Below are 52,861 nucleotides of genomic sequence, written 5' to 3'. Positions count from 1 at the left end.
TGACAGCGGACCTGGCCGCAACTATCCCCATGACCAGGCACCCAGCATCCCGTCCTGCTGACACCCACCCAATGCCACCAACGCGCCCACTCACAGTCAGTCCCCGAGGTTTTCCGGTGGCACTTTCGCTGTCACCGCCGCGGGAAGGCTGCCGGTGAGGATGAGCTCACGCGGCAGAGACAGGTGGAAGTGGTTCTCCAGCGCCGTCAGCGTCGGAGGCGTCTCGTCGTAGTCCTCCGGGAAGTCAGGCAGGAACGGATCATCAACAGCTCCGGCCTCTTCAAGCGCCGGTACCAAAAACTCCAATCCGCCCTCGGGGCGCTCACCGAAGTCGAAGCGGCCAACGGTGGCACCATCGCGGTAGTACCAGCACTCCCTCGGCGGGTCATCCGGCTTGGCCGTCAGATGCAACACCTCCACGCCGCCGGCGGAGACCTCGGGCCGGGCCCACCAGGCTTTGGACGGCCAGCCCTGCTCCACCGCGAACGACCAGCCTGCACACTCACCCAAGCGCGCCACACGTGCCGAGACCCGGTCGTTGTACGTCATGGCGCGCGTCTCGGCCGCGGTCATCGGCTCAAGGATCGCCCTCGCGTCGGCACCCAGGCGCACCGCGAGATCGGGCGGGGTGATGCCACGGGCGAAGGTGACGAACAGTACAGGGCTGTCTGGGCGCAGCCACTCCTCGGCCAGCCACACAATGCCGTCACTCACGTGTCGTGCTCCTCTCGGATCGAGGCGCATGACCGGGACAGGAATACTTTCCTGTCCCGGTCACGCTGTGGCCGTGCCCCTTATGGTGCGGTCACGGCTTGGGCACCGTACAGGTCAGCTTGTCCGCGGTGGAGCAGTGCGCGAACTCGGGAAACGCCACCCAATATTCGTCCTTATCGAGCAGGCGGTACTTCGACGGCGAGGAGAACGTGCCGGAGAAGGGCTGCATCGACTGGGTGTTCTGGTAGTTCGACATCGAGGAGCGTCCGCAGACCTCCTTGTACGTCGGCGCGGGGAAGCGGGTGTCGTCATACAGCTTCCACACACCGGTGCTGTAGCGGGTGGCGTAGGTCTGCAGGCAGTCGTTGCCGGTGTCGACCTCGTTCAGTCCGCCCAGTGAGGCTGGCATGCCGCCGGAGTTGTAGGAGGCGGCGTAGGCGAACTCGTCGCAGCTTGGGGTGTCGCTGGTGTCGATCGGGGTCGTGTCCGGGTTGCCGTAGGTTTTCGCCCACTGGTCGGGGCAGATCCGCTTCCGGTTGAGGTTGGAGTCTCGCACCGATGCGGGCAGGTACTGGGTCGGCTTGTCCGCGGACTTGGAGCCGGGATGGTTGGGCAGCTTGGTCTGGATCAGCCAGGCGTGGGCCACGGCAGCCGGCGCCTTCTTGAAGTTCATCACCCAGGTCGGCTTGTACGCGTCGAAGACGCAGCCCGGCGTGGTGGAGGCCTGCACGTCGCAGCGGACATCGAAGTCGGGCGTGGAGTTGCCCAGCGATTGCGGCACGGTGACCCCGGGGGCACCGTTGACATCGCCGCTGTAGGACCAGTCAAGCTGCAGGCCGGCAACCGGGGTGGCGGCCTCGCCCGTCCACTCGTGGGTGAATGTCGCGTAGGCGGCGTGCAGGTCCTGGCCGGCAGTTGCCCAGGACGGTGATCCGTCCCATGCCGGAGCCGAGGTGCTGCACTGCGGGGAGCACTTGAACGTCGGCTTCATGGTGAACGACTTGCCGCCGAAGCCGGCCCCGCTGATTGTGGTGATGAAGGGATCGGCCGGGACGAGGGCCATCTGCTGCTTGAATGTCTTGGACGTGGGGTCCAGCTTGATCTGGATGGACGAGGCGAAGGTGGCTCGCGCCTCGTCGATGGTCCCGTTCGCGTTCTTGAACTTGTATCCGAACTGGATGGGTGTGGCCCACTTCATGCAAGCTTCGGTGCGCTTGAGCCAGTCTTTGCCGACCGAGACGCCGAGGTCGTCGCACCAGTCGACGAGGTCCGTGCCCGCCCTCAGCCTTTTCTCGATCCTGTCCTTCTGGGCGGCAGTCAGGTCCTTGGGGTCGCCGACCTTGAAGCACACGGTGGTGTCGCCTTGCTCGGTGCAGGTCTCGTTCGGTGTGCCATCGGCGCTTCTGGCGCTGCTGGCCGCCGTCGGGGTGTTGCGCCGCCCGGCCTCGGGGTTCTGGTACTTCTCCAGGTCCACCGCGGGAGCATTCTTGTCCGGTTCCGGCAGCGTGATGCTCAGCTGACGGCCGCGGGTGTGGAACTTTGCCCATGCCGACCACTCGGTCTCGTACAGGCTGCCATCCTAGGCGGAGGTGCGGAAGGTGTAGGTGGTGTTGGTCTTCAGGTCCCCGTAGACGAGGCTCACCTTCGCGGTGCCGCCGGAGGTGACGTAGTCGGACACGACCACGGCACACGACCGCAAGCACCAGACGGCCTGCGGACAGCACGATGACGCCGAAGGCCAAGCACTGCAGCTCGACCGCCCCCAAGACCTCGACCCACCACCGCACCACCAGGACATCAGCCTGCCCTCCCCGCAGGCAAGACCCGGACCGGCAGCGGCCATACGACCGTCGGCCAAGCGCCTCACCGCCGGCCGAGCCCCTCATCCGCGGCCGTGTGCCCGTCGTAGGTCGGTCGCCGGTGGGGCCGTGCTTTGGCGTGTTACCAGGCGGGTGGCCAGTTCCATGCGCAGGTCGTCCTTGGCCGGGTCCCGGGGGCGCAGCAGCATCTGGGCTGCCTCTTCGGCCATTTGCCGCAGCGGCTGGTGGACCGTTGTCAGGGCGGGGCTGACCCACTGGGCGAGTGGGACGTCGTCGTAGCCCACCACCGACAGGTCTGCCGGCACGCTCAGGCCTTTGAGGCGTGCTGCCTCCAGTACGCCGAGCGCCTGCAGGTCGCTGCCGGCGAAGACGGCGGTGGGCCGGTCGGGCCCGTCGAGCAGTTCGGTGGCGTGGGCGAAGCCGCCCTGGACGTGGAAGTCGCCGTGCCGGACGTGGCGCGGATCGACTTCCAGGCCCGCCATGGCCATGGCGGAGCGGAAGCCGTCGAGCCGGGCCAGGGAACACATCATGTCCTCGGGCCCGGTGATGATGGCGATGCGTCGGTGCCCGCACTCGATGAGGTGGCGCGTCGCGGCCATCCCCCCGGCCCAGTTGGCCGAGCCGACGGAGGGGACGTCCGGCTCGGGGTCGCCGGCCGGGTCGATGATGACGAACGGGATGGCGCGCGACCTGAGCTGCTTCTTCACCCGGTCCGGCAGCGTGGAGAAGACCAGGACCACGCCGAGCGGGCGGCGGCGCAGCACGCCGTCCACCCAGTCGGGGGCGGGGGCGTGGCGGGTGCCGCTCTCGGTGAGGACGACGCTGGCACCGTTCTCCTTCGCGACGTTCTCGACGCCGCGGATGAGCTCCATCGCCCAGATGCTCTCCAGTTCGGGAAAGACCAGCTCGATCAACGGTGCCTGAGGCGCGGCCTGGGCGCGGCGGCGGTAGCCGTGGGTCTCCAGCAGGCTCTCGACCTTGCTCCGGGTGGGCCGGGAGACATCGGAGCGGCCGTTGAGAACTTTCGAAACTGTCGAAAGGGAGACGCCGGCCTGCGTTGCCACCTCGGCCAGGGTCACCCGGCCTTCCACCTCGTCGTCATCACGCATGTGCGCAGGATAGAACACGCGGTAGCGCGCGGCTGCGTGGTAACGGTTCGGTCGCGCGACTGCACGGCCGTTGACCGCTCACCGAAGCCTCCCTTACGGTCCGGAACTGCAGCGAATTTCGGCACTTCAGCCGAAACTTTCGAAAGGCAGACGATGAAGATACGTGCGCGGATGCCCCGCATACTCGCCGGAGGCACGGTGCTGGCCCTGGCGCTGACCCTGTCGGCCTGCGGGAGCGGCGACGGTGCGGCGGCCTCCGACGGGAAGATCCACGTCCTCGTCTACGGAGACGCCACCAACAAGGTCGAGAAGCAGATCGTCGCCACCTTCAACAGGACATCGAAGGTGAAGGCCGTCCTGGACACCGTCCCGGGCGCCGACTACCAGCAGAAGCTCCAGACGATCATCAACACCCCGAAGGCCCCGGACGTCTTCTTCAACTGGGGCGGCGGCAGCGTGCAGCCCTTCGTCGGGGCGGACCTGCTCATGCCGCTGGACGACTTCATCAAGGACGATCCGGGGCTCAAGTCGAAGTTCCTGCCGTCCGTCTTCGACACCGCCGTCATCGACGGCAAGTCCTACGGCATCCCGATGCGCGGCACACAGCCGGTCCTGCTCTTCCACAACAAGAAGGTGCTGGCCGACGCCGGCGTGCGGCCGCCGAAGACCTGGGACGACCTGCTCGGCGCGGTCAAGGCACTCAAGAAGAAGGGCATCACACCGATCGCCCTCGGCGGCGGCGACCAGTGGCCGACCCTGATGTGGTTCGAGTACCTCTACGACCGCGTCGCCGGGCCCGGGCTCTTCCAGAAGGCGCTGGACGGCGACAAGAGCGCCTGGGCGAGCGCGGACAGCAAGAAGGCCCTCGGCATGCTGAAAGAACTGGTCGACGCCGGTGCGTTCGGTACGAACTACGACTCGGTGAAGTTCACCGACGGCGGCTCGCCCGCCCTCCTGGCCAGAGACAAGGCCGCCTTCGAGCTGATGGGCTCGTGGGAGTACGCCACGCAGCAGGACGCGGACAAGGAGTTCGCCGAAAAGGACCTCGGCTACGGCATCTTCCCCAAGGTCGAGGGCGGCAAGGGCGACCAGGCCAACCTCGTCGGCAACACCAACAACTTCTACTCGGTGCTGAAGAAGACGCAGCACCCCGAGGCCGTGGCCGAGTTCCTCAAGCTCATGTACTCCGACGAGTTCGTGAAGAAGCAGCTGTCCATCGGCAACCTGCCGACCACAACGAACACCGAGAAGTTCCTGGACACCTCGGCCGACCCGGAGTACTCGAAGTACCAGTTCGACCTGGTCAAGAAGGCTCCCTCGTTCCAGCTGTCGTGGGACCAGGCGTATCCGCCCGCCGCCAACACGCCCATCCGCCAGGCCGTCCAGCAGTTCGTCAACGGGCAGACCGATGCCGACGGCTTCATCAAGGCCATGCAGGCCCTCCCCACCGCCTGAGTCCGACATGACCACTCAGATGACGAGCGCCACCGCATCCGCCGCGGCCGGCCGGAGCCGGCAGCAGGGCGGGCAGCTCGCCGACGTCGGCCGTCCCGGGTTCGCCTGGGCGCTGCCCGCCACGGTGTTCTTCGCCGTCTTCGCGATCGCCCCGCTGATCATGGTTGCCGTCCTGTCCTTCATGAGCTGGAGCGGCATCGGAGCGCCCGAGTTCGTCGGCATGGACAACTGGAGCAGGGTCTTCGCGGACCCGGTCATGATCAAGAGCATCTGGCTGAGCCTCCTGGTCACCGTGCTCGGCGTAGCGATCCAGACCCCGCTGAGCATCGTGCTCGGCGTGTGGGCCGCCGGCCGGCAGCGCAACCGCGCGGTGCTGTCCGCGATCTACTTCGTCCCGCTGCTGCTCTCCTCCACCGCGGTCTCCGTACTGTGGCGGGCGCTGCTCGACCCGAACTTCGGCGTTCCGTCCCAGGCCGCGTGGCTGTTCGGCGACGGCAACCTCTTCGGCGGGCAGGCCACCGCCATCGGGGTGCTGGCCTTCGTCAGCACCTGGCAGTTCACGCCCTTCCACACCCTGCTCTACCAAGGCGCCGCGCGGGCGATTCCGCGCGTGCTCTACCAGGCCGCGGAGATCGACGGCGCCGGACGGTACCGGCAGTTCTTCCACATCACCCTGCCGCAGCTGCGCAACTCGGTCATCACCTCGATGATCCTCATGGTCGTCGGCGGGCTCACCACGTTCGAGACGGTCCTGATCCTCACCCAGGGCGGCCCGGGCACGGACACCACCATCAGCGCGTACTACATGTACCAAAAGGCCTTCAAGTACTTCGACTTCGGCGCCGGTGCGGCCGTCGCCCTCGTCCTGGTCGTGGCGGCGACGGTCATCTCGCTCGTCGTGGTGCGCGTGTCCGGCTACGACAAGATGCGCAGCGCCATGGAAGGTCTGTGATGAAGCGACGTCCCCACTACCTCGCGGGCGCCGGCTCGCTCGGGTGGCTCTGCCTCGTCGGCCTGCCGCTGTACGTGATGCTCACGGCGACGCTGCGATCCCGGTCCGACTATGCGGCGGGCGGCCCGCTGGCCTTCCCCGACGACATCACCTTCGACAACTACACGCGCGCGCTCGCCGGCGGCTTCGGGCGGTACTTCCTCAACACGGTGATCGTCACCGTCAGCGTGGTCGCCCTGGTGCTGCTGCTCGTGCCACCTCTGGCGTACGCCATCGTGCGCAGCCACTCCAGGATCACCTCGGGCGTCTTCCGGCTCTTCCTGCTGGGCTTGGCCATTCCGGCCCAGGCGGTGATCGTCCCGATGTTCTACCTCATCAGCCAGGCCGGCCTCTACGACAACCTCATCGGCGTCGTCCTGCCCACCGCCGCCTTCTGTCTGCCGATCTCCGCACTGATCCTGAGCGGCGCCATGCGCGACATCTCCCGCGAGCTGTTCGAGGCCATGGCGATGGACGGCGCCTCGCCGCGGCGGATGTTCTTCCAGCTCGTCCTCCCCCTGTCCAAGGGCGGACTCTCCACCGTCGTGGTGTTCTCCGCGCTCCAGGCGTGGAACGGCTTTCTGTTCCCCCTGGTACTGACCCAGTCCGACGCCTCCAAGGTCATCACCCTGGGGCTGTACAACTTCCGCACCGAGCACGGCATCGACATCCCGGGGCTGCTGGCCGCCGTGGTCCTGTCGATGGTGCCCGTCCTGATCGTCTACCTGTTCGCCCGTCGTGCCCTGGTCCAGGGCCTGATGGGCGTCGGAGGAAAGTGACCGCCAACGTGGCCGCAGAGACAACCCCCGTCCTTCCCGTCTGGAACGACCCCGCCCACGACATCGACACCCGCGTCTCCGCCCTGATGGCCGCCATGACCGTCGAGGAGAAGGTCGCCCAGCTCTTCGGCGTGTGGGTCGGCGCCTCCGACGAGGGCGGCGAAGTCGCGCCCCACCAGCACGAAATGGAGGAGCCGGTCGACCTCGACACCCTCCTGCCGGCCGGCCTGGGCCAGCTGACCCGCCCGTTCGGCACGGTCCCCGTGGACCCCGCGCTCGGTGCGCTCTCCCTGATGCGCACCCAGCAGCGGATCGTCTCGGCGAACCGCTTCGGCATCCCGGCGCTGGCCCACGAGGAATGCCTCGCCGGCTTCGCCGCCTGGGGCGCCACCGCCTACCCCGTACCGCTGTCCTGGGGAGCGACCTTCGACCCCGCCCTGATCCGCCGGATGGCCGCGGCGATCGGCCGGGACATGCGGTCCGTCGGCGTGCACCAGGGCCTCGCCCCCGTACTGGACGTGGTACGGGACGCCCGCTGGGGGCGGGTGGAGGAGACCATCGGCGAGGACCCCTACCTGGTCGGCACGGTCGGCACCGCGTACGTCCAAGGGCTGGAGTCCGCCGGGATCGTCGCCACCCTGAAGCACTTCGCCGGTTACTCCGCCTCCCGCGCGGGACGCAACCTCGCCCCCGTCTCCGCGGGCGTGCGGGAGCGCGCCGACGTGCTGCTCCCGCCGTTCGAGATGGCCGTGCGGGAGGGCGGGGCCCGGTCGGTGATGCATGCCTACACCGACACCGACGGCGTGCCCGCAGCGGCCGACGAAGAACTGCTGACCGGATTGCTGCGGGACACCTGGGGCTTCGAGGGGACGGTCGTCGCCGACTACTTCGGCATCGCGTTCCTGCGCACCCTGCACGCGGTGGCGGGCAGTTGGGGGGAGGCGGCGGCAGCGGCCCTCGGCGCGGGAGTCGACGTGGAACTGCCCACGGTCAAGACGTTCGGCGAGCCCCTGCGGGAAGAGATCGCCGCCGGGCGCGTCCCCGAAGCCCTCGTCGACCGCGCACTGCGCCGCGTACTGACCCAGAAGGCCCAGCTCGGACTGCTGGACGCGGACTGGAACCCGGTGCCGTCGGCCCTGGCGGCGGCCGACCGGGAAGACACCGAAGCGCTGCGCGGCACGGTCGGCCTGGACACCGCGGCCAACCGCGAGCTGGCCCGCGAGGTCGCCGAGCGGGCGGTCGTGCTGCTGAGCAACGACGGCACCCTGCCCCTGGCACGGCCCCGCAGGATCGCGCTCGTCGGCCCCAACGCCGAGGAGCCGACCGCCGTCCTGGGCTGCTACTCCTTCCCCGTCCACGTCGGAGTACGGCACCCCGAAGTCCCGGCCGGGATCGGCCTGCCGACGCTGCGGGAGGCCCTGGAGCGGGAATTCCCCGATACGGAGTTCACCGTGGCGCGGGGCGCCGGGATCGACAGCGCGGACATCTCCGGGTTCGCCGAGGCCGTACGGGCGGCGGGGGACGCCGATGTCGTCGTCGCGGCGCTGGGCGACCGCGCCGGGCTCTTCGGCCGGGGCACCAGCGGCGAGGGGTGTGACGCCGACTCGCTGGCCCTGCCCGGTGTCCAGCAGCAGCTGCTCGACGCGCTGCTCGACACCGGCACGCCGGTGGTGGCGGTGCTGCTGGCCGGTCGGCCGTACGCCCTGGGCCGCGCCGCCGACGAGGCCGCGGCGCTCGTGCAGTCATTCTTCCCCGGTACGGCGGGCACCACGGCCCTGGCCGGAGTGCTCAGCGGCCGGACGAACCCCTCGGGGCGGCTGCCCGTCAGCGTGCCGCGGAACCCGGGCGCCCAGCCCTCGACATACCTGGCGGCCCCGTTGGCCAGGGCCAGCGACGTGTCGAACATCGACCCCACCCCGGCCTTCGGCTTCGGCCACGGCCTGTCGTACACCGACTTCACCTGGCACGACCTCGACGTGGACACCGATGAGACCGGCACGGACGGCGAATTCACCCTCGCCTTCTCCGTGCGCAACACCGGCCACCGCGACGGCATCGAAACAGTGCAGCTCTATCTCCACGACCCCGTCGCCTCGGTCGTGCAGCCGGTCCAGCGCCTCATCGGCTACACCCGCGTCCCACTCGCGGCCGGCGAGTCGCGCCGCCTCCAGGTGACGGTCCCGGCCGACGTCACCTCGTTCACCGGCCGCGACGGCCGCCGCCGCGTCGAGCCGGGCGCGCTGGAACTCCGTCTGGCCGCGTCCAGCACCGACCCCCGTCTCACCGCCACGGTGGTACTGACCGGGCCGCCCCGGCACGTGGACCACACCCGGCGGCTGCACGCACGGTTCCGGCCGGTGACCGATCACGAGCGGTGAGCGCCGCCCGCTCCCGCTCTTCTCAGGATCCGGTGACTGCCGCGGTGTCCCCCGTGCGCGTCTCCTCGGACGCCGGCGTGCCGGCGTGTGTCCACAGGGGCTTTTGACGGTACGTCAGCAAGTACAGCACCGTGGCCGCGGCGGCCGCGACGAACATGCTCAGGTCGCCCGCGTGCGGGTAGGCCGCCGCGAACGGGCCCGTGTAGAGGCTGGAGCGCCAGAACGGCACCGAGGCCAGCACGCCGCCCGCCCAGGCGATGACGCCCCAGTTGAGCACCCGGCCCTTGTCGTACAGTTCGGCGATCCGGCGGGGGTCGCTCCGGCCGCCCAGGTAGTAGTCGAGCAGCAGCACAGTGGCGAAGGGCGCGATGAAGTACGCGGTCAGGTTGAGGAAGACCGCGAACTTCTCCTCGGTCCCCGCCTCGCCCCACAGGCTGATCACATAGGCCAGCGCACAGATGATGACAACTGCCTGGGTCCGGCTGACGGGGATCTTGAGGGTCTGGACGGAGATCGCACCGCCGTAGACATTGAGGAAGTTCTGCGCGAGCGCGGAGAGTGTGATCGCGATCAGCGCGGGAACGGCGAACGGCCCCGCCAGCTGGTGCACCGCGGTGATGGCGTCCGAGCTGGTCGCGCTGCCGCCGACCAGGGCGCCCAGGATGCCGAGCCAGCAGATGGTGACGAAGTTGCCGAGACCGGTGTACAGGGTCGTACGCCGCACGACGTGCGGGGTGTCCGGCAGGTAGCGCGAGTAGTCCGAGGCGAAGGGCGCCCAGGCGACCAGGAAGGAGAGGAATCCGGCACCGAAGGTGATCCAGCCGCCGGTGGCGCCGGTGTAGCCGGAGGCGTGCGCGTTGGCATCGAAGGTGCCGGCGCCGCGCACCAGGGCCACGACCGTGATCAGCAGGAACAGCGGGGCGAGGACATAGGTCAGCATCCGCTGCAGGAAGTTGATCATGTTGTAGCCGTAGATGGCCACCACCACCTCGACCGCGGTCAGCAGCAGCGCGCAGACCCAGAACGGCAGGTGGGTCAGTTCCGCGAACGCCTTGCCGCCGAGGATGACGGTGACCGCCGCCCAGCCGACCCCGGCGAAGACGTTGATGTACGCAACGGGCAGGAAGTTCCCGAAGAAGCCGAGCGGACCGCGCGCCTGGATCTGCTGCGGCACGCCCAGCCGCACTCCCATCCGGGACATCACGGCCATCAGTACGGAACCGACCGCGGCGCCGGCCACGATCGCGAGGACCGACGCACCGAAGCTCAGTCCGAAGCCGGCGGCGCTGAAGCCGAGCAGGATGATGGGGAAGTTGAGCCCCGCGGCGAACCACACGAAGAACTGTGAACTGGCCTTGCCGTGCCGCTCGTTCTCGGGAATGTGGTCCACCCCGAAGGGTTCGACTTTCGCGACCGCGCTGCCGTACACCGGCGCCGAGGCGTCGTGGGTCATGACGTGCTCCTGAAAACGGAGAAGAGGGGTTCTTCAGAGGGGGGAGGGATGCGGGTCCGAAAGTTTCACCAGGGCAAAGGTGCCGTCTGCGAGATGTCGAAGAACCCGCCGCCACTGTAGACCAGCGGGGCGACGTCGTGGTAAACGGCGGAGACGACCCGTCCGGTGAAGACGGTGTGGCTGCCGGCCTCGATCCGCTCGCCGATCTCCACCTCCAGCTGGGCGCAGGATCCCTCGATCAGGGGTGCGCCGAAGTCGCCCGCGGCCCAGGACAGGGCGGCGAACTTGTCGTCCCCCTTCGCGGCGAAGACCTTGGCGACCTCGAGCTGGTCGGCGGCGAGGATGTTGATGCCCAGGTGGCTCGCGCGGTGCAGGGCGGGGTGGGTGGCGGAGCTGCGCTGCACGCAAACCAGCACCATCGGCGGATCCAACGAGATGCTGGCGAAGGCGTTGACGGCCAGGCCCTTGGGGGTGCCGTCGTCGTCGGTGGTCACGACGGTCACACCGGTGATGAATTTGCGGTGCACGCCCTTGACGAGGTCGGGGTCCACGGCGGCTTCGTGGGTGGTGGTGATGATCCCGAGCGCCTCCAGCAGCTGACGGGAGTCGAAGGTCACCCACTCCTCGTCCACCGCACTCCCGTCGAAACTGGCGAAGGTCGCGCCGGACACCTCGACCCGCTTGCCGGTGGGCGGTACGCCGAGGAAGGCGCCGGTGTGGCTGCCGGTGCTGCGCCAGCGGATCGCCAGCCGGTCACCGTCCTCGACGATCTCCTCGATCTCCGTTCGCAGGTCGGGGAAGGCCACGCGGACCGCGCGGATGGAGTCCTTGAACCCCTCGCGGTCCTGCACGGTGCCGGCCGGCCCGCGGCGGCGGACGTACGAAGGGCTGAGCAGGTCGTCCAGCGCTCCGACCCGGCCCTGATCCCAGGCGGCCTGCCAGGCGGAGCGGACTCGGGACACACGGTCGGCCGTCCGTGTCGTCGCCCGAGTCTGTGCCTGTGCCTGCGTCCCCATGTGCGTCATGGCGGTCTCCTCGTTCGACTGCTGCATGGCTGTTGTATGGCAGAGGACGCTAAGGAGACCCTCAGGCGATGTCAACACTTGCGTACGAAAGGGCTGGAGAGTGGCGCCAGTCCGGCGACCTGCGCAGGTCAGACCAAGTTTTCCGGCGATCACCTCTTGACGGTGCGGGAATCGCACTCCTAGCCTCCCTGCCATGGCACAGCATGAGCAGAAAGGTTCTCGGATGAGGTTCTCGATATTCCACAACCTCGGAGCACCCGGCCGACTCGGCGAGTACGCCCAGGTCATGGACGAAGCCAGGGAGTTCGCGATCGCCGCGGAACAGGCGGGCTTCTGGTCGACCTGGTACACCGAGCACCACTTCGGGCACGAAGGGTTCGAGATCACCCCGAACCCGGTGCTCATGGGCGCCGACATCGCAGCGCGCACCGACCGCATCCGCATCGGCCAGGCCGCGAGCATCGCCACCTTCTGGCATCCGCTACGGCTCGCCGAGGACATCGCCATGCTCGACCAGCTCTCCGGCGGCCGCGTCGAGGTCGGCCTCGGCCGCGGTCTGTACGGTCGCGAGGCACTGAACCTCAACACGCTGGCCGACCCGCGTGACCAGGAGCAGAACCGGGCGCTGTACGACGAGACCGTGGAAATCCTGCGTAAGGCATGGAGCGGCGAGTTCTTCGCCCACAAGGGACGGTTCCACGAGTTCCCGGCGCCGGGCGTGCGGTGGAACCACCCGCTCTCCCCCGCCACCCCGGACTACACCGAGGCCGGGGTCATCACGAAGATGCAGGTCACGCCCTCTCCCCTGCAGCGCCCCCACCCGCCGCTCTGGCAGGTGATCGACAGTCCCCGCTCGATCAAGGCCGCCGCGGCCGAGGGCGTGCAGGGGATGTTCTGGCTGCCGCCGGTCTCCGCGCTCAAGGAGCGCTTCACGCTGTACCGGGACACGGCGAGCGAGGCCACGGGCCGCGAGTACGCGCTGGGCGAGGGCATCGGGCTGGTCCGGGACGTCTATGTCGCCGACACCATGGAGCAGGCCCGGGCCGACTTCGAAGAGGCCCTGATGAACACCTACCGGTGGATCACGCACTGGCGCGGCCTCGGCAACATGATGGAAGCCGGCGAGGAGCTGACCGACGCGCACGAGCTGTCGTTCGACTTCCTCCAGCAGCGCAACCTGCTCGTCGGCACCCCCGAGCACGTCGCCGAGAAGATCGCCGAGCTGCGGGACGAGGTCGGCCTGGAGCATCTGCTGCTGTGGACCACCCACCCCGGCCTGCCGCACCACAAGGCCATGCGCAGCCTGGAACTGTTCGCCGACAAGGTCATGCCGCAGTTCACCGCCGGCGCCGACGTCACCGGTGCGTGACATGGACGTACGCAAGGACGACATGGACGTAGGCAAGGACGTGGACGTACCCAAGGACATGGGCGTACGCAAGGTGGTCACCGTCGTCGACGAGGTACTGCTGGAACTCGGCCGGCCGGTCGCCGTGCCGGTGCGCCGGGCCGCGGCCGCCGCGGTGATCCGCAACCCCTGGGCCGGGCGCGGCTTCGTCGCCGATCTCCAGCCGGAGGTCGAGGAGATCGCCCCGGGGCTGGCGCGACTGCTGACCGACCGGGTGGCCGAGGCGCTGGGTGGCACCGACCGCCTGGAGTCCTTCGGCAAGGCCGCGATCGTCGGTCTGGACGGAGAGATCGAGCACGGCGGTGCGCTGATCCACACCCCGTTCTTCGGCAATGTCTTCCGGGAGCTGGCCGAGGGCACCTCGATCATCGTCTTCAGCGACGACCGGCTCGCGGCCGGTGAGCCCCTCACCGTGCCGGTGTGGCACAAGACGGCGGCCGCCACCCGGTCCCACTACCAGACGTGCCACATCCGCATTCCCGACGCGCCCCGCCCGGACGAGATCGTCGTCGTCGCGGCCGGCGCGTCCGGCCCCCGTCCCAACGCACGGATCGGGGACCGCGTCACCGACCCCGCCGTCCGCCTCGCCGACCTGAACGTGAATCCGAACCTGAACCCGAACCTGGAGACAGCACAGTGAACATCCGAAAGATCGTCACCTTCACCGAGAACATCCACACCGAGGGCGGCCGCGCGGTCGACCCGCCCGCCCGCACCGCCGTGGTACTCGCGGTCATCGAGAACCCGTGGGCCGGACAGGGCTTCGTCCAGGACCTCCTGCCGGGGATCGACGAAGTCGCCCCGAAGCTGGGCGAGTTGCTGGCCCCGCGGGTGGTCGAGGCGCTCGGCGCACCGGTCGAGGCGTACGGGAAGGCCGCCATCGTGGGCCTGGACGGGGAGGTCGAACACGGCTCGGCGCTGATCCACACGCTCAAGTTCGGCGACCACTTCCGCAAGGCGGCGAGTGCGACAACACTGCTGCCGGCCGTGGAGAAGCGGGCGGCGGCGGGCACGGTCTTCGACATCCCGCTCAAGCACGTCACGGACGCCACCATCCGCTCGCACCACCAGACCATCGAGGTACGGGTCCCGGACGGACCGCGCGCCGACGAGATCGTCATCGGCCTCGCGGCCGCCTCCCAGGGCCGCCCGCAGGCCCGGCTGGCGCCGCTGACGACGGAGCAGTGAGCACGGTGGGCACCACGGGTCCGGTGACACTGAGCCATGAGGTGCACGGCAGCGGACCCGACCTCGTACTGCTGCACGGTGTCGGGCTCGACCGTGGCATGTGGCAGCGTTGCGTACCGGCACTGGCCGCGCGCCACCGCGTCCTGGCGGCCGACCTGCGCGGGCACGGCGCCTCCCCGGCAGCGGCGGCCGGGGTCACACTCGACGAGCTGGCCGGGGACGTGGCCGCGTTGCTGAACGGACCCGCGCATCTGGTCGGCTTCTCCCTGGGCGCGCTGGTGGCACAGCAACTCGACGTCTCCCGCCCCGAGTTGGTGTCCTCGCTCACCCTGGTCAGCTCCGTCGCCGCGCGGTCCGAGGCCGAGCGCGCGGCGGTGGCCCGGCGCAGGCGGCGGGCCGCCGAGGACTTCGGCGCGTCGGCCCGGGCAGCGGTCGACCGGTGGTTCTCCCCCGCCTGGCGAGCGCGCGAGCCGGAACTCGCCGAACAAGTACACAACACACTGCTGCACACCGACCGCACCTCCTACCTCGCCTGCTACGACGTCTTCGCGACCGCCGACACCGGGCTGTGGCCCCTGCTCCCCCGGATCACCGCACCGACCCTCGCCCTCACAGGTTCCGAGGACCCGGGTTCCACCCCCGAGATGACCCGGCGGCTGGCCGCACGCATCCCGGGCGCCCGCGGCACGGTCGTACCCGACGCCCGCCACCTGCTGCCGCTGGAGCGTCCCGACGACCTCTCCTCGGCGATCCTCACGCACACCGGACAGGAGTGTTTCCGCTGATGACCGCACCCGCGCGACTGCCGCGCCACGACCACTACATCGCAGGCGAGTGGAGTGCGCCCGCCTCCGGCGAGTACTTCCGCAGCCTGAACCCGGCCACCGCCGAGCCCTGGTACGAGGCCGCGAACGGCACCGCCGCCGATGTCGACCGCGCCGTCGCCGCCGCGCGTACCGCCTTCGAGGACCCGCGCTGGCGGGACCTGAGCCAGACCCGGCGCGGTCGGCTGCTGCGCAACCTGGGCGATCTGATCGGCGAGCACGCCGAGGAGCTGGCCAGGACCGAGACGTTGGACAACGGCAAGCTGCTGCGCGAGATGCGCGCCCAACTCGCCGGAATTCCCGAGTACTTCCACTATTACGCGGGCCTCGCCGACAAGATCCATGGGGAGGTGATCCCGGGTGCGAGCCGCGAGCTGCTCAACTACACACTGCGCGAGCCCGTCGGCGTGGTCGGCGCGATCACCCCCTGGAACTCCCCCCTGCTACTGACCGCCACCAAGCTCGCGCCGGCGCTCGCCGCCGGGAACACCGTGGTCGTCAAGCCCTCCGAGCACACCTCCGCTTCACTGCTCGCCCTCGCTCCCCTCTTCGAGCAGGCCGGCTTCCCGCCCGGCGTCGTCAACGTCGTCACCGGCTTCGGCGCCACGGCGGGCGCACCGCTGACCGAGCACCCCGACGTGGCCAAGGTGAGCTTCACCGGCTCCACGGAGACCGGCCGCCGCATCGCCCGGACCTGCGCCGACCGTCTCGTACGCTGCACTTTGGAGCTCGGCGGGAAGTCGCCGAACATCGTCTTCCCGGACGCCGATCTCGACTCGGCCGCCATGGGCGTCATCGCGGGGATCTTCGCGGCCGCGGGGCAGACGTGTGTGGCGGGCAGCCGGGTGCTCGTGCACCGCGAGGTGTACGACGAGATCCTGGAGCGGGTGACCGCGCGGGCCGCGACGATCCGGATCGGCGACCCGTTGGAGGACACCACCGAGCTGGGGCCGCTCGCCCTCGCCGATCAGCTGGCGAAGGTGGAGAGTTACGTGGAACTGGGACAGGCCGAGGGCGGCAAGGTGGTCTGCGGCGGGACGCGGCCGCAGACGGGGCTGGGCGGTTACTTCTACTCCCCCACCGTCTTCACCGGCACCGACAACACGATGCGGATCTGCCAGGAGGAGATCTTCGGTCCGGTCGCCACCGTCATGCCCTTCGGCTCCGAGGACGAGGCGGTGGCCCTCGCCAACGATTCGGCGTACGGCCTGGCGGCGGGTGTCTGGACGCGTGACCTGAACCGTACCCATCGCATGGCAGCGCGCCTGGAGGCAGGCACGGTCTGGGCCAACACCTACCGGTCGATGTCGCCGATGTCGCCCCGGTCCGGCTTCAAGGGCAGCGGCGCGGGCATCGAACACGGCACGGAGGTGATCCGGGAGTACACCCGGCTGAAGAGCGTGTGGATCAACACCAGCGAGGAGCCGGTGGGCGATCCGTTCGTCCTCCGGTCATGAGCCACGTCCCGCCCCGGAACCCGAGGACTCTTGCATGGCAGTAAGCACCCATGGCAGGCCGTCTAACGCCCACGGCAGCACGTCAGGCGAAATTGACGGTCTCCGTTCGGGGAACCTAGCATCTGGTGCCATGCAAGAACCCACGGGGAAGACAGGGAAACGGCTGCAGCAGACGAGCATGCAGTCCCGGGTCGCCGAAGAGCTGCGGCGGATGATCATCAGCGGTGAGCTGCCGCCGCGCTCCAGCCTCTCGGAGATGGCGCTCTCCGAGACCTTCGGCGTCAGCCGCACCCCCATCCGCGAGGCCCTCAAGCAGCTGCAGATCGAGGGACTGGTGGAGATCCGCCCGCGGGTCGGGACCTTCGTCGCGGTGCCGTCCCGGCGGGAGCTGACCGAGCTGTTCCAGATGAAGGAACTGCTGGAGGGCGCCGCCGCGCGGTTGCTGGCCTTCCGCGGCAACGTCCCCGAGGTGGAACTCCTGGAGGCCAACATGCGGGCGGCCGACGAAGCCGTCCGGTCCGGCGACACAGAGCGGTACGCCTCACTCGTACACGAATTCCACGACCTGCTCGTCAGCGGCGCCGACAACAGCAAGCTGGAGGCGCACTACCGCACCTTGATGAACCAGCTGGCCTACGCACGCCTGGTGCGCACGTCGCTGTCCCAGCCGGGCCGCCTGAACGAGTCCGACAACGAACACCACCGCGTACTCAGCCTGATCCTCGCCAAGGACGGCGACGGCGCCGAACGGGTGATGCGCGAACACGTCCGCTGCAGCCACCAGGCACTCATGGCCGGGATGGACCACACCGCGGCACAATAGGGCGCGCGGGCGCCCGGTCCTCGTGACGGGACGCAGTACGGCGTCCCGTGCGGCGGGGAGGTTTACCCCGCTGTGCTTGTCTCTGCGGCGGCTCCCTACCCTTTTGCTCAGCACGAACGAAGGAGCACTGTGGTGGGGACCATCGAAACCCAGGTGGCCATCGTCGGCGCCGGGCCCGCCGGACTGACCCTGGCGACGCTGCTGCACGAGCGGGGCGTCGCCTGCGTGGTGATCGACAAGTTCGACCGCGACCAGCTGGCGGCCAGGGCCCGTGCCGGCTTCCTGGAACGCCGCACCGTACAGCTCCTGGACCGGCTCGGACTCTCCAAGCGGCTGCGCGCCGAGGGCCTGCCGCACACCGCGTGCGAGTTCCGGTGTGAGGGCGAGATCGTGCGACTGGACTACGCGGACCTGTGCGGCGACGCCCCGAGCTTCGTCTACCCGCAGCAGGAGGTGGTGGCCGACCTGCTGGACGGATACGTCTCGGCGGGCGCAGCCGCGCTGCTGGGCCGCCCCGTCGTCGGTCTGGGCACCGAGCGGGGGCTGCCGGTGGTGCGGTGCGCGGACGGCACGGCGGTGCGCGCCGAGGTGGTGGTGGAGGCAGCCGGCCAGCACGGCCCCGTGCGCGCCGCCCTGCCCGCCGACGCCTTCACCGAGTACGACGTGCGGCACGGCGTTCGGCTCCTCGGTGTCCTGGCGAAGACTCCGCCCTTCGCGCCGCACACCGTCTACGGCCAGCACCCCAACGGATTCGCGGGGCAGATGCTGCGCTCGCCGGAGGTGACGCGCCTGTATCTGGAGGTGACGGAGGACGAGAGCCTGGAGGACTGGCCCGAGGAACGCCTCTGGCGGGAGCTGGAGGGCCGGCTGGCGCTGTCGCCGGGGACGCTGCCGCGGGGGCCGGTGTTCGACCGGTCTCTCGTGGAGATGCGGACCCGGGTCGTGGAGCCCATGCATCTGGGGCGAGTGGCGCTGGTGGGTGACGCCGCGCACATCGTGCCGCCCTCCGGCGGCAAGGGAATGAACCTGGCCATGGCCGACGCGGCCGATCTCGCGACCGCCCTGGGCGAGCACTTCTCCGAGGGTGCCGCCGGAGAGGTCGACGAGGTACTGGCCGCCTACTCGCGGCGGCGCCTGGCCGATGTGTGGCAGGTGCAGGAGTTCAGCCACTTCATGCTCCACCTCCAGCACGGCCCGCCCCCCGGCGCCCCGGACGCGGCATACGTCGAACGGCTGCGCCGGGCCCGGCTCTTCCGGTTGCGCGACGACCCGGCCTACGCGCGGGCCTTCCTGGAGCGCTACATGGGGCCGGAACTCGCGCCGGGGATCTGAGAGCCGGTGTCCGACCGCGGAGGGTGGTCCGGCCTGACGGTGCGTCGGCACACCACCCACCGCACGTCCCTCTCCCACCGCGGGTGCCGCGGCGCGCACGTTGGGCAAGATGCTGCGTGAGCTCCTCAACCGACTGCGGACGGAAGGACAACACGTGGCAGGCACCGGCACGACCACTGTGCAGACCACCTACGGCGAGGTCTCCGGGCTGATCGAGGGGGACATCGCCCGGTTTCTCGGCATTCCTTACGCCGCGGCGCCTACGGGTGCCAACCGATTCGCGCCGCCGGTTCCCCCGGAGCCCTGGGAGGGTGTACGCCCGGCCCACGAATTCGGGCCGAGGGCGCCGCGGCCCGTGGGCGGGCCGTACGATGCCCTGCTCGGCGGCCGGGAACCGGTGGACAGCGAGGAGGGCTGGCTCAACCTCAACGTGTGGGCGCCGGCCAATGTCCCCGTGTTTCTGCCGGTCATGGTGTGGATCCACGGTGGCGCCTTCCTCCGGGGCTCCTCGGCCGGTACCGCATACGACGGTGCCGGGTTCGCCAGGGATGGCGTGGTCTGCGTGAGCGTCAACTACCGGCTCGGCGTCGAGGGGTTCGGCTACATCGCGGACGCCCCCGCCCCGGCGAACCGGGGACTGCTGGACCTGATCTTCGCTCTGGAGTGGGTACGGGAGAACATCGCCCAGTTCGGCGGAGATCCCGGCAACGTCACGCTGGTCGGTGAGTCCGCCGGCGCCATGAGCATCCTCACCCTCTTGTCGACCGACCGGGGCCTGTGCCACAAGGCCATCGTGCAGAGCGGCAGCGCACACGCCACGCAGTCGACCGACGACGCCGAACTCGTGATCAAGGAAATCGCCAAGGAACTCGGCGTCACCGCGAACTACGAGGCACTTTCCCAGGTCGCCCCCAGCGACATCGTTACCGCGCAGACCACCGTCCACGAACGCATCGTCCAGAGCGCAGATCCGCACAAGTACGGCCGGAGCACCATCGACTCCTGCGGCATGTCCCTCATGCCGGTCATCGACGGCGAGCTCCTCACGCGGCGGCCGATCGACGCCATTGCCTTCGACGGCGCCGGCGGGGACATTCCGCTGCTCATCGGCACCAACACCGAGGAGCATCGCTACTTCGCACTGTCCGCGCCGTCGGACACCACGCCGCAGGCATGGAAGGAACGCCTCGCTGTGTACGGAGTGCCGGACAGCGGCGACCTGTACGACCAGTACGCATCCCGCGCCACGCGGGCCTACCCCCGGGAGAGCCCCGCGGAGGTGTTCGCCGCGGTGATGACCGATCGGCTCTTCCGGATCCCCTCCTATCGTGTCGCCGAGGCCCGGGCAGGCGCCGGCGGCGGCGCCGCGACATACGTCTACGAATTCGGCTGGCGCACGCCCAAGGCCCGCACCGGGAGCGCCGCCCTGGGTGCCTGTCACGTGGCGGAGATTCCCTTCGTGTGGCAGACCCTCGAAGCCCCCGGCGTCGACGAACTGCTCACCGACCCGCCCCAGGACCTGGCCGAGGCGATGCACTCCGCCTGGATCGAGTTCATGCGCACGGGCGAGCTCGCGCAATGGAGCCACTACAACACCGCCGAGCGTCCCGTCATGACCTTCCACCGGGACAACAAGCCGGTCAACGAGACGGTCCCGGACCCGCGGTCGGACGAACGCAAGCTGTGGGACGGGGCGCTCGACCCCGAGTGAGCAATCCGACGGAGTGGAAGGATGGGCGCATGTGGTCACGACTGCCGTACGGGGACGAGTTGCGGGCCGAGTTGGGGTCGCCCAGGCGCTCTCGCAAGCTCAGCAGCAGCCCCCGCTCGCGCGTGTGGCGCGTCGAATTGCCAGCGGCAACGGCGGTGGTGAAGCAGATCGTCGACGGTCCTGACGCCGACGAGCGATACGCCCGCGAGGTGGCCGCCCTGCGGCTCGCCGCCCGAGCGGAGATTCCCGTGGTGCCCGCGTTGCTCGCCACCGATCCCGGCGAGCGGGTCCTGGTGCTGGAGCATCTGGATCACCAACGCCCGGCCGACGACTGGATCGTCGGCTACGCGGCCGCGTTGGCGCGGCTGCATGCCACCGCGCGCCCGGAGGACGTTGGCGTACTTCCCCGGTGGCAGGGCCCGAACCAGACCGATATCGAGTCTTTCCTGCAGCTGGCCAGGTCTTTGGACGTTCCTGTCACATCTGGCGTGTCTGACGTGACAGACGTCTCCGGCGTATCCGGCGTGTCCGAAGAACTCAATGATCTCGTGAGCCGGCTCGATCAGGCACCTGGGCATGCCCTTCTCCACGGGGATCCGTGTCCTGGTAATGACCTCCACACCGCCACGGGGGTCAGATTCATCGACTTCGAGCAGGCGTCGCTGGGCAGCGGCTTGATGGAGCTGGCCTATCTGCGCATCGGCTTTCCGACCTGCTGGTGTGTCACTTCGGCGTCGGAGCCGCTGCTGGAACGGGCGGAGCGCGCATACCGCGAGGAGTGGCGCACCGTGACCGGATCCGAAGCGCACGAGGGGGACGAAGCGCGAGATGCGCTCGCCGACGCGTGCGCCGGCTGGCTGCTCCGCGGCGACGCGCTGGTTCAGCGGGCACACCGCGAAAGCACCGATCATCTGGCCCGGATTCCGCATCGGGACTGGAAGTGGGGCACCGCGACCGCCCGGCAACGGCTCGTCCATCGGCTCGGGGTCGTGAGCCGGATGACGGCCGACCACCCCTCTCTCAGCGGCCTGAGCAGCCTCAGCACCACTATGCGCCAACGCATGCTCGCCCGCTGGCCCGCACTTCAGCCAGTACCGACACAGCGACCATAGAGGCCCGGGAGCCCCTCCCGGCCTGGGGCGAGCACTGGCCACGGGCCACAGCTTGCGCGCCCGGCCGCGTCGATCCGGGAGAGCACCGCGCTGACCTGGGGAAACGCGGCGGGCGCAGTAGCCGAAACCCACTGGCGGTGCACCGGTTGACGTGGCAGCGAGAATCACCTGCCCCGCACCGGGGTACCCGTGGCCGCGGTACACCCCACCGGCGCAGTGCAGGAGGCGGGCATGGCGGCAAGCTCGCGGGCGAGGACGGACGGCACTCTCGCGCACCGGCTCATCGCGGACCACCTCGTGGACGGCGTGCTGGAGCCGGGCAGCGAGATCGGGCTGCGCATCGACCAGACCCTCACCCAGGACGCCACCGGCACCCTGGTGATGCAGGAGCTGGAGGCCATCGGCCTGGACCGGGTCCGTACCGAGGTGAGCGTGCAGTACGTGGATCACAACATCCTGCAGGCCGACGGGCGCAACGCCGAGGACCACGCCTTCCTCCGCTCGGCCGCCCGCCGCTTCGGGGTCTGGTACTCCAAGCCCGGCAACGGTGTCTCCCACCCCGTCCACATGCAGCGTTTCGGGATTCCGGGCAAGTCGCTGGCCGGGTCCGATTCGCATACCTGTGCCGCGGGCGCGCTGGGCATGCTGGCCATCGGTACCGGCGGGCTGGAGGTCGCGCTCGCCATGGCCGGCCGGCCGTTGCGTCTCACCATGCCGGAGATCTGGGGCGTACGGCTGACCGGCACCCTGCCGCAGTGGGTGAGCGCCAAGGACGTGATCCTCGAGATGCTGCGGCGCCATGGCGTCAAAGGCGCGGTGAATCAGGTGATCGAGTACCACGGGCCCGGCCTGGCCTGTCTGAGCGCGATGGACCGCCATGTGATCGCCAACATGGGAGCGGAGCTGGGCGCGACCGCGACCGTCTTCCCCTCCGACGAGGCGGTACGGGACTTCCTGCGCAGCGAGGGCCGGGAGGACGCCTACCGGCCGCTGGCCGCCGAGCCGGATGCCCGCTACGACCGGACGGACGAGATCGACCTGAGCGCGCTCGAACCGCTGATCGCCCGCCCCACCTCTCCGGGCAATGTCGTGCCCGTACGAGAAGCCGCCGGCCGGCCCGCCCATCAGGCCGTCATCGGCTCCTCGGCCAACCCCGGCCTGCGGGACTTCGCCGTTGCCGCGGCCATGGCCAAGGGGCGGCAGACCGCCCCCGGAGTCAGCTTCGATGTCAATCCCACCTCCCGCGAAACGCTGCAGGAGCTCACCCGCTCCGGCGCCGTACTGGATCTGATCGCCGCCGGCGCCCGCATCCACCAGGCCGGCTGCCTGGGATGCATCGGCATGGGCCAGGCCCCCGCAGCCGGCCGGAACTCCCTGCGCACCTTCCCCCGCAACTTCCCCGGACGCTCCGGTACCGAGGACGACAGGATCTGGCTGTGCTCACCGGAGACAGCCACCGCCTCCGCACTGACCGGAGTGATCACCGACCCCCGCGACTGGGCGGCCGACACCGCCACCGACCACCCCACCGACCTGCCGACTCTGCGCCGCGGACCGGTCAACACCGCGATGCTGGAACCGCCTCTGTCCGAGAACGAGGCCGCTGCGGTCGAGCTGGAGCGCGGGCCGGGCATTTCCGCGCTGCCCGACCTCGACCCGCTGCCCGACACCTTGCGGACACCGGTACTGCTCAAGGTCGGCAACGACGTCTCCACCGACGAGATCTCCCCCGCCGGCGCGAAGGCCCTGCCCTTCCGGTCCGACATCCCACGCCTCGCCGACTTCACCTTCACCCGCATCGACCCGGAGTATCCGCAGCGGGCGGCAGCCCACCGGGACAGCGCACAAGGAGACGAGCAGGGTGGCGGGCATGTGGTCGTGGCCGGTGACAACTACGGACAGGGCTCCTCCCGCGAACACGCCGCGCTGACGCCCCGTTACCTCGGCCTGCGCGCCGTGATCGCCAAGTCCTACGCCCGCATCCACTGGCAGAACCTCGCCAACTTCGGCGTCCTCGCCCTGGAGTTCCAGGATCCGGCGGACTACGACCGCATCCAGCAGGACGACGAATTGCGGATGGAGAATCTGCACGCCGCGCTCGCCCCCGACGCCTCCAATGCCTCCGACTCCGCCGAGTCCCCACTTGTCGTCACGAATGTGACGCGGCAGGAGGAGTACCGGGTACGGCACCGGCTCCCGGCCGGTCGCCGCAGGACCGTACTCGCCGGCGGCGTGATCCCCGCCCTCGCGGCGGAGGAATCCCGCCACGGGGAGGACGGATCCAGAGCGGGCCCCGGGCCCGGCCACGACTCTCGTACCTAGCGGCTCACACCCTCCGTACGCTCACCCCGGCCGCGGCCAAGGCATCCGTCTCCTCCTCCGCGGCGTCCTCGTCCGTGACGACGACCTGTACGGAAGCGACCGGAGCGACAAGGGCCAGCGCCGTGCGGGCCAGTTTGCCGCCCTCCGCCACCGCGATGACCCGGCGGGACGAGGCGATCGCCGCGCGCTTGACCGCCGCGTCGTCCAAGTCGTACGCGGTCAGGCCGTTCGCCGCGTTCAGCCCGCAACAGCCGATCACCGCGGTATCGAAACGCAAGGCCGCCAACGACGCCTCCGTCAGGGGCCCGGTGAGCGCCAACTCCCCCGGCCTGGGGCGGCCGCCGGGGACGAGCAGGGTCAGCTGCGGCGCCCCGGTCAGTGCGTTCACCGCGTGCAGGGACAGCGGCATCACCGTCAGCCGACGGCCCTCCAGCGCACGGGCCACCGCCAGGCAGGTGGTGCCGCTGTCCAGGACGACGGACTCCCCGTCGGCGATCAGAGCGGCGACCTCGGCGGCGATGCGCCGCTTGGCGGTGGTCCCCTCCTGCGCCCGCAGCGCGAACGGCGGTTCCTCGCCGCGCAGCAGCAGACTGCGCGCGCCTCCCCGGTAACGCTCCAGTACCCCCTGGCCGGCCAGCACCTCCAGGTCGCGGCGGACGGTCATCTCCGACGCGCCGGTCAGGGCGGCCAGCTCCGCGACGCCGATGCTCCCCGCCTCGCGCACGGCCTCGGTGATCAGCCTCAGCCGATCCGTACTCGCTGTCGTTGCCACACTCGGATAGAACAGCAATCGTGTGCGTATTTCAACCTTACGCACACCGGAACTGTTCGCTATGTTCGCGGGATGGAGAGATCTCTACGGCACGGCCGAGTGGCCACGTTTGCCTACTTCGCTCTGAACGGCTTCGTCCTGGGCATGTGGGTGGTCCACATCCCCGCCGTCGAACACCGCGCGGGAATCAGTCACGCGGTACTCGGCTGGCTCCTGCTCCTGCTCGGACTCGGTGCCTTCGCAGGCATGCAGATCGCGGGCCCGCTCACGGACCGCATCGGCGCCCGTACCGTCGTACCGCTCAGCGCGGCCCTGTGCAGCGCGGCCGTCGTCCTGCCCGGCCTCGCCGCCAACGTCTGGGCACTCGCCGCGTCCCTGTTGCTGCTCGGCTTCGGCAACGGCTGCCTCGACGTGAGCATGAACGCCCACGCGGTCCTGGTCGAGCGGGCCTACGGACGCCCCGTCATGTCCGCCTTCCACGCCACGTTCTCCATCGGCGGGGTCCTCGCGGCGCTGGTCGGAGCCCGCACGCTCAGCTGGGGCTGGAGCCCCGCGGCGACCCTCGGCGCGGTGGCCGTCCTCGGCCTCGCCGTGGCCGCACCGGCGGCGGGCGGGCTGCTGCGATCCGCGCGTACTGCACGTACTGCACGTACTGCCTCCGATACGACGGAGACTTCCGGTACCGCAGAGAGCTCCTCGGGGCTTACGGGAGCGGCGCGCCGTCATCGGACTCCCCGGCGCATCTGGCTCCTGGCCGCACTCGCGCTGATGCTCATGCTCTGCGAAGGCGTGGCCAACGACTGGAGCGTGTTGCACCTCAGGGACGTACTGGACGCACCGCCGGCCACCGCGGCGCTCGCGTACGGTGCCTTCTCCACCACCATGACCGTCGGCCGGCTGCTCGCCGACCGCGTGGCGGGCCGGTTCGGTGCGGTGGCCGTCCTCCGTTACGGGGCCGCCCTGGCCGCGCTCGGCATGACGGTGGCGGCGCTCTCCCCCTGGATTCCGCTCGCCCTGACGGGCTGGGCCGTATTCGGAGCCGGCCTCTCCGGCTGCATCCCGCAGCTGTTCAGCGCCGCGGGCCACGTCGACCAGGACGCAGCCGGCGTCAACGTCTCCCGCGTCGCCGGCCTCGGCTACCTCGGCATGCTCGCCGGCCCGGCGGTCATCGGACCGCTGACCCACCTCGCCCCGCTCAACCTCACGTTCTTCCTGCCCGTGGCCCTGTGCGCCGTCGCCGCCTGCACGGCAGCCGTACTGCGCGCTCCGCGTCCGGTCGCTCTGCGAGCGGAGGCCGAGACCGTATGACCGAAGGCGCGGAGGCCGAGACCGTATGACCGAAGCCCTCGCATGACCGTGAGCCGTCCCGCCGGTCATCGACCGGTGGGACGCAGACCTCACGCGCGGTCGGCGCGGTGGGCGGGGCTACTGCTTGGGCTCGTCGGCCCGCTCGGCGTTCTTCTCCTTGATCCGGACAGCTTCCTTCCGGACCTCGGCCTGCGTGGCGCGCTCCTTCTGCAGCCACTCGGGAAGCTCCTGCTTCAGCGCGTCGATCTGCTCCGTGGTGAGCGCCTCGGTGATCCCGCCACGCGCGAGACCCGAGATGGAGATGCCCAGCTTCGCGGCGACCACGGGCCGGGGGTGCGGGCCGTTGCGCCGCAGGTCCTGCAGCCACGCGGGGGGATCGGCCTGCAAGGCGTTCAGCTCGGCGCGCGAAACAACACCCTCCTGGAACTCGGCGGGGGTGGCGGGGAGGTACACACCCAGCTTCTTTGCCGCGGTGGCAGGCTTCATCGTCTGGGTGGTCTGGTGCGACGTCATGGTGTCAAGGGTATCGATCGTGTGCACTGCCTTTGACCACGCCCGGTAACCTGGCCAGGTGACAGGCTCGGATGCATCCCCTTCGTTCCGGCTCGCGTACGTACCAGGAGTGACACCCGCCAAATGGGTGCGGGTCTGGAACGAGCGGCTGCCGGACACTCCGCTGACTCTGCTCCAGGTGCCCCCCGCCGAGGCGTACGACCTCCTGCGGAGCGGCGACGCGGACGCGGGTTTCGTACGGCTGCCGGTCGACCGTACGTACTTCAGCGCGATCCCCCTCTACACCGAGACCACGGTGGCCGTGATCCCGAAGGATCACCTGGTGGCGGCGGTGGACGAGATTTCCGTCGAGGATCTCGCCGACGAGGTCGTACTGCATCCCCTCGATGACACCCTCGACTGGGAGAGCCTGCCGGGGCAGCCCGCGTTCGAGCGCCCCGCGACGACGGCGGACGCCATCGAGCTGGTGGCGGCGGGCATCGGTGTCCTCATCGTGCCGCAGTCACTCGCCCGCCTGCACCACCGCCGGGACCTCACCTACCGGCCGGTCACGGACGCCCCCGTTTCGCAGGTCGCGCTGTCGTGGCCGGAGGAGCGGACCACCGACCAGGTGGAGGACTTCATCGGGATCGTTCGCGGGCGAACGGTCAATAGCACGAGGGGGCGCTCCTCCTCTCCGGCCGAGGCCCCCGCCGACGCGAAGCGCAAGGGCGCCGGCGAGGCGGGGGGCGCGCGGCGGAAGCCCACGAGCGGCAAGACGACCGGCAAGACGACCGGCAAGACGACCGGCAAGGCGACCGGGAGGGCGACCGGCAAGAGTCCTCGAAGTGGTGCCGGCCGCCCCCAGGGCGCCGGCGGCTCGAAGCGGGCCGGCGGCGCCAAGGGGGGCGGTGGCACCAAGGGGGGCGGTGGCACCAAGGGGGCCAACCGCGGAAAGCCTCGACGTCGGTCGTGACGTCGGGCGGCGGCGCGGGGCTGGTACGCCTCAGCGCGTGACCGTATGCCGCTCATCGGGGACGCAGTGCGTCATGGTGAGACCGGCGACGTCCCGCGGCGGGTTGTTCCCGAGGTTCGACAGCCGCTTGCGGTCCTCGTCCGTAAGGTCCTGGCTGGCCAGTGGTTGCAGGCCGGCCACGTCCTGGGGACTGATGCCGAGGCCCTTGCCCACCCTCAGTCCGAGGTCGTTCTCGACCAGGAGGAAGTGCCAGACCATCCGCTCCTGCACCGCGCGGTCGCACTGGGAGATCAGGTCGATGAAGTTCTTGACGAGCTCGTCGCGCTCCCAGTCCTCCATCAGGAGGTACCGCTGGCCCGCCTGCATGTAGTCGTTGGTCCGCGGGATGCGCTTACGGGTCAGCCGGCCGCGGACCTCGGGCCCCTGCTCGTCGTGGGTCGGGTACTGGGCCTCGTGCAGCCCGCCGGTGATCGACGGCTCGTAGTTGACCTCGGGATTGCTCCCGTGCTGGTCCTGCTCGTACGCCATGAGGCCGTCGCGCTGGTTGGTGTGCACGGTGGCGTTCTTGGGCCGGTTGACCGGGAGCTGGAGGTAGTTCGGGCCGACGCGGTAGCGCTGGGTGTCGCTGTACGAGAACGTCCGCCCGACGAGCATCTTGTCGTCGGAGAAGTCCAGGCCGTCGACCAGTACGCCGGTGCCGAAGGAGATCTGCTCGTTCTCGGCGAAGTAGTTGTCCGGCATTCGGTCGAGGACCATTCGGCCGACCGGCTTGGGCGGAAATTCCTGCTCCGGCCAGGTCTTGGTGTCATCCAGCGGGTCGAAATCGAGCTCGGGGTGCTCGTGGTCGTCCATCATCTGTACGAGCAGTTCCCACTCGGGGTGGTCGCCCCGCTGGACCGATTCGTACAGGTCCTTCGTCGCGTGGCCCAGCTCCCCGGCCTGCACATTGGCCGCGTCTTCCTCGGTCATGCTGCGGACGCCCTGCTTGGGCATCCAGTGGTATTTCACGAGGACGGTCTTGCCCTCCTCGTTCACCCACTTGTACGTATTCACGCCGAAGCCCTGCATGTGGCGGTAGTCGGCAGGAATTCCCCGCGGGCTGAACAGATTCACCAGCATGTGCATCGACTCCGGGGTCTGCGACATGAAATCGAAGATCCGGGCCGGCTTCTGTTCGTGCGATACGGGGTCGGGCTTGAGGGCGTGGATGACGTCCGGGAACTTGATGGCGTCCCGGATGAAGAACACCCCCAGATTGTTGCCGACCAGGTCCCAGTTGCCGTCCTCGGTGTAGAACTTCACCGCGAAGCCACGCGGGTCACGGGCCGCCTCGGACGAGTCCCGGCCGCCGATCACCGTCGAGAAACGCACGGCCACATCGGTGCGCTTCCCGCGCTCCTGGAACAGCTTTGCCCTGGTGTACCGGCTGATCGGCTCGTCGCCCCAGGTCCCGTAGCCCTCGAAGTACCCGTACGCCGTCACGCCTCGGGCGTGGACCACTCGCTCGGGAATGCGTTCCCGGTCGAAGTGGCTGATCTTCTCGAGGAACTGGTAGTTCTCCAGCGTGGCCGGCCCGCGCGCGCCGACCGTCCGCTGATTCTGATTGTCGTAGACCGGATGACCCTGCCGGTTGGTGAGCACCGGGCGGTCGTCGTCAGCTGCGGGTCCCTGGCTTGCCACATCTGTCATCGCTCTGATTTTCCTTCGGCACTCGTAGGCAGTGGCGTTTCGCCGCCGGTCGGCATTTCCGCAGGTGCTCGGGTACCGAATACCTGCGGAAATCCGGCGAAGTCATCCTGCCAGCCCTTGCGGCCTACGGGCCGGTACACAGCTATGTCGCCGTGTTTTCCGAAGCGGAAATCATCCGGATGAAGGCGGGATCATCATCAGCTGAGCGGATGGTCGGCCGTACTTGGTGATCTCGTTCACGCGGTCGACGAACGGCCTCAACGCCCCTGTAGCGCCTTCACGTTGTCGCCGAAGGTCCAGTTCTTCGAGCCGTCCCAGTTCAGGGACCAGGTCATCAGGCCCTTCAGGCCGTTGTTGTAGGTGCGCCATGCCTGTGACACCTGCGGGGGTGCCAGGTAGCCGCCACCCGCACCCGGTTGTGCCGGCAGGCCCGGTACCTGCTTGTCGTAGGGGACCCTGATCGTGGTTCCCTGGACGACGAGCCCCTTGTTCAGGCAGTCCGTCTGGGCTGTGAAGCCCTCGACCGTGCCGGCCGAGTAGGAGTCGCCTGCACAGCCGTACATGCTGCCGTTGTAGTACTGCATGTTCAGCCACCACAGGCGGCCGTTGTCCGCGTACTTCTTGATGACGGGCAGGTACGCGCCCCAGATCGAGCCGTACGTCACACTGCCGCCGGTGACATAGGCCGTCTCGGGGGCCATGGTCAGGCCGAAGTTCGAGGGCATACGGGCGAGCACGCCATCGATGATGCGGATGAGGTTGGCCTGCGAGGCCGACAGCTGGTTGATGTTGCCGCTGCCGGTGAGGCCCGTCTCTATGTCGATGTCGATGCCGTCGAAGTTGTACTTCTTCAGGATCGGCACCACGGTCTCGATGAACCGGTCCGCTACGGCGGTGGAGTTGAGGTCGATGCCGGCCGCAGCGCCGCCGATGGACATCAGCAGCGTGGCGCCGTTCGCCTTGGCCTGGCACATCTCGGCCGGCGTGGCGACCTTCACCGTCGAGTCCATCCCGTCCTCCCACAGGACGGTGCCGTCCGAGCGGATGACGGGGAACGCCGCGTTGAGCACGTTGTAACCGTGGGCTCCGATGCGGGAGTCGGTGAGGGGGATCCAGCCCAGTCCGGGGTGCACGCCGTTCGCCGCACCGTCCCAGTTCTCCCAGTAGCCCTGGAGCACCTTGCCGGCGGGCTTGGACTTGACGGCGCAGGTGTCGGTGCCGGTATCGGCCTGCGGGGCGGTGTGCGCCGCGGGCACGCCGGGCGCCTCGGCGGCGGTGGAGGGCGGAGCGAGCGGCAGCTGCGCGACGCCGGCCAGTGTCAGGGCGGCTCCAAGTAGACGTAAGCCCTTGCCGGTCACGCCGTGTTCTCTTTTTGTCATGACCGGGATGATTGCGGACCGAGACAGATTGGTCCAGACCTGCGGTCGATGGACTGGCGGATCTGGACCAATCGGTGCCGGGTGGCAGGCGGAGCTGCGTCTTATGCCGAGCGGCGGCCCACAGGGCGGAAGACGCAGATTTGTACGCCGGTCGCAGCGGTTGTGCAGGAGACCAGTTCCAGCGGGCGGGCCTGCCCGTCCTCCGGGAAGAGCCGCTTGCCGCCGCCGAGCAGCACCGGCTCGATCATCAGCCGGTACTCGTCCACCAGGTCGTTCTCGATCAGGGCGCGGGCGAGGGTCGGGCTGCCCATGACCTGTACGTCGCCGCCTTGCTCGGCACGCAGCCTCGCGACGGTATCGAGAAGGTCACCGGGCCGCACCAGATTCGAGTGGTGCCACGACAGGTCCGACGGTGACAGGGTCCCCGAGACGACGTACTTGGTGATCTCGTTCATGCGGTCGGCGAACGGGTCCCCCGCCCGATCGGGCCAGGCGGCGGCCATGCCCTGCCAAGTACGCCGCCCGAACAGCAGCGCCTCCGTGGCCGACAGGGCCTCGCCGATCGCGGGGCCCATGCTCTCCGGGTCGAAGTACGGCATGGACCACCCGCCGTGCGCGAAACCGCCCTCGGTGTCCTCCTTCTCCCCGCCGGGGGCCTGAACGACGCCGTCCAGGCTCATGAAGTCACTCAGTACGATGCGCATTTCCCTGGCTCCTCGCAGCTCCACCTTCGATGGCGGGCCTCCGGATGGCAGACCGCCTGCGCACCATCGCCGGCCGACCGGGCCGACGCCGAAACGACCGAACATCCGCCGATTCCGGAGCGCATGGGAAACACGCTAGCGGCGACCACTGACAACGCCCGGACAGCCGAGCCGAACGCCTCCGCCCGGGACGGGAGCGGAGGCCGGTGGGCCGCACCGCCTTTCTCACTGAGGGGCGGGGTCGGCGACTCGTGTGGCGAGGCGGCGGCAGGCGCGGGTGATGAGGCGGGAGACGTGCATCTGGGACATGCCGAACTGTTCGGCTATGCGGCTCTGGGTCATGTCGCGGAAGAACCGCATGTACAGGATCTGCCGCTCGCGCTCCGGCAGGGCCTCCAGCTCCGGCTTGACCGTCTGGCGGTCGATGACCAGGTCGAAGCCGGACTCCGTCTCCCCGAGCGTGTCCTGGAGGGAGTAACCGTCCTCGGCGCCGGTCAGTTCGGCGTCCAGGGAAAGCGTGGTGAAGCTCTCCAGGGCCTGGCTGCCGAGCCGGACCTCTTCCTCGGTCATCCCGGTGTGCTCGGCGATCTCCTGGTGGGAGGGCCCGTGGTCGTCCACCCCGCGGGTGAGCTCCTGCCGGGCGGTGCGCACACGGTTACGCAGCTCCTGTACGCGGCGCGGTACGTGCACTCCCCACAGGTTGTCGCGGAAATGCCGCTTGATCTCGCCGGTGACGGTGGGGATGGCGTAGCTCTCGAAGGCGGTTCCGTGGGCGGGGTCGTAACCGTTGACGGCCTTCACCAGGCCCAGGGCCGCGATCTGCTGCAGGTCTTCGACCGTTTCGCCGCGGTTGCGGAAGCGCAGCGCGAGGCGCTCGGCCATCGGCATCCACGCGCAGACCAGACGCTGGGAGAGGGCTTCGCGCTCGGGACCGTCGGGCAGGGTGGCCAGGCGGCGGAAGTCGGCTTCAGTGTCCGGGGCGTCATGGTGCGAGTGCCGGCCACGCCGGCGTGTGGCGGGGGCGGTATCGCGCTGCCGGCGGGTCCGGCGGACGGGCTTGCCCGGCGGGCGAGTACGGGCCGTGTCACCGCGGCGACGGGCGGTGGCGCGCCGCGCCACGGTGGACTCGGCCGCCGCCGGCTCCTGCGCGGGCCGCGTGTCCTCGTTCGGAATTTCGCCCTGAATTCCGCTCTGTGTCTCGGCCTGTATCTCGGTCTGGATCTCGGTCTGAATGTCGCCCTGGGGCTCGTTCTCGGTGGTCGTGGGGGGCGTGCTGAGCATGGTCCTGGCTCTCCCTGGTCCTCGACGCTCTTCTTGCCGGGTCCGTGGGCGGAGCAGCGACCAGCCAGACGCGCCCGCCAGGAAGCCACTTCTCCCACGGGGCGTGCCTACAAGTCCGAAGCACGTGTTTTTCTGCCTGCCCGACCGCGTGGGCGGTAAACACGTCCTCGTGGGAGCGGTCGCGGTTGTTCTGTAACGCGGCTGAGGCGAGCCGGTGCGTTCAGGCGCTTGCGGCGGCTGCTGTGGTGTCCGGGGTGCGGGTGACCACGCGTAGGCGTACCAGCGCGACGCCCAGTACGAGCAGGCACAGGACCAGCAGGCAGACGGGGCGGAAGGCGACCACCTTGAAGTTCAGGGCCGCGGCCAGGGCGATGCCTACGGGGGTGGCGATGATGCCGATGAGCGGGATGGCCACGGCGATGGCCTTGACGGTCCGGCGGCGGTGCGGATCGGCGCCGTGGCGCAGGACGGCGGAGACCGCGGCCAGGGAGCCGGCGTAGGCGGCCAGCGCGCTCACGACGTACAGGGCGAGGATGACGGGCACGGACATGCCCAGCCAGACCTGCGATCCCGTCGGGCCGACGGAGACGGCCCGTACGGCCCAGTTGTCCAGGGGAGAGGCGGGCGCGAAGGCGAACTCGGCGAAGCGCGATGACGGCGCGAAGACGAAGAACAGGGCCATGAAGGCGCCCGGAAGCGCGCCCAGAACGGTGGCGGCGACGACGCGCCCGACCCGCCTGCGAGGGCGGATCAGGCCGCGCTCGGCGGCCCAGGTACGCGCCAGGGCGGCGACGTCACCGCCGACGTAGTCCTCGGCCGTACGCCCATCGGCGGCGGCCGCCGCGAGGTCGGCACTCAGCTCCTCGGCCATCTCCTGCGTGGCCTGCTCCAGTACGCCCAGCCGTCTCCACACCCGTCTTGCCTGCCCCACCGTGTCAAGCGCCATCGTCCCCACCCTCGCCCTCATCTTGATCCTGATCCTGTGGTCCCGGTCCTGGTCCTCTGTGCGTCACGACGGCAGTACGCGTGCCACTCCGGCGGCGAAGTCGCCCCACTGCGCGGTCCATTCCGCGAGCTCGCGCTGCCCGACGTCGGTGAGGTGGTAGTAGGTACGCACCGGACCGCCCGCCCCCGGACGCCGCGTCACGTCCACCAGGCCCCGCGAGCGCAACCGGGCCAGGGCCGGGTAGATCGAGCCGCTGGCGACCTCCAGGCCCTGCTCGGCCAGACGTACCGTCATCTCATAGCCGTAGGTCGGACGCTGCGCGATCACGGCGAGCAGGCACAGGTCCAGCACACCCCGCAACCACTGCTGCCGAAGCCCTTCGTTGACTGCCACGTTGAGTATCTTGCTGTACAAGTATGCTGCGGAGCAAGTTAGTTCCGAGAGGCCATCGGTGTCGCTGGGCCGAACCGCGCCGCCGGCGTGGGCCACTACCGGGTGCCGCTTGTTCGGTAATCGTCGGTTTTGGCGGCTGATAGGCGTCTAATCTGATGACGCGAGGGACTCATGAGGCGTTCATGGCCTCATCCGGCGCAATCACCCATTGGCGGACGCCTGGACGGCGTCGAGACGGAAGCGGTGGTCCATGACGAGTACGCGCATATCTCGCGGGAGACGCGGGGCTGTTCACGCGGCGGCGGCCGGGCTGTTGTCGCCGCTGTTAGTGGTCGGGCTGCAGGCGGCGCCCGCGCACGCCGCCTCCGGCTCCTCGTGCGGCGGCCTGCAGGGCCCGTACCAGAAAGAGGCCGAACGATTCCTCGGGCGGCAGGCCGACGGCAGACAGTCGGTCGGCGACTGCCGCGCGATCCGGGATTTCCAGCGTGCGCACGGCATCTATCCGCAGTACGGATACGCGGGGCCGGTCACCTGGAACGTGATGAAGGTCGTGAAGAAGCAGCGAGCCGCGGGGAAGAACCCCAATCGGGCGGGCAACTGCCCCGTGAACAAGGGCCGCATCGCGTGCGTGGACCTGACCCGGCAGATCAGCTGGATCCAGGACGGCCACAAGCTCGTCAAGGGCCCTGTGCCGGTACGCACGGGACGGAACAAGTACGAGACGCGCACCGGACTGCACCAAGTCTTCTGGCGCCACAAGGATCACGTCTCCACGCTGTATGACGTGCCGATGCCGTACAGCCAGTTCTTCGACGGCGGCGAGGCGTTCCATGCCATCGACGGCAGCGTGTGGTCGGCACCGGGCTCGCACGGCTGCGTCAACATGCGGCCCGCGGACGCGAAGAGCTACTGGAAACTGCTGAAGACCGGCGACGAGGTGTACGTCTACGGGCGCAAGGCCGGCACCTGACGTTGGCCATCGCCGTCCCCGTCCCCCCTCCTGGTATTGGCGGACGGGGACGGGGGCCGGGACGGGGGCGGCACGGTCTCGAAGGCCCGCCGAGGAGCCGTCTCCGCTAGTTCGCTGACGGGACGCCGGCGGTCTCGCGCAGTTGCGTCAGGAGCGTGAGGGCGTCGCGCAGCGTGAGGGGGTAGCGCATTCCTGGTTGCTGCGGCCCCGCCGTTGACCAGCCGGGGCCGCAGAGCAGTACGGCGGGTTGCCGGCGCGCGCCCCTCATGCCCCACCGGGTGGCGGCCACCTGCCGGGCGAGGGACGGGCTGGCGGTGCCGCGTACCTGGGACCAGAGGACGATCGCCGGGGGGCCGGTGCGCCGTACGGCCGCGGCGAGCGCGTCGATCGGTACTGCCGCACCGAACATCCGGGTGGCCAGGCCGCGTTCGGAGAGCACGGCGTTGAGGGCTTCGAGGGGCAGCGTGTGCTGCTCTTCCGGTACGCAGGCCAGGAGCAGCGGCGTGCCGGCCGTCGGCGGTGGCGCGGTGACACGGCGGAGCGCGCTGGAGACGTGCCAGGACAGCAGGTGTTCCGCCTCTACGTAGCGGTCGCTGGACGTGGTTTCCCATTTGCGTCCGACAGCGTGCAGGGTCGGCACCATCACCTCGTCCCAGGCGGTGACCAGGCCGTGCGCGTCGACGAGGGACGTCAACCGGTGCGCCATCGCCGGGGCGTCGAGCCGGGTGGCGGCGCGGATGAGGCCCCGGCACTCCAGACGCGCGTCTCCGGGGCGCAGCGCGCTGCGTGAGGAGGCCGGGAGCGCGGGCGCGGGCTGTTGCTGACCGCGCTCTTCTCGTCGACTCGTCGCGGCGGTCGACTTCTTGGCGGTGCGGGCCGCCTCGGCCGGGGGCACGCCGGCCGACGTGAGGCGGCACATCTCCTCCAGTACGGCGACGTCCTGCGGCGTCCAGCGCCGGTGCTGCCCCTCGGGGCGCACGGCGGGACCGAGACCGTAACGCCGGTCCCAGGACCGCAGGGTGGTGGGCGCGACTCCGAGGCGCCGGGCGAGAGCGCCCGTCGTCATCGCGGTATCGGCGGAACCGGGATCACCGCCCGGCTGCCGGTGCGCGTGCCCGGTGTGCGCTGGCCCCGTGTGCGCTTGCTCTGTGTGTGCGTGCCCTGTATGTCCGCGCTCCACGAGCCGAGCATACGACGCACAAACGACGCGAGTTGCCGAGTCGGACAAAGGATTTTCAGGATGGTGCCGCCGTTCCGCCCCGCCGTTCCACCCCGCCATTCCGCCCCGTCAGGCCCTGCCGGCCCTGTCAGGAGGAGCAGCCGCCATGTCCGCAGACCGTACCGCCGCGCTCCGACCGGCATCGCCGCCCCCGCCCGATCCGCGTCCCACGGGCGTCCCGACGCGGGAATCGCTCACGGACGAGGAACTCGTGCGCCGGCTCGCCGCGGGCAGTGAGGCGTGCCTGGCCATCGCGTACCACCGCTGGCAGCCGCTGGTACTCGCCCTGGCCCGGAAGGCACTGGGCGACTCGCAGGAGGCCGAAGACGTCACCCAACTGGTCTTCCTCGCCGTGTGGCGGAACCGGCACCGGTACCGGGCGAGCCGCGGGCCGGTCACCGGGTGGCTGATCGGAATCGCCCGGCACAAGATCGCGGATACCTTGGCGGCGCGCACGCGCCGGGCTCGGCTGATCGCTGCGGCGGGCTCGGCCCTGCCGCTCGCCCCCGAGGTGACCGGCAGGGCCGACGAGGTACTCGACCGGGTCCTGCTCAGCCACGAGCTCGCCCGGCTGCCTGAGCCGCAACAACAGGTGCTGCGCATGGCCTTCTACGACGACCTCACCCAGGCGCAGATCGCGGAACGCACCGGCTGGCCCCTGGGCACGGTCAAGAGCCACGCCCGGCGCGGCCTGCACCAGCTCCGGCGCGGCCTGGAGTCGAGCCGCAGCAGCAACGCTGCCGAGCAGTCGAAGAGCTGATCAGGCGGGCGTCACCGGGCGCGGATGAGCTCCATTTGGCGGTCTCGGTGGGCGGTTGAGGAGCGGGGCGAAGGCGTTGTGTCGGGCTGCCGCCGTGCAGTCACGCAGATTTCACCTCCGACGTCTACCCGCATAGACGGCGGCGCGGGACCATGAGCGCGCCACTCCCCCGCAGTTGTTCTGCTCGGAACACCGTCGTCCGTCTCGGAACCAGGAGATTGTCATGCACATATCTGTTCGCCGTGGGGCCATCGTCACGAGTCTGGTGGCCGCCGCCACTGCCGCCATGAGCCTCTTCGGTACGGTCCCCGCGCAGGCCGAGTTGCCCACTCCGGTCAGTGCCGCCACCGCCCGTTCGTATCTGACCTCGCTCAGCGTCGGTGCCGAGCATTCGCGGGACGGGTACAGCCGGGATCTGTTCCCGCACTGGATCACCATCAGCGGGGCGTGCAACACCCGTGAGACGGTGCTCAAGCGCGACGGCACGAACGTCGTCACCGACTCCGCCTGCGCCGCTACCAGCGGCAGTTGGTACTCGCCGTATGACGGCGCCACGTGGTCGGCCGCCTCGGATGTCGACATCGACCACCTCGTGCCGCTCGCCGAGGCGTGGGACTCCGGCGCGTACGCGTGGACCACCGCCAAGCGGCAGAACCTGGCGAACGACCTCACCCGGCCGCAGCTGCTCGCCGTCACCGACAACGTCAACCAGTCCAAGGGCGACCAGGACCCCGCCACCTGGTGGCCTTCCCGCGCCACCTACAAGTGCACCTACGCGCGGGCCTGGGTGCAGGTGAAGTACTACTACGGGCTGAGCGTCGACTCCGCCGAGAAGAGTGCGCTGTCGTCGGTGCTCAACGGATGCTGACGGCTGCCTGAGCAAGGGCTGTCACGGCCGGGCGGGCGGTCCGCCCGTCGGTCCGGCGGGCCGATGTCAGTGGTGCGGTTTACGGTGATCCCATGCCCGACTCCGATGACGTACGCCGGATCGCCCTCTCCCTGCCGGAGACGGTGGAGAAGGAAGCCTGGAGCATGCCCACCTTCCGGGTCGCCGGGAAGATGTACCTCACGCTCCCCGACGACGAGACCTCCTTCGCCGTGCGGTGCCCCATTCTGGAGCGGGGGGAGCTGATAGCGGCGGAGCCGGAGAAGTTCTGGGTGCCGCCGCATGAGGCGAGCTCCGCCTGGGTGCGGGTGCGGCTGGCCGCGCTGGAGGACCTGGACGAGCTGCGGGACATCGTCGTGGACTCCTGGCGGCAGGCCGCGCCGGGCCGCCTCCTGGAGACCTTCTCCGGGGCGGGCTGAGCGCGCGCACGGCCCGGACGTGGCCGTCTCCCGGTCCGCTCAGGACGGTCCGGTCGGTCCGCTCAGGACGGCCCGCGCCGCTCAGGACGCCGAGGCCTGCTGCAGTACTTCGGCGAGGCGGGCGAGGGCGTTCAGTACGTGCTCCCGGTCCTCGCCCAGTCCCTCCAGCAGCTCGGCCTCGATGGCGAGCTGGCGGGGAAAGAGGGCGTCGACGGCGTCCTTGCCGGCCTGGGTGACGGTGACGAGGGCGGCCCGGCGGTCGGCCGGGTTCGGCGTGCGGGCGATGAAGCCGCGCTTCTCCAGCTTGGCCAGCGCCTTGCTGGCGCCGGCCCGGGAGATGCTCATGCGCTCGGCGAGGCGGCGGGCGATCACCGGCTCGTCCGCGTGCCGGAGCGGGATGAGCAGGTCGACCTCGGGCGCGGTGAGCGGCGCCCCCTCGTAGAGCGGTTCGACCGCGCGGTCGACCAGGGCGGTGATCTGCTTGAGCAACGCCACCACCTCCATAGGCGAGGTGTCCAGACCGGGATGGTGCGCGGCCCACTGCTCACGGACGCGGGAGGGGGGAGGCAGCATCGGCAGCGCCTTTCGGTCTCGGTGCATGGTCAATGGTGAATGGTGAATGCGGCTCGTCGATCAGATCAGGTCGGCCGGTCGTCGACCGTTTCGTTAACTGGTGAACCATCGGTTATCTTTTTGCCATGATATCTCGCTCTCCCGCCGCCGCGGACCCCGCGCACGCCCCGCCCGGCGCCCCCGCCACGCCCGACACACCCGGCACCGCCCCGGCCGCGCCCCCGAAGCGTGCCGGCGCGCTGATCGCCGTGCTCGGTGCGCTCACCGCCGTCGCCCCGCTCGCCACCGACATGTACGTGCCGGGCTTCCCCGCCATGGGTGCCTCGTTGCACGCCGGCAGCTCCGCGATTCAGCTCACCATGACCGCCTTCCTGGCCGGGCTCGTCGTCGGCCAGCTCGTCATCGGGCCGCTGAGCGACAGCCTCGGGCGCCGGCGGCTGCTCCTCGCGGGGGCGGCGGGCTTCGCCCTGTTCTCCTTGGTGTGCACGGTCGCGCCGGGTGTGGAGGTACTGACCGCCGCCCGCTTCCTTCAGGGGGCGACCGGCGCAGCCGGCATGGTGCTGGCCCGCGCGGTGCTCACCGACCGCTTCCACGGGGCCGACATCCCGCGCTACTTCGCCGTGCTCTCCCAGATCCTCGGCGTCGCGCCGGTGGCCGCGCCCGTGCTCGGCGGCGCGGTCCTGTCGGTGTCCACGTGGCGGGCCGTCTTCGTCGTGCTCACCGTCATCGGCGTGCTGCTCCTGTTGGCGGTGGTGGCCAAGGTGCCGGAGTCGCTGCCTCCGGAGCGGCGGCACGCCGGCGGGGTGCGCGGCACGTTCCGGGCGATGGGCCGGCTGCTGGGCTCGCGGGCCTTCATGGGGTACGTGCTCGTGCTCGGCTGCACGGCGGCGGCGCTGTTCTCGTACATCGCCGGCTCCAGCTTCGTCTTCGAGAACCTGCACGGCGTCTCCCCCACGACGTACTCGCTGATCTTCGCCGTCAATGCCATCGGCATGCTGGCCGCCGGAGCGGTCTTCGGGCGGCTGGCCCGCCGGGTGCGGCTGAACGTCCTGCTGGTCGCCGGGGTGGCGCTGGCCCTGGTCGGCGCGCTGGCGCAGGTCGTCGTGCTCGCGGTCGCGGGCGAGACGTTCGCCGGGACGTGGCTGTCCCTGTTCGTGACCACGTGCGGCATCGGGCTGGTCTTCCCCGCCACCATGAGCCTCGGGCAGACGCTGGGCCGGTCGGCGCCCGGTGCGGCCTCCGCGCTGCTGGGCGGCCTCCAGTTCCTGTTCGGCGCGATCGCGTCACCGCTGGTCGGTCTGTTCGGGGAGGACAGCTCCGCGCCGATGGCGCTGATCATGCTCGGCTCACTCGTGGCGGCCGGCGGCTGTCTGCTCGTCCTGGCCCGCCCCTGGCGCGGCGCCGGCGAGCTCGCCGGGCGGGAGCGCGACGCGGGCTGACGGTCGCACCGTAAGGCCGGTCGCTCCCCGTAGGGCGCGAGGCCCCATGACGGCGCCTCAACTTCCCCCTCCGAAAAGGCGGAACGCGGAACAAGACCGTCTCCCGAACCGTTCATCAGGAGTGATCGCAGGTCACATACGCACGAGCGCAGGAGGACAGGTGCCCCCTTCCGTCGAGTCCCCTTCCGTCGAGCACCGGTTCGTCGAAGTCAACGGCGTCCGGCTGCACATCGCCGAGCAGGGGCAGGGACCACTGGTCCTGCTGCTGCACGGCTTCCCGGAGTCCTGGTACTCCTGGCGGCACCAGTTCGGGCCGCTGGCCGCGGCCGGGTACCGGGTCGTCGCCCCCGACCAGCGCGGCTACGCCCGCAGCGAGCAGCCTGCGGACATCTCCGCGTACAGCATGCTGCACCTCACCGGAGACGTGATCGGGCTGATACGGGCCCTCGGTGAGGAGCAGGCGGTCGTGGTCGGGCACGACTGGGGCGCGCCGGTCGCCTGGACGACCGCCATGCTCCGCCCGGATGTGGTGCGCGGCGTCGCCGGGCTGAGCGTGCCGCCGGTGCCACGCGGCACGGCCGCGCCGCTGCCGGCTCTGCGCGCCCAGCTCGGCGAGGGGTTCTATCAGCAGTACTTCCAGGAGCCCGGCGTCGCGGACGCCGAGCTGGCCCGGGACGTGCGGTCGACGTTCCGTCGGCTGCTGTACGGCGGTTCCGGGGACAGCCCGTTCACGGACCCGCCGGTGCCGTGGGTGATCCCCGAGGGCGCTTCGGTGCTGGACACGATGCCGGAGCCGAAGGAGCTGCCCGGCTGGCTCACCGACGACGACATCGACGCCTTCGCGCGCGACTACGCCGAGCACGGCGACCGGGCGTTCACCGGGGGCCTCAACTGGTACCGCAACATCGACCGCAACTGGGAGCTGCTCGCGCCCTTCCACGACCGGGGCATCGACATACCCGCGCTGTACGTCGCCGGGGACCGCGATCTGGTCCGCGGCTTCCCCGGCATGGACCGGCTGCTGCCCGTCCTGGACCAGCTGCTGCCGCGATTGCACGCCAATGTCACGCTGCCCGGCTGCGGCCACTGGACCCAGCAGGAGCGCCCCGACGAGGTGAACGCGGCGCTGCTCGACTTCCTCGCGCAGCTGCCCGTACTGGACTGAGACGGCGCCGAAGGCGACGGCCGCCCGGTCGGGCAGGGCGCCCCCGGAGGCAAGCGAACGCCGCGCCCACCGGCCCCTGTTCACAGCGGGACCGGTGGGCGCGGCGGCAGCGCCTGAAGGCGTGCGCGTCAGGCCGAGCGGGAGCCGGCCGTCAGCTCGTCGGAGTCGAGGATCTCCTCTCCGTAGAGGTCCTGCAGCCAGTTGGACTGGTAGATGGTGTCGAGGTAGCGCTCGCCGAGGTCAGGGGCGATGGCCACCGCTGTCAGGTCGCGGTCCTCATGACGCGCCAGCCAGTCGGTCGCGCCGCTGACCACCGTGCCGGTGGAACCGCCGAACAGGAATCCGCTGCGGGCCAGGCGGTGGCAGGCGCGGACGGTGTCCGCCTCCTCCACCCGGATCACCTCGTCCACGTAGGACTCGTCCAGCAGCGCCGGGCGGACGCTGGTGCCCAGGCCCGGGATCATCCGGCGGCCGGGCGGGCCGCCGAAGGTGACCGATCCGACGCTGTCGACGGCGATGACCCGGACCCTGCGGTGCCACTCCCAGAAGTAGCGCGCGCAGCCCATCAGCGTGCCGGTGGTGCCGGCGCCGACGAACAGCACGTCCAGGTCGGGGAACTGGCGGGCGATGGCCGGTGCGGTGGTCCGGTAGTGCGCCTTCCAGTTGCCCGGGTTGGTGTACTGGTTCAGCCAGACGTACCGGTCGTCGGAGGCGCACAGGGCGCGCACGTAATCGATTCGCGCGCCCAGCCAGCCGCCGTTGGCGTCCGGTTCGGCGATGAGGTGCACCTGGCTGCCCAGGGCCTCCATCATCCGCCGGGACGACAGATTGCAGCGCGGGTCGGTCACGCACAGGAACCCGTAACCCTTGCTCGCCGCGATCATGCTGAGTGCCACGCCCAGATTCCCGGACGAGGACTCCACCAGGACCGACCCCGGCATCAGTGCACCCTCGCGCTCCGCGGCCTCGACCATCTCCGCCGCCGCCTTCAGCTTGATCGACCCGGCGAAGTTGAAGCCCTCGCACTTCAGGAAAAGTGGCTGCCCGAAGATCGAGCGCAGGTCGACGTAGAGCTCTTCCTCATTGAAGTCCAGGGGAACGGATATGACTGGCACGATGACCCCCTCATTTGATGACCCCCCATGTGCGGCCGTAGGATCCGGCCGCTCATCCGTACCGGCGCAACTCGTGGAAGAAGCCGTCGATGACGTGCAACTCCCCCGAGCGGACCACTTCGTCGTAGACGTATTTGCCGACCGCCAGGTCCAGGACCCCAAGCCCGAACGGCGAGAAGACCACCGGGCGGTCCGCCGGCGGCCGCGCCTTCCCCGCCATGACCTCGGCCAGCGTCCCGTGCAGGAAGTCCCTGCTGCCGGAGAGCTGTTCGGCCAGGTGGGGTGAGGTGTCAGCTTTCAGGCAGTGCTCGATGTCGTCCACGATGTTGGCAGAGGCGAGCACGATCTGCGGCGCGAGGTCGCGCAGCGAGACGTGCAGCACCAGCGGATGGTGTGCGAACCACGACACGTCGCTGACGTGCGGCCGGCCCGCGACGGTGGCGAAGATCACCAGGTCGCTCAGGCGGATCAGCTGCTCGGCGCTGTCGTGGACGGTGATCCGGGCGCTGGTACCGGACTGTTCGAGGTACGTGCGGAAGCCCGCGGCGCTGTCGGCGGACACGTCGTGCACGCCGATCTCCTCGAACGCCCAGCCGGTGGCGGCCAGGAACGTGTGGATGTAGCGGGCGATGAGGCCCGTACCGAAGAAGCCGACCCGCACGGGCCTGGGCCGGCCGCGGCTGAGCCAGTCGGCCGCCGACGCCGCCGAGGCGGCCGTGCGGGTGGCGGAGATGATCGAGCTCTCCAGGCACGCGAACGGGTAGCCGGTGTCGTGGTCGTTGAGGATCAGGACCGCCGACGCCCGGGGAATGCCGGCCGCGACGTTCTCGGGAAAGCTGGATATCCATTTCAGGCCGTCGACCGGCTCCCGGCCGCCCACCGACGCGGGCAGCGCGATGATCCGGGAGGACGGGCGGTCGGGGAACCGCAGGAAGTACGAGGGCGGGTTGACCGTGTCGCCGGCGCCGTGCAGCCGGTAGGTGTCCTCGACCAGGTCGACGAGCTCCCGCTCGCGGCCGTGCAGGGCGCGCTGGACCTGGGAGCCGGAGACCACCGCGAACGGCGGCACCCTCGTCGGCTCCCGGCCGGTGGCTTCGTCGGCGGTGGGGTGGATGGTCGTCACCGGGACGTCACCTCGATCGTGGGCGCGCAGTCGGCCAGCCGCACCCCGTCGGCCATCGCCACCAGCACTTCGCGCGGTCCCTCGAAGGGCTCCCTGCTGTGCGCGGTACGGACGTTGTCCACCAGGAGCAGATCGCCGGCCTGCCAGGGCTCGCGGGCCGTGTGCTCCTCGTAGACCTTGTTGAGCAATTGCACGATGTCCTCTCCGATTGCCTCACCGCCGCCGAAGCGCGTGTTGAACGGCAGCCCGTCGGCGCCGTATTCGTCGACCAGGTACTCGCGCACCTCGGGCGCCATGGTCCATTCGTTCAGGAAGGCGATCTGGTTGAACCAGCAGCGCCGGCCGGTGACCGGGTGGCGTACCACGGCGCTGCGGCGCTGGCTGGTGCGCAGGCCGCCGCCGTCCTGCCATGCGAAGGCGATCGCGTTCGCGCGGCAGTACCGTTCGACCGCGCCGCGGTCCTCGGTGCCGAACGCCTCCTCCCAGGACGCGCCGATCTCGTCGTTGTAACTGCGGGTGAGCAGCCAGCCCTCCCGCTCGAAGCGCCGCACCAGTTCGGTGGGCAGCGCGTCGAGCACGGTGGGCGCGTCGGCCACCGCGGTGGCCCCGCCCTCGGCCGGCGCGGTCAGGCAGGCGAACATCATCAGGCCGGGGAAGGTGAGGGTGTAACTCAGCTCGTGGTGCATGCACATCTGCTGGTTCGGCGGCCATTTGGTGGAGGAGTAGACCCCCTCCTCGGGATAGGTCCGCCGGGGCGCGAACGCCTCCTGCTCGCTCAGCAGGCCGGTGGCCAGCCGCCGGAAGACGGCCCCGGTACCGGCCGGGTCCCGTAAGCCCAGGCCGCGGACGAGCAGTGCGCCGTGTTCGGCAACGGCGGCGCGCAGGGCGTCCCGGTGCTCGGCGACCCAGCGCGGCGCGTCACCGCTGGTCTCGGCCCGCAGCATCGGGGGCCTGCCTGGCTGGCGTTCCACGTCGAGCAGGGACGCCGGGTATGACGACATTTCTGTTCTTCCTTTCGTTGTTATCAAGAAGAAGCCAACAAAGCGGCGGCCTGTACGGCCTGTGCCGCCCGGTCCGGGCGGGTGCGCAGGAAGTAGTGGCCGCCGTCGGCCAGTTCGTGCAGTTCCACGTCCTCGGCGAGCAGCTGCCAGTCGTGGTGTCGGAGGCCGGCGTCGGCCGTGGCCGGGTCGTCGGCGGCGACGACCACGGTGACCGGTGCGGACAGCTTCTCCGCCGGCGGGTCCTGCAGCAGGCCGGCGAAGTATCGGTGGGCGGCGAGGCAGTCGTGGCGGTAGGCCGCGCCGACGTGCTCGGCGCGCTGGGCGTCCAGCTCCTCCAGTTCGGTGTAGCCGCCCTCCGCCGAGAGCTGCGCGGCGATCCGCGCGTTGTCGCGGCCGGCGAGCACGGTCATGGCGGCGCGCCGGGCGGCGGCGTCGCCGGGCAGCTGCGCGGCGAGGAAGAGGCGCTGGACGGTCACACCGCGCCGTTCCAGGCGCCGGGCCGTCTCGGCCGCGAAGGCGGTGCCCGAGGAGTGGCCCCACAGCAGTACGTTGTCCAGGCCGCGCCGGACGATCTCGGTGACGGCCTGCTCGGCCACCTCCTCCAGGGGCGCGAACGGCTCGCTGTGCGCCGCGAGGTCGTGCCCGGGCAGCTCCACGGCGTAGACCGCGCGCCCGGTCCCGCGCAGGGCGCGGGCCAGCGGCTGGAAGTTGACCGCGTTGCCGCCTGCGTACGGGAAGCACACCAGCGCCCCGGCGGTGCCGCCGCTCGGCTCCGCGAGGGCGTGCAGCAGTCCTTCGCGGCGTACGGAGCGGCCGTCGACCACGTCGGCCAGGTCGGCGAGGACCGGGTGGCGGGTGACGTCCTTGAGGGAGACGGCGCGCTTCAGGGTGACGGCGAGCTTCACCGCCGACAGGGAGGTGCCGCCGCGGTCGAAGAAGTGGTCGCGCCGGCCGATGCGTTCCTGCGGGATGCCGAGCACGGTGGACCAGGCGGCGGCCAGCCGCCGTTCGGTGGCGGTGCGCGGCGCGTGGTAGTCCTCCTCGGCCATCCCCAGCCGGCCGGCCAGCGTGGTCAGCGCCTTGCGGTCGATCTTGCTGTTGGCGGTCAGCGGCAGGCTGTCCAGATGGTGGAAGGCGGCGGGCACCATGTAGCCGGGCAGCGACTCCCCCAGCCCCTTGCGCAGCGCCGTGACCTCCAGTTCGCGCCCGGAGTAGAAGGCGATCAGGTGCTTGCTGCGGTCGGCGCGCTCGGCGACCACCACGGCGCCGTCCCGTACGCCGGCCATCCGCAGCAGCGCGTTCTCGATCTCGCCGATCTCGATGCGGAAGCCGCGGATCTTGACCTGGGTGTCCCGGCGGCCGAGGAACTCCAGCTTGCCCGCCGCCTGCCACCGGCCCCGGTCGCCGCTGCGGTACAGCCGGGCGCCGGGGTGGTGCGGGTCGGGCAGGAACGCCTGCCGGGTCCGCTCCGGGTCGTTGACGTAGCCGCGACCGACGCAGACACCGGAGAAGACGATCTCGCCGGGGGCGCCGAGCGGTACCGGGGCGAGGTGGTCGTCGACGACGTGGACGCGCACATTGCGCACGGCGGGGCCGAGCGGCACCCGGTCGCCCTCGGGCGCGCGGACCATCACCTCGTGGTTGGTGTCGTCCGAGGTCTCGGTGAGGCCGTAGGCATTGACCAGCTTCAGGCCCGGCAGGACCGTGAAGAACCGCTGGGCCAGCTCCATCTTCAGGGCCTCGCCGGTGACGGACACGCAGTGCAGGTCGGACAGTTCGCGCGGGGCGGCCTCCAGCGCGGACAGGACGACTTCGAGGTAGGACGGGACGACCTGGACCACGCCGGCCCGGCCCGCGGCGACCGTGTCGACGAACCGCTGGACGTCCAGCACCTCGTCCTGTCCGACCAGCAGCGTCCGGCCGCCGACCAGCAGGGCGGAGACCAGCTGCCACAGCGAGATGTCGAAGCACTGGGGCGCGGTCTGGGCGACCACCTGCCCCTCGGCGATGCCCAGGTCCTCGATCTTGGCGTAGAGGTGGTTGAGCATCCCGGCGTGCTCGCACATCGCGCCCTTGGGCTCGCCGGTGGAGCCGGAGGTGAAGTAGATGTACGCGAGCTGGTCGGGCTCGATGAGAATCCCGAGGTCGTCCTCGGTGTGCCCTTCCTCGTACGCGGTGCCGATGAGGAGCTTGCGGGCACCGGGCACGGCGGTCAGCGCCTCGTCCAGGGTGGCGGTGCTGCCGGGTTCGGTCAGCACGAGGCCGCACTGCGCGCGAGAGAGCGTGGTGGCGATGCGGTCGGCCGGGAAGTGCGGCTCGACGGGCAGGTAGACGCCGCCGGCCTTGAAGACCGCCAGCACGGCGGCCATCCAGTCCAGGTTGCGTTCGGTCACCACGGCGACGACGCCTTCCCGGCGCAGGCCCCTGGCCAGCAGGGCACGCCCCAGCCGGTTGGCGCGGGCGTTGAGCTCCCGGTACGTCCACTGCCGCGTGCCCTGTACGGCGGCGACGGCGTCCGGGTGGGCGCGTACCCGACGCTCGAACAGCTCGTGGAAGCGGGCGTCGGGCAGCTCGCGCCGCGGCCCGGCCAACTCATCGAGCTGGTACCGGAGTTCACCGGCGGACAGCAGGCTCTGCCGCGTGTGGTCGGCGTCGGGCCCGGCGGCCAGCAGCGCCAGCGCGCGGCGGTGGTAGCCGGCGATCCGGTCCACGCACGCCGCGTCCAGCGCCTCGGTGCGGTACCGCAGCCGCAGTACCAGTTCCTCGCCGCCGCGTGCCGTGACGCCCACCCACAACACGGTGTCCCCGGTCGGCTCGCCCGCACCGCCGGTCGGGTCCCACACCGTCTCGTACTCGGGCCCGGTCACGCCCAGTTCGCGCCGGAGGGCGTCGACCGGGAACTCACGGTGCGTCAGCAGCTCGGAGACGGCGCGGTCCACGTCGTGCACCAGCGCCCGCCAGGTGCCGGCACCGGTCGTCAGCGGGCAGGGCAGCGGCCGGCCGTCCCGTACGGCGACATGCCCGGTCACCACGTCCCGCTCGCCCGCCAGCGCCGCGAGCACCTTGGCGTGCGCGGCCAGCAGGAGGGAGTCGAACGGCACCGCCAGCTCCTCCGCCAGCCGGCGTACCGCCGTGACCACCTCGGCCGGGACGCTCGCCACCTGCTCGGCGACGCCCGGCACCGGATGCCGGGTCCACCGCGGGAGCGCGGTGACGCCGCCTCCCACGAGTACACCCCGCCAGAATTCCCGACCGCTCTCAGCCGGCATTGCCATGGGATCTTCCCCCTCCACGCACCGTTGTCGCGGTGCGGCGCGCCGCTGTCCGAAGCGGTGCGGTCGTTGTCGTCGATTCCTCGCCAGCCCGCGTCGGCGCACCGCGGTGCGCGTCGTCCGGCGGGTGCGGTGGTCGCTGCCTCATGCGGTCCGGTGGGGCGCCCGGTGCGTCTCGGCGGCCGGGTTTCCCGCCCATCGTGCGTGCTGCGGGATCTCCTCGCCCTTCATCAGGAAGGAGTCGGCGGCCAGCACCGCGCCGTCGCCCATCGTCACGCCGTAGTGGACCAGTGCGCCGATGCCCAGCGTGCAGCCGGCGCCGATCGTGATGTGGTCGGATTTGAAGGTGCCGTCCTCCTGCGAGTGGCACTGGATCTTGCTCCCCGTGTTGAGCGTGGCGTCGTCGCCGATGCTGGTGAGGGTGCGTTCCGTTATGTAGCAGCCGTCGTCGAAGACCCGCCGGCCCAGCCGCACGCCCATCAGCCGCCAGAGCAGGTTCTTGAACGGGGTGCCGTTGAACACGTTGAAGTGGGTGTCGGGCACCTTCCACAGGCGCTCGTGCCACCAGAAGTACGGCTCGTAGATGGAGCACAGCTGCGGCAGCAGCGGGCGGAAGCGCAGGATGGCCCGCTCCAGCAGGCCGAAGTAGACGGTGGTGAAAGCGATGCTGAGCGCCATGTACGCCGCGATCAGCAACTGCTCGGCCACGCCGTACAGTTCGACGGCCGCGACGGCGAACACGGTGAGGACGAAGACGTGCACCCAGCGCAGCAGCAGGAAGATGCCCATCGTGGTGATGTTGTGCCGGTTCTTCATCCCGAGGCGCCGGCGGAACTCGTCGCCGGTACGGAAGTGGTCGAAGCGGGTGTCGCGCTCGACGGTGCGCGGGATCTCGAAGCTCGGCGAGCCGAGCAGGCCCACCCCTTCGCGGATCTCGCCGTCGAGCGGGACCATCACCTTCGTCGCCAGCAGGCAGTTCTCTCCGGTCCTGCCGCCGGAGGGGTAGGCGATGAAGTTGCCGAGGAAGTTGTGGGCGCCGATCTCCGCCCGGGAGACGCGGAAGGACGTGCTGGAGAAGTCGGCGTTGATGACCGACAGCCCGTCCGCGACCATGGTGCCGCTGCCGACCTTCGCCAGGAACGGTGTCTCGTGCGCGATGCCGGCGCCGAAGTTCGACCCGGTCTGCTCGACGCGGGACAGGTCGTATCCGAGGCAGCGCAGGTAGGGGACGATGTAGGAGCTGTCTCCGAAGAGCCACTTGAAGAACTTGACGTTGGTCATCCGGGCGACGGCCCGGTGCACCGAGTAGTGGAAGCCGTACAGCGGATAGGTCCGGTCCGGCCGGACCAGCAGGCTCAGCAGGCGCGGGACGGTGAAGAGCCAGATCATGCCCAGGAAGGTGAAGCCGAAGAACACCACGACGGAGATGACCAGCGCGTCGAGGTACAGCTCCGCCGAGGTGAGGCCCTCCGTGCCCGGCCCCAGCCACTTGCCCAGCGCGGGGACCTCCGTCAGCAGCATGTACATGGCGCCGACGGCCAGCGGCGTGTAGATCAAGCAGACCTGGACCAGGGTGAGGAAGCCGTAACCGAAGCGGCGCAGCGTGCCGCAGTCCGCCGGCGCGACCCGTACGTAGTCCAGCTCGGTCCGCTGCGCGGGCGAGCCGTGCCAGTGCTGCCCGGCCGGCACCGCCTCGCCGCTCTGCAGCGCGGAGGCATGGCCGAGCTGGGCACCGTCGCCCATCGAGGTCTTGATGTCCAGGACGGTCCGCTCGCCGATGTACACGTCGCGGCCGAGGGTGACGGGGCCGGTCTGGATGCGTCCGGCGTGCGCGCGGTAGCAGAGGAAGAACGCCTCCTTGCGGATCACCGTGCCGGCGCCGATGGTCAGCAGGTCGGTGCAGACGGGCACGGAGTGCGAGAGGATCGTGACGTTCTTCCCGATGCGCGCGCCGAGGGCCCGCAGGTACAGCACGAACAGCGGGTTGCCCACGAAGAGGCTCATCGGGTTGGCGTGCAGCAGTACTTTGACGGTCCAGAAACGCAGATAGCCCAGGCTCCAGACGGGGAATTCGCAGGTCTTCCAGCGGCCGACGAGAATCCATTTGGCCGCCACCGGGAAAAGGCACAGGCCGAGGAATCCGGCGCTGCCGAAAAGGGCCGACCGCAAGTAGATGTCGGCCAGTCCCGAGCCGGCGGAGACCCAGGTGTAGCCGCGGACGGTGACCAGTCCGGCGAGGTAGGAGTAGCCGAGGAAGATCAGCAGCTGGAGCGTGCCGCACAGTACGTACCGCGGCGTGCTGCCGGCCGGGGCCGGGTCCTCGGGGACCGCCGGCGCCCGCTCTTCGGTGGCGGTGGGCGGGACGGCCGGCAGGGCCGTGGCCAGGCTGCGGATGGTCGGGTGGCGGTAGATGTCCTTCATGGAGACCGACGGCAGGTCGCCGCGCTTCCTGACCCGCGCGCAGAACTGCGCCATGACCAGGGAGTTCGCGCCGAGGTCGTCGAAGAAGTGGCTGTCGACCGGCACCCGCTCGGCGCTCACCAGGCCGGCCAGCACCTCGGCGAGGATGCGCTCGGTGCCGGTCGCCTCCGGCGCGGTATTCCCATGATTAATTGTTGAAGATTCAACCAGATCCGCTGTCGAAATCTCGACAGGTTTTCCCACCACGTGAGCTCCTTGTAAGTCAATGTCGTCAGCGGTGCGCGAATTCAATGCATTCGCCTGTGCGGTGGGGGGACTGGTGCGAATCCGTACGCGGCGAGCCGGAATCGGGGCGGGGCGCTGGGCCCGGACAGCTCTGCCGCCAGTACGGCGGAATCATCGACGCCCTCGGCGGCCGGCTCCCCGGACAGGAGAGGAAATGGCCGCGAGGCACGGAGAGAAGGGGCGGACGACCGGCGCCCGCCGCGAAGGCGTGCGCTGCTCGGGTTCCGGTGCGGTCGTGCTGATCGCTCTCGCCGTCGTCCTCGGCGTGGCCCGGATCCTCTGTGGGGCGGGGATCCTCGGTGCGGTGACCGCGGCCCGGCACGGTGTCCAGGCCCTGCGCTGTGTCCGGGTCGACGGCCCGGCCGGTGAAGCCGGCCTTCAGGGCGGCCCGGTCAAGGTATCCGCACATCGTGAGTCGTCTGCTGCGCGCCGGGTCGAACCGGCGCGTGCGGCGGCTCTCCGCGGCCCGCCCGAAGGGCGCGAAAGCGGTCACCCGGCGCGACGAGACACGGCGCGGCAGCACGGTCACCGTGCACGCCCCCGCGGCGCGCACGGCCGGAGCCGGCCTGTCGTACGGCGAGTGATCCTGGAATTCCCCCCGTTCCCCGTGAGCGCCCGGGCCCCCCGACCCGGACACTTCCCCCCTACCAACCAGCCTGTCGTAACCCTGCATCGACGTCATGAGCACGGCTCCCCCTCGAGACGCGCATAGGTGGTGACAGCAGGTTAAGCACGCCCGGACCCGGGAACCATCCGGTGGCCGAACTCGGCGTGAAGCGGTTCACCCACAGGTGTTTGTGCAGGTAGCAGGAGAGAACAACGGAACCGAGCGGCCTCACACGCCACGTCCCGGAGGGGCGGGCGCGCACTGAATGAGCACGCGCCCGCGCGCGCCCTCCGCTGTCAACACCGGAGTGCGCCCCACCGCCCGCCGTCGCGAGTGCCGCGAGGGACGGCGGGCGCGTCCCGTTGCTGAATCCCTCGGTCCGCGGCCGCACACGGGTGTGTGATTTAGCCGACTCCGACTTCGGTGGAACGGAGCCAGTCGATGAGGAGTCGGTTCACCTCGTCGGCGCGCTCCTGCTGGATCCAGTGGCCGCAGCCCTCCAGGAGATGGCAGGAGACCAGGCCGGGAAGGGTGGTGGGGTACGCCTCGATGGCCTCGCGCATCCACGTGGTGGAGGCGTCGAGGGTGCCGCCGAGGAAGAGCGAGGGCTGGGTGACCGGAGCGCCGTCCCAGGAGGCGAGGTCCGCCCAGTCCCGGTCGACGTTGCGATAGCGGTTGAGCGCGCCGGTCATGCCGGTCCGCTCGAACTCCCCCGCGTACACATCGAGATCGGCCTCGGTGAGCCAGGACGGCAGGACGCCGACGGGGAAACGGTCGCGGAGCCGGCCGCCTTGGGGCACGAAGAAGAGGCTGCCCTCGCCGCCCCGCGGCATCGTGTCGGCCGAGAGCCCGGCGTAGAACCCGGCCAGCCAGCCGCGGACGTCCGGTTCGATCTCGGCCTCCGCCCGGCCGGGCTCCTGGAAGTAGCCGACGTAGAACTCCTCGTCGCCGCCGAGCGCCGCGAACGCCTCGGTCGGCCGGGGCCCGCCCCGAGGCGCGTACGGCACGCTCAGCAGCCCGACGGCCGTGACGAGGTCCGGCCGGAGCAGCGCGGTGTGGGCGGCGATGGGCGAGCCCCAGTCGTGGCCCACGACGACCGCGCTCCCGGCGCCGAGGGCCTCGATGACGGCGGCGGTGTCCTCGACGTGGTCCAGCATCCGGTACGCGTCGACCGCGGCGGGCGCGGAGGAGCGGCCGTATCCGCGGACGTCGACGGCCACCGCGCGGAAGCCGGCCGCGGCGAGCGCCGGGAGCTGGTGGCGCCAGGAGTACCAGGACTCCGGGAAGCCGTGGACGAAGAGGACCAGGGGGCCGGTGCCCTGCTCCACGAGATGGATACGGCCGCCGGGCGTGCGGACCAGGCGGTGCTGCGGTGTCGGTACGGGAGTGGGCTGCGGCATGTCTCCTCCTGAGGCGGTGGCGGGCGCGGTCCCGCTTTCCGTGATCAGCGGTTCCCGCTCTCCGTGATCATCGGACGGCCGCGCGGCGGGTGCGAGCTTTCTTGCCGGTCCGGCAAAGAGGTGGCCGGGCGGCACCGCCCGCACGGGTTCCGCCCGCGCTCGGGGTGACGGGACCGGCGGGCCCCGGTGCCCGGTTCCGGCCGCTTCCGCGGCGATGCGGGCCCATGCACCTCCCGGGATGTCCGGTGACTGCCGCGGCGGTTGGGCCGCGTGGGCACAGGCAGGTGCCGCGCGGCGGGCCGGGCCCCCGCTTTCCGGCCCCGGCCCCGCTGACCGAATCGCCTCGGACCGGCCCGGGAACGGCC

General features: G+C 70.3%; 44 protein-coding genes. 23 read left to right on the top strand and 21 right to left on the bottom strand.

Annotation, left to right across the window (positions count from 1 at the left end; all coding sequences use genetic code 11):
- Positions 1–96: 96 nt before the first annotated feature.
- The 3 genes from ABT381_RS13185 to ABT381_RS13175 form a co-directional block, all read right to left on the bottom strand.
- Entirely contained in the window at positions 97–714 is a 618-nt protein-coding gene (locus tag ABT381_RS13185; protein ID WP_351592257.1) for a hypothetical protein, read from the bottom strand.
- Between the two features lie 91 nt (positions 715–805).
- Positions 806–2,188: a hypothetical protein gene (locus ABT381_RS13180; protein WP_351592254.1), complete on the bottom strand. Its 1,383-nt coding sequence runs from the start codon at positions 2,186–2,188 to the stop codon at positions 806–808.
- 408 nt (positions 2,189–2,596) lie between these two features.
- Positions 2,597–3,643, bottom strand: coding sequence for a LacI family DNA-binding transcriptional regulator (locus ABT381_RS13175; protein WP_351592251.1), 1,047 nt, complete (start codon positions 3,641–3,643; stop codon positions 2,597–2,599).
- A 153-nt stretch (positions 3,644–3,796) separates the two neighbouring features.
- Here ABT381_RS13175 and ABT381_RS13170 point away from each other — a divergent pair, with 153 nt between their 5' ends.
- The 4 genes from ABT381_RS13170 to ABT381_RS13155 are packed head-to-tail and all read left to right on the top strand — an operon-like array spanning position 3,797 to position 9,246.
- On the top strand, positions 3,797–5,098 hold the full coding sequence (locus ABT381_RS13170; RefSeq protein ID WP_351592248.1) for an ABC transporter substrate-binding protein: 1,302 nt from the start codon (positions 3,797–3,799) through the stop codon (positions 5,096–5,098).
- Between the two features lie 7 nt (positions 5,099–5,105).
- Entirely contained in the window at positions 5,106–6,050 is a 945-nt protein-coding gene (locus tag ABT381_RS13165; RefSeq protein ID WP_351592245.1) for a carbohydrate ABC transporter permease, read from the top strand.
- Positions 6,050–6,868, top strand: coding sequence for a carbohydrate ABC transporter permease (locus tag ABT381_RS13160; RefSeq protein ID WP_351592243.1), 819 nt, complete (start codon positions 6,050–6,052; stop codon positions 6,866–6,868). The genes ABT381_RS13165 and ABT381_RS13160 overlap by 1 nt, the downstream gene beginning before the upstream one ends.
- Positions 6,865–9,246 (top strand): beta-xylosidase/alpha-l-arabinosidase, encoded by a 2,382-nt coding sequence (locus ABT381_RS13155; protein ID WP_351592240.1) that lies wholly within the window; start codon positions 6,865–6,867, stop codon positions 9,244–9,246. Before ABT381_RS13160 ends, ABT381_RS13155 begins: the two co-directional genes overlap by 4 nt.
- 22 nt (positions 9,247–9,268) lie before the next feature.
- On the opposite strand, the gene ABT381_RS13150 is transcribed toward ABT381_RS13155, so the two are convergent.
- Together ABT381_RS13150 and ABT381_RS13145 are read right to left on the bottom strand one after the other, a co-directional pair.
- Positions 9,269–10,699 (bottom strand): purine-cytosine permease family protein, encoded by a 1,431-nt coding sequence (locus ABT381_RS13150; protein ID WP_351592238.1) that lies wholly within the window; start codon positions 10,697–10,699, stop codon positions 9,269–9,271.
- Between the two features lie 65 nt (positions 10,700–10,764).
- A complete protein-coding gene (locus ABT381_RS13145) occupies positions 10,765–11,751 on the bottom strand; it encodes a flavin reductase (protein WP_351592235.1) in 987 nt (328 codons plus the stop codon).
- 196 nt (positions 11,752–11,947) lie between these two features.
- On the opposite strand from ABT381_RS13145, the gene ABT381_RS13140 reads away from it, so the two are divergent.
- The 10 genes from ABT381_RS13140 (at position 11,948) to ABT381_RS13095 (ending at position 23,901) form a co-directional block, all read left to right on the top strand.
- On the top strand, positions 11,948–13,093 hold the full coding sequence (locus tag ABT381_RS13140; protein ID WP_351592232.1) for an LLM class flavin-dependent oxidoreductase: 1,146 nt from the start codon (positions 11,948–11,950) through the stop codon (positions 13,091–13,093).
- Between the two features lies 1 nt (position 13,094).
- The gene (locus tag ABT381_RS13135) at positions 13,095–13,772 is read left to right on the top strand and encodes an amino acid synthesis family protein (RefSeq protein ID WP_351592229.1); all 678 of its coding nucleotides are present in this window, start codon (positions 13,095–13,097) and stop codon (positions 13,770–13,772) included.
- Positions 13,769–14,320: an amino acid synthesis family protein gene (locus ABT381_RS13130; protein WP_351592226.1), complete on the top strand. Its 552-nt coding sequence runs from the start codon at positions 13,769–13,771 to the stop codon at positions 14,318–14,320. The genes ABT381_RS13135 and ABT381_RS13130 overlap by 4 nt, the downstream gene beginning before the upstream one ends.
- Positions 14,321–14,343: 23 nt before the next feature.
- Complete coding sequence (locus ABT381_RS13125; protein ID WP_351592223.1) at positions 14,344–15,105, top strand: alpha/beta fold hydrolase; 762 nt, start codon at positions 14,344–14,346, stop codon at positions 15,103–15,105.
- Positions 15,105–16,601 (top strand): aldehyde dehydrogenase, encoded by a 1,497-nt coding sequence (locus ABT381_RS13120; protein ID WP_351592220.1) that lies wholly within the window; start codon positions 15,105–15,107, stop codon positions 16,599–16,601. Before ABT381_RS13125 ends, ABT381_RS13120 begins: the two co-directional genes overlap by 1 nt.
- A 130-nt stretch (positions 16,602–16,731) precedes the next feature.
- Positions 16,732–17,424: a GntR family transcriptional regulator gene (locus ABT381_RS13115; protein ID WP_351592217.1), complete on the top strand. Its 693-nt coding sequence runs from the start codon at positions 16,732–16,734 to the stop codon at positions 17,422–17,424.
- Positions 17,425–17,556: 132 nt separating this feature from the next.
- Positions 17,557–18,756 (top strand): 4-hydroxybenzoate 3-monooxygenase, encoded by a 1,200-nt coding sequence (locus ABT381_RS13110; protein ID WP_351592214.1) that lies wholly within the window; start codon positions 17,557–17,559, stop codon positions 18,754–18,756.
- Positions 18,757–18,910: 154 nt separating this feature from the next.
- Positions 18,911–20,467 carry a carboxylesterase/lipase family protein gene (locus ABT381_RS13105; protein ID WP_351592211.1) on the top strand — a complete coding sequence of 519 codons (1,557 nt, stop codon included), beginning with the start codon at positions 18,911–18,913 and terminating at the stop codon, positions 20,465–20,467.
- 29 nt (positions 20,468–20,496) lie between these two features.
- Entirely contained in the window at positions 20,497–21,579 is a 1,083-nt protein-coding gene (locus ABT381_RS13100; RefSeq protein WP_351592208.1) for a phosphotransferase, read from the top strand.
- 231 nt (positions 21,580–21,810) lie between these two features.
- Positions 21,811–23,901, top strand: coding sequence for an aconitate hydratase (locus ABT381_RS13095; protein ID WP_351592205.1), 2,091 nt, complete (start codon positions 21,811–21,813; stop codon positions 23,899–23,901).
- A 4-nt stretch (positions 23,902–23,905) separates the two neighbouring features.
- Here ABT381_RS13095 and ABT381_RS13090 read toward each other — a convergent pair whose 3' ends face one another.
- Positions 23,906–24,673 (bottom strand): DeoR/GlpR family DNA-binding transcription regulator, encoded by a 768-nt coding sequence (locus tag ABT381_RS13090; RefSeq protein ID WP_351592202.1) that lies wholly within the window; start codon positions 24,671–24,673, stop codon positions 23,906–23,908.
- A 72-nt stretch (positions 24,674–24,745) separates the two neighbouring features.
- Between ABT381_RS13090 and ABT381_RS13085 the strand changes: the two genes are divergently transcribed.
- The gene (locus tag ABT381_RS13085) at positions 24,746–25,981 is read left to right on the top strand and encodes an MFS transporter (protein WP_351592199.1); all 1,236 of its coding nucleotides are present in this window, start codon (positions 24,746–24,748) and stop codon (positions 25,979–25,981) included.
- Between the two features lie 117 nt (positions 25,982–26,098).
- Here ABT381_RS13085 and ABT381_RS13080 read toward each other — a convergent pair whose 3' ends face one another.
- A complete protein-coding gene (locus ABT381_RS13080) occupies positions 26,099–26,494 on the bottom strand; it encodes a DUF5997 family protein (protein ID WP_351592196.1) in 396 nt (131 codons plus the stop codon).
- A 58-nt stretch (positions 26,495–26,552) separates the two neighbouring features.
- On the opposite strand from ABT381_RS13080, the gene ABT381_RS13075 reads away from it, so the two are divergent.
- On the top strand, positions 26,553–27,449 hold the full coding sequence (locus ABT381_RS13075; RefSeq protein ID WP_351592193.1) for a LysR family transcriptional regulator substrate-binding protein: 897 nt from the start codon (positions 26,553–26,555) through the stop codon (positions 27,447–27,449).
- Between the two features lie 30 nt (positions 27,450–27,479).
- Here ABT381_RS13075 and ABT381_RS13070 read toward each other — a convergent pair whose 3' ends face one another.
- From ABT381_RS13070 to ABT381_RS13045, 6 genes are all read right to left on the bottom strand, one after another.
- Positions 27,480–29,138, bottom strand: coding sequence for a catalase (locus ABT381_RS13070; protein WP_351592191.1), 1,659 nt, complete (start codon positions 29,136–29,138; stop codon positions 27,480–27,482).
- A 257-nt stretch (positions 29,139–29,395) separates the two neighbouring features.
- Positions 29,396–30,517, bottom strand: coding sequence for a chitinase (locus tag ABT381_RS13065; RefSeq protein WP_467754521.1), 1,122 nt, complete (start codon positions 30,515–30,517; stop codon positions 29,396–29,398).
- 101 nt (positions 30,518–30,618) lie between these two features.
- Positions 30,619–31,221 (bottom strand): dihydrofolate reductase family protein, encoded by a 603-nt coding sequence (locus ABT381_RS13060; protein ID WP_351592189.1) that lies wholly within the window; start codon positions 31,219–31,221, stop codon positions 30,619–30,621.
- Between the two features lie 225 nt (positions 31,222–31,446).
- Positions 31,447–32,340, bottom strand: coding sequence for a SigB/SigF/SigG family RNA polymerase sigma factor (locus tag ABT381_RS13055; RefSeq protein ID WP_467754526.1), 894 nt, complete (start codon positions 32,338–32,340; stop codon positions 31,447–31,449).
- A 382-nt stretch (positions 32,341–32,722) separates the two neighbouring features.
- A complete protein-coding gene (locus ABT381_RS13050) occupies positions 32,723–33,448 on the bottom strand; it encodes a hypothetical protein (protein ID WP_351592185.1) in 726 nt (241 codons plus the stop codon).
- Positions 33,449–33,511: 63 nt separating this feature from the next.
- Complete coding sequence (locus ABT381_RS13045; protein WP_351592183.1) at positions 33,512–33,841, bottom strand: PadR family transcriptional regulator; 330 nt, start codon at positions 33,839–33,841, stop codon at positions 33,512–33,514.
- Between the two features lie 250 nt (positions 33,842–34,091).
- Between ABT381_RS13045 and ABT381_RS13040 the strand changes: the two genes are divergently transcribed.
- Positions 34,092–34,811: a L,D-transpeptidase family protein gene (locus tag ABT381_RS13040; protein ID WP_351592180.1), complete on the top strand. Its 720-nt coding sequence runs from the start codon at positions 34,092–34,094 to the stop codon at positions 34,809–34,811.
- A gap of 106 nt (positions 34,812–34,917) precedes the next feature.
- Here ABT381_RS13040 and ABT381_RS13035 read toward each other — a convergent pair whose 3' ends face one another.
- A complete protein-coding gene (locus ABT381_RS13035; RefSeq protein ID WP_351592177.1) occupies positions 34,918–35,877 on the bottom strand; it encodes a MerR family transcriptional regulator in 960 nt (319 codons plus the stop codon).
- Between the two features lie 259 nt (positions 35,878–36,136).
- On the opposite strand from ABT381_RS13035, the gene ABT381_RS13030 reads away from it, so the two are divergent.
- The 3 genes from ABT381_RS13030 (at position 36,137) to ABT381_RS13020 (ending at position 38,095) form a co-directional block, all read left to right on the top strand.
- Positions 36,137–36,790, top strand: a complete 654-nt coding sequence (locus ABT381_RS13030; protein WP_351592174.1) for an RNA polymerase sigma factor — start codon at positions 36,137–36,139, stop codon at positions 36,788–36,790.
- A gap of 286 nt (positions 36,791–37,076) precedes the next feature.
- A complete protein-coding gene (locus ABT381_RS13025; RefSeq protein ID WP_351592263.1) occupies positions 37,077–37,658 on the top strand; it encodes a GmrSD restriction endonuclease domain-containing protein in 582 nt (193 codons plus the stop codon).
- Between the two features lie 92 nt (positions 37,659–37,750).
- A complete protein-coding gene (locus ABT381_RS13020) occupies positions 37,751–38,095 on the top strand; it encodes an MmcQ/YjbR family DNA-binding protein (RefSeq protein WP_351592170.1) in 345 nt (114 codons plus the stop codon).
- 81 nt (positions 38,096–38,176) lie between these two features.
- Here the strand turns inward: ABT381_RS13020 and ABT381_RS13015 are convergent, their stop codons facing one another.
- Positions 38,177–38,695 carry a MarR family winged helix-turn-helix transcriptional regulator gene (locus ABT381_RS13015; protein WP_351592167.1) on the bottom strand — a complete coding sequence of 173 codons (519 nt, stop codon included), beginning with the start codon at positions 38,693–38,695 and terminating at the stop codon, positions 38,177–38,179.
- A 98-nt stretch (positions 38,696–38,793) separates the two neighbouring features.
- On the opposite strand from ABT381_RS13015, the gene ABT381_RS13010 reads away from it, so the two are divergent.
- Together ABT381_RS13010 and ABT381_RS13005 are read left to right on the top strand one after the other, a co-directional pair.
- Positions 38,794–40,107 carry a multidrug effflux MFS transporter gene (locus ABT381_RS13010; RefSeq protein ID WP_351592164.1) on the top strand — a complete coding sequence of 438 codons (1,314 nt, stop codon included), beginning with the start codon at positions 38,794–38,796 and terminating at the stop codon, positions 40,105–40,107.
- Between the two features lie 160 nt (positions 40,108–40,267).
- Entirely contained in the window at positions 40,268–41,272 is a 1,005-nt protein-coding gene (locus tag ABT381_RS13005) for an alpha/beta fold hydrolase (RefSeq protein ID WP_351592161.1), read from the top strand.
- A gap of 128 nt (positions 41,273–41,400) precedes the next feature.
- Here ABT381_RS13005 and sbnA read toward each other — a convergent pair whose 3' ends face one another.
- The 5 genes from sbnA to ABT381_RS12980 all read right to left on the bottom strand — a co-directional run bounded on the left by sbnA (position 41,401) and on the right by ABT381_RS12980 (position 50,450).
- Positions 41,401–42,387 (bottom strand): 2,3-diaminopropionate biosynthesis protein SbnA, encoded by a 987-nt coding sequence (gene sbnA, locus ABT381_RS13000; protein WP_351592158.1) that lies wholly within the window; start codon positions 42,385–42,387, stop codon positions 41,401–41,403.
- Positions 42,388–42,439: 52 nt separating this feature from the next.
- Positions 42,440–43,510 (bottom strand): 2,3-diaminopropionate biosynthesis protein SbnB, encoded by a 1,071-nt coding sequence (sbnB, locus tag ABT381_RS12995; RefSeq protein ID WP_351592155.1) that lies wholly within the window; start codon positions 43,508–43,510, stop codon positions 42,440–42,442.
- Entirely contained in the window at positions 43,507–44,511 is a 1,005-nt protein-coding gene (locus ABT381_RS12990) for a TauD/TfdA family dioxygenase (RefSeq protein ID WP_351592152.1), read from the bottom strand. Before ABT381_RS12990 ends, sbnB begins: the two co-directional genes overlap by 4 nt.
- A 23-nt stretch (positions 44,512–44,534) precedes the next feature.
- Positions 44,535–47,786 (bottom strand): non-ribosomal peptide synthetase, encoded by a 3,252-nt coding sequence (locus tag ABT381_RS12985; protein ID WP_351592149.1) that lies wholly within the window; start codon positions 47,784–47,786, stop codon positions 44,535–44,537.
- Positions 47,787–47,927: 141 nt separating this feature from the next.
- On the bottom strand, positions 47,928–50,450 hold the full coding sequence (locus ABT381_RS12980) for a Pls/PosA family non-ribosomal peptide synthetase (protein ID WP_467754520.1): 2,523 nt from the start codon (positions 50,448–50,450) through the stop codon (positions 47,928–47,930).
- A gap of 449 nt (positions 50,451–50,899) precedes the next feature.
- Here ABT381_RS12980 and ABT381_RS12975 point away from each other — a divergent pair, with 449 nt between their 5' ends.
- Positions 50,900–51,073, top strand: a complete 174-nt coding sequence (locus ABT381_RS12975) for a hypothetical protein (RefSeq protein WP_351592146.1) — start codon at positions 50,900–50,902, stop codon at positions 51,071–51,073.
- 427 nt (positions 51,074–51,500) lie between these two features.
- Here ABT381_RS12975 and ABT381_RS12970 read toward each other — a convergent pair whose 3' ends face one another.
- Positions 51,501–52,496, bottom strand: a complete 996-nt coding sequence (locus ABT381_RS12970) for an alpha/beta fold hydrolase (RefSeq protein WP_351592143.1) — start codon at positions 52,494–52,496, stop codon at positions 51,501–51,503.
- Between the last annotated feature and the right edge of the window lie 365 nt (positions 52,497–52,861).

The sequence above is a fragment of the Streptomyces sp. NPDC000151 genome, from assembly GCF_040301705.1.
In the GTDB taxonomy this organism is placed as follows: Bacteria; Actinomycetota; Actinomycetes; order Streptomycetales; family Streptomycetaceae; genus Streptomyces.
The sequence above is the reverse complement of the archived record's forward strand: the minus strand, read 5'-3'. Positions and strand labels throughout refer to the sequence as shown.

What these genes read in the sequence shown, in the direction of transcription:
- ABT381_RS13010 (WP_351592164.1), top strand. Translation starts at nt 38,794, where the DNA reads ATGATATCTCGCTCTCCCGCCGCCGCGGACCCCGCGCACGCCCCGCCC.
- ABT381_RS12985 (WP_351592149.1), bottom strand. Translation starts at nt 47,786, where the DNA reads ATGGCAATGCCGGCTGAGAGCGGTCGGGAATTCTGGCGGGGTGTACTC.
- ABT381_RS13135 (WP_351592229.1), top strand. Translation starts at nt 13,095, where the DNA reads ATGGACGTACGCAAGGACGACATGGACGTAGGCAAGGACGTGGACGTA.
- ABT381_RS13120 (WP_351592220.1), top strand. Translation starts at nt 15,105, where the DNA reads ATGACCGCACCCGCGCGACTGCCGCGCCACGACCACTACATCGCAGGC.
- ABT381_RS13115 (WP_351592217.1), top strand. Translation starts at nt 16,732, where the DNA reads ATGCAAGAACCCACGGGGAAGACAGGGAAACGGCTGCAGCAGACGAGC.
- ABT381_RS13040 (WP_351592180.1), top strand. Translation starts at nt 34,092, where the DNA reads ATGACGAGTACGCGCATATCTCGCGGGAGACGCGGGGCTGTTCACGCG.
- ABT381_RS13050 (WP_351592185.1), bottom strand. Translation starts at nt 33,448, where the DNA reads ATGGCGCTTGACACGGTGGGGCAGGCAAGACGGGTGTGGAGACGGCTG.
- ABT381_RS13020 (WP_351592170.1), top strand. Translation starts at nt 37,751, where the DNA reads ATGCCCGACTCCGATGACGTACGCCGGATCGCCCTCTCCCTGCCGGAG.
- ABT381_RS13035 (WP_351592177.1), bottom strand. Translation starts at nt 35,877, where the DNA reads ATGACGACGGGCGCTCTCGCCCGGCGCCTCGGAGTCGCGCCCACCACC.
- ABT381_RS13065 (WP_467754521.1), bottom strand. Translation starts at nt 30,517, where the DNA reads ATGACAAAAAGAGAACACGGCGTGACCGGCAAGGGCTTACGTCTACTT.
- ABT381_RS13025 (WP_351592263.1), top strand. Translation starts at nt 37,077, where the DNA reads ATGAGCCTCTTCGGTACGGTCCCCGCGCAGGCCGAGTTGCCCACTCCG.
- ABT381_RS12970 (WP_351592143.1), bottom strand. Translation starts at nt 52,496, where the DNA reads ATGCCGCAGCCCACTCCCGTACCGACACCGCAGCACCGCCTGGTCCGC.
- ABT381_RS13165 (WP_351592245.1), top strand. Translation starts at nt 5,106, where the DNA reads ATGACCACTCAGATGACGAGCGCCACCGCATCCGCCGCGGCCGGCCGG.
- ABT381_RS13070 (WP_351592191.1), bottom strand. Translation starts at nt 29,138, where the DNA reads ATGACAGATGTGGCAAGCCAGGGACCCGCAGCTGACGACGACCGCCCG.
- ABT381_RS13060 (WP_351592189.1), bottom strand. Translation starts at nt 31,221, where the DNA reads ATGCGCATCGTACTGAGTGACTTCATGAGCCTGGACGGCGTCGTTCAG.
- ABT381_RS12990 (WP_351592152.1), bottom strand. Translation starts at nt 44,511, where the DNA reads ATGTCGTCATACCCGGCGTCCCTGCTCGACGTGGAACGCCAGCCAGGC.
- ABT381_RS13160 (WP_351592243.1), top strand. Translation starts at nt 6,050, where the DNA reads ATGAAGCGACGTCCCCACTACCTCGCGGGCGCCGGCTCGCTCGGGTGG.
- ABT381_RS13095 (WP_351592205.1), top strand. Translation starts at nt 21,811, where the DNA reads ATGGCGGCAAGCTCGCGGGCGAGGACGGACGGCACTCTCGCGCACCGG.
- ABT381_RS13145 (WP_351592235.1), bottom strand. Translation starts at nt 11,751, where the DNA reads ATGCAGCAGTCGAACGAGGAGACCGCCATGACGCACATGGGGACGCAG.
- ABT381_RS13100 (WP_351592208.1), top strand. Translation starts at nt 20,497, where the DNA reads ATGTGGTCACGACTGCCGTACGGGGACGAGTTGCGGGCCGAGTTGGGG.
- ABT381_RS13030 (WP_351592174.1), top strand. Translation starts at nt 36,137, where the DNA reads ATGTCCGCAGACCGTACCGCCGCGCTCCGACCGGCATCGCCGCCCCCG.
- ABT381_RS13140 (WP_351592232.1), top strand. Translation starts at nt 11,948, where the DNA reads ATGAGGTTCTCGATATTCCACAACCTCGGAGCACCCGGCCGACTCGGC.
- ABT381_RS13080 (WP_351592196.1), bottom strand. Translation starts at nt 26,494, where the DNA reads ATGACGTCGCACCAGACCACCCAGACGATGAAGCCTGCCACCGCGGCA.
- ABT381_RS13015 (WP_351592167.1), bottom strand. Translation starts at nt 38,695, where the DNA reads ATGCACCGAGACCGAAAGGCGCTGCCGATGCTGCCTCCCCCCTCCCGC.
- ABT381_RS13175 (WP_351592251.1), bottom strand. Translation starts at nt 3,643, where the DNA reads ATGCGTGATGACGACGAGGTGGAAGGCCGGGTGACCCTGGCCGAGGTG.
- ABT381_RS13150 (WP_351592238.1), bottom strand. Translation starts at nt 10,699, where the DNA reads ATGACCCACGACGCCTCGGCGCCGGTGTACGGCAGCGCGGTCGCGAAA.
- ABT381_RS13170 (WP_351592248.1), top strand. Translation starts at nt 3,797, where the DNA reads ATGAAGATACGTGCGCGGATGCCCCGCATACTCGCCGGAGGCACGGTG.
- ABT381_RS13085 (WP_351592199.1), top strand. Translation starts at nt 24,746, where the DNA reads ATGGAGAGATCTCTACGGCACGGCCGAGTGGCCACGTTTGCCTACTTC.